Origin of the sequence: Acinetobacter sp. YH16038, from assembly GCF_013417275.1 — a bacterium.
GTDB lineage: Bacteria > Pseudomonadota > Gammaproteobacteria > Pseudomonadales > Moraxellaceae > Acinetobacter.
Window position 1 is genome coordinate 57,672 of sequence record NZ_VPEG01000006.1, and the last position, 57,671, is coordinate 115,342.

At 43.8% G+C, this 57,671-nt stretch carries 54 protein-coding genes and 1 riboswitch (2 of these 55 cut by a window edge); of the genes, 38 read left to right on the forward strand and 16 right to left on the reverse strand.

The genetic code is table 11. The features are described 5' to 3' along the window. On the forward strand, positions 1 to 1,053 hold the 3' portion of the coding sequence (gshA, locus tag FTV34_RS03660) for a glutamate--cysteine ligase (RefSeq protein WP_159124207.1). It extends 525 nt beyond the left edge of the window; only the last 1,053 of its 1,578 coding nucleotides appear in the window; its start codon lies beyond the left edge, outside the window; it ends in the stop codon at positions 1,051 to 1,053. A gap of 18 nt (positions 1,054 to 1,071) precedes the next feature. Then, positions 1,072 to 1,599 (forward strand): disulfide bond formation protein B, encoded by a 528-nt coding sequence (locus FTV34_RS03665; RefSeq protein ID WP_159124206.1) that lies wholly within the window; start codon positions 1,072 to 1,074, stop codon positions 1,597 to 1,599. An 88-nt stretch (positions 1,600 to 1,687) separates the two neighbouring features. Here the strand turns inward: FTV34_RS03665 and FTV34_RS03670 are convergent, their stop codons facing one another. Beyond that, positions 1,688 to 3,019: an alpha/beta hydrolase gene (locus FTV34_RS03670; protein ID WP_166137513.1), complete on the reverse strand. Its 1,332-nt coding sequence runs from the start codon at positions 3,017 to 3,019 to the stop codon at positions 1,688 to 1,690. A 242-nt stretch (positions 3,020 to 3,261) separates the two neighbouring features. On the opposite strand from FTV34_RS03670, the gene FTV34_RS03675 reads away from it, so the two are divergent. Both FTV34_RS03675 and parE read left to right on the forward strand, forming a co-directional pair. Next, positions 3,262 to 3,855, forward strand: a complete 594-nt coding sequence (locus FTV34_RS03675) for a YqiA/YcfP family alpha/beta fold hydrolase (RefSeq protein ID WP_180030972.1) — start codon at positions 3,262 to 3,264, stop codon at positions 3,853 to 3,855. A gap of 1 nt (position 3,856) precedes the next feature. After that, positions 3,857 to 5,737 (forward strand): DNA topoisomerase IV subunit B, encoded by a 1,881-nt coding sequence (gene parE, locus FTV34_RS03680; protein ID WP_166137506.1) that lies wholly within the window; start codon positions 3,857 to 3,859, stop codon positions 5,735 to 5,737. Between the two features lie 62 nt (positions 5,738 to 5,799). Here parE and FTV34_RS03685 read toward each other — a convergent pair whose 3' ends face one another. From FTV34_RS03685 to FTV34_RS03700, 4 genes are all read right to left on the reverse strand, one after another. Continuing rightward, positions 5,800 to 6,528 (reverse strand): hypothetical protein, encoded by a 729-nt coding sequence (locus tag FTV34_RS03685; RefSeq protein ID WP_180030974.1) that lies wholly within the window; start codon positions 6,526 to 6,528, stop codon positions 5,800 to 5,802. A gap of 119 nt (positions 6,529 to 6,647) precedes the next feature. Beyond that, positions 6,648 to 7,151 (reverse strand): GNAT family N-acetyltransferase, encoded by a 504-nt coding sequence (locus tag FTV34_RS03690; protein WP_180030976.1) that lies wholly within the window; start codon positions 7,149 to 7,151, stop codon positions 6,648 to 6,650. Positions 7,152 to 7,248: 97 nt separating this feature from the next. Beyond that, positions 7,249 to 7,983, reverse strand: coding sequence for an outer membrane protein OmpK (locus FTV34_RS03695; RefSeq protein WP_180017282.1), 735 nt, complete (start codon positions 7,981 to 7,983; stop codon positions 7,249 to 7,251). Positions 7,984 to 8,175: 192 nt separating this feature from the next. Continuing rightward, entirely contained in the window at positions 8,176 to 8,319 is a 144-nt protein-coding gene (locus FTV34_RS03700; RefSeq protein WP_159124199.1) for a hypothetical protein, read from the reverse strand. 240 nt (positions 8,320 to 8,559) lie between these two features. Between FTV34_RS03700 and FTV34_RS03705 the strand changes: the two genes are divergently transcribed. The 4 genes from FTV34_RS03705 (at position 8,560) to dsbD (ending at position 12,254) form a co-directional block, all read left to right on the forward strand. Then, positions 8,560 to 8,928, forward strand: coding sequence for an HPF/RaiA family ribosome-associated protein (locus FTV34_RS03705; protein WP_005232722.1), 369 nt, complete (start codon positions 8,560 to 8,562; stop codon positions 8,926 to 8,928). Positions 8,929 to 9,057: 129 nt separating this feature from the next. Next, positions 9,058 to 9,600, forward strand: a complete 543-nt coding sequence (locus FTV34_RS03710) for an ankyrin repeat domain-containing protein (RefSeq protein WP_004781453.1) — start codon at positions 9,058 to 9,060, stop codon at positions 9,598 to 9,600. A gap of 24 nt (positions 9,601 to 9,624) precedes the next feature. Then, positions 9,625 to 10,392 carry a transporter gene (locus FTV34_RS03715; RefSeq protein WP_180030978.1) on the forward strand — a complete coding sequence of 256 codons (768 nt, stop codon included), beginning with the start codon at positions 9,625 to 9,627 and terminating at the stop codon, positions 10,390 to 10,392. A gap of 17 nt (positions 10,393 to 10,409) precedes the next feature. Further along, positions 10,410 to 12,254 (forward strand): protein-disulfide reductase DsbD, encoded by a 1,845-nt coding sequence (gene dsbD, locus FTV34_RS03720; protein WP_180030980.1) that lies wholly within the window; start codon positions 10,410 to 10,412, stop codon positions 12,252 to 12,254. A 58-nt stretch (positions 12,255 to 12,312) separates the two neighbouring features. On the opposite strand, the gene FTV34_RS03725 is transcribed toward dsbD, so the two are convergent. Next, positions 12,313 to 13,503 carry a GGDEF domain-containing protein gene (locus FTV34_RS03725; protein ID WP_180030982.1) on the reverse strand — a complete coding sequence of 397 codons (1,191 nt, stop codon included), beginning with the start codon at positions 13,501 to 13,503 and terminating at the stop codon, positions 12,313 to 12,315. Between the two features lie 264 nt (positions 13,504 to 13,767). On the opposite strand from FTV34_RS03725, the gene FTV34_RS03730 reads away from it, so the two are divergent. Next, positions 13,768 to 14,337: an FMN-dependent NADH-azoreductase gene (locus tag FTV34_RS03730; RefSeq protein ID WP_180030984.1), complete on the forward strand. Its 570-nt coding sequence runs from the start codon at positions 13,768 to 13,770 to the stop codon at positions 14,335 to 14,337. 71 nt (positions 14,338 to 14,408) lie between these two features. On the opposite strand, the gene FTV34_RS03735 is transcribed toward FTV34_RS03730, so the two are convergent. Beyond that, positions 14,409 to 15,320, reverse strand: coding sequence for an alpha/beta hydrolase (locus FTV34_RS03735; RefSeq protein WP_180030986.1), 912 nt, complete (start codon positions 15,318 to 15,320; stop codon positions 14,409 to 14,411). 155 nt (positions 15,321 to 15,475) lie between these two features. On the opposite strand from FTV34_RS03735, the gene FTV34_RS03740 reads away from it, so the two are divergent. Beyond that, a complete protein-coding gene (locus FTV34_RS03740; RefSeq protein ID WP_004781465.1) occupies positions 15,476 to 15,913 on the forward strand; it encodes a DUF2147 domain-containing protein in 438 nt (145 codons plus the stop codon). Positions 15,914 to 15,999: 86 nt separating this feature from the next. On the opposite strand, the gene FTV34_RS03745 is transcribed toward FTV34_RS03740, so the two are convergent. Together FTV34_RS03745 and FTV34_RS03750 are read right to left on the reverse strand one after the other, a co-directional pair. Then, entirely contained in the window at positions 16,000 to 16,350 is a 351-nt protein-coding gene (locus FTV34_RS03745; protein WP_180030988.1) for a Spx/MgsR family RNA polymerase-binding regulatory protein, read from the reverse strand. A gap of 469 nt (positions 16,351 to 16,819) precedes the next feature. Then, on the reverse strand, positions 16,820 to 17,638 hold the full coding sequence (locus FTV34_RS03750) for an exodeoxyribonuclease III (RefSeq protein WP_159124217.1): 819 nt from the start codon (positions 17,636 to 17,638) through the stop codon (positions 16,820 to 16,822). 41 nt (positions 17,639 to 17,679) lie between these two features. Between FTV34_RS03750 and pyrE the strand changes: the two genes are divergently transcribed. Together pyrE and FTV34_RS03760 are read left to right on the forward strand one after the other, a co-directional pair. After that, complete coding sequence (gene pyrE / locus FTV34_RS03755; protein WP_125279724.1) at positions 17,680 to 18,330, forward strand: orotate phosphoribosyltransferase; 651 nt, start codon at positions 17,680 to 17,682, stop codon at positions 18,328 to 18,330. Between the two features lie 425 nt (positions 18,331 to 18,755). After that, positions 18,756 to 19,067 carry a hypothetical protein gene (locus tag FTV34_RS03760; protein WP_180030990.1) on the forward strand — a complete coding sequence of 104 codons (312 nt, stop codon included), beginning with the start codon at positions 18,756 to 18,758 and terminating at the stop codon, positions 19,065 to 19,067. A gap of 141 nt (positions 19,068 to 19,208) precedes the next feature. Here FTV34_RS03760 and FTV34_RS03765 read toward each other — a convergent pair whose 3' ends face one another. Continuing rightward, positions 19,209 to 19,403: a DUF3565 domain-containing protein gene (locus FTV34_RS03765; protein ID WP_004781474.1), complete on the reverse strand. Its 195-nt coding sequence runs from the start codon at positions 19,401 to 19,403 to the stop codon at positions 19,209 to 19,211. 130 nt (positions 19,404 to 19,533) lie between these two features. On the opposite strand from FTV34_RS03765, the gene gshB reads away from it, so the two are divergent. Beyond that, positions 19,534 to 20,481, forward strand: coding sequence for a glutathione synthase (gene gshB, locus FTV34_RS03770; protein ID WP_180030992.1), 948 nt, complete (start codon positions 19,534 to 19,536; stop codon positions 20,479 to 20,481). 39 nt (positions 20,482 to 20,520) lie between these two features. Here gshB and FTV34_RS03775 read toward each other — a convergent pair whose 3' ends face one another. After that, positions 20,521 to 21,723, reverse strand: coding sequence for a CynX/NimT family MFS transporter (locus FTV34_RS03775; RefSeq protein ID WP_180002590.1), 1,203 nt, complete (start codon positions 21,721 to 21,723; stop codon positions 20,521 to 20,523). A 409-nt stretch (positions 21,724 to 22,132) separates the two neighbouring features. Here FTV34_RS03775 and murG point away from each other — a divergent pair, with 409 nt between their 5' ends. The 7 genes from murG to lpxC all read left to right on the forward strand — a co-directional run bounded on the left by murG (position 22,133) and on the right by lpxC (position 30,242). Then, positions 22,133 to 23,230, forward strand: a complete 1,098-nt coding sequence (gene murG, locus FTV34_RS03780; protein WP_034703617.1) for an undecaprenyldiphospho-muramoylpentapeptide beta-N-acetylglucosaminyltransferase — start codon at positions 22,133 to 22,135, stop codon at positions 23,228 to 23,230. 12 nt (positions 23,231 to 23,242) lie between these two features. Next, a complete protein-coding gene (gene murC / locus FTV34_RS03785; protein ID WP_005232692.1) occupies positions 23,243 to 24,691 on the forward strand; it encodes a UDP-N-acetylmuramate--L-alanine ligase in 1,449 nt (482 codons plus the stop codon). A 53-nt stretch (positions 24,692 to 24,744) separates the two neighbouring features. Beyond that, the gene (locus tag FTV34_RS03790; RefSeq protein WP_166137467.1) at positions 24,745 to 25,674 is read left to right on the forward strand and encodes a D-alanine--D-alanine ligase; all 930 of its coding nucleotides are present in this window, start codon (positions 24,745 to 24,747) and stop codon (positions 25,672 to 25,674) included. A 3-nt stretch (positions 25,675 to 25,677) separates the two neighbouring features. Next, the gene (locus FTV34_RS03795) at positions 25,678 to 26,532 is read left to right on the forward strand and encodes a cell division protein FtsQ/DivIB (RefSeq protein ID WP_179991919.1); all 855 of its coding nucleotides are present in this window, start codon (positions 25,678 to 25,680) and stop codon (positions 26,530 to 26,532) included. Between the two features lie 71 nt (positions 26,533 to 26,603). Beyond that, a complete protein-coding gene (ftsA, locus tag FTV34_RS03800; protein ID WP_159123790.1) occupies positions 26,604 to 27,866 on the forward strand; it encodes a cell division protein FtsA in 1,263 nt (420 codons plus the stop codon). Between the two features lie 159 nt (positions 27,867 to 28,025). Then, a complete protein-coding gene (ftsZ, locus tag FTV34_RS03805; protein ID WP_179991920.1) occupies positions 28,026 to 29,213 on the forward strand; it encodes a cell division protein FtsZ in 1,188 nt (395 codons plus the stop codon). 126 nt (positions 29,214 to 29,339) lie between these two features. Next, positions 29,340 to 30,242 carry a UDP-3-O-acyl-N-acetylglucosamine deacetylase gene (gene lpxC, locus FTV34_RS03810; RefSeq protein WP_034170289.1) on the forward strand — a complete coding sequence of 301 codons (903 nt, stop codon included), beginning with the start codon at positions 29,340 to 29,342 and terminating at the stop codon, positions 30,240 to 30,242. Positions 30,243 to 30,341: 99 nt separating this feature from the next. Here lpxC and FTV34_RS03815 read toward each other — a convergent pair whose 3' ends face one another. Next, on the reverse strand, positions 30,342 to 30,782 hold the full coding sequence (locus FTV34_RS03815; RefSeq protein WP_004781492.1) for a DciA family protein: 441 nt from the start codon (positions 30,780 to 30,782) through the stop codon (positions 30,342 to 30,344). A 110-nt stretch (positions 30,783 to 30,892) separates the two neighbouring features. On the opposite strand from FTV34_RS03815, the gene FTV34_RS03820 reads away from it, so the two are divergent. The 10 genes from FTV34_RS03820 (at position 30,893) to recJ (ending at position 44,562) form a co-directional block, all read left to right on the forward strand. After that, complete coding sequence (locus FTV34_RS03820; protein ID WP_180031070.1) at positions 30,893 to 31,588, forward strand: M23 family metallopeptidase; 696 nt, start codon at positions 30,893 to 30,895, stop codon at positions 31,586 to 31,588. 350 nt (positions 31,589 to 31,938) lie between these two features. Continuing rightward, complete coding sequence (aceE, locus tag FTV34_RS03825) at positions 31,939 to 34,641, forward strand: pyruvate dehydrogenase (acetyl-transferring), homodimeric type (protein WP_180011097.1); 2,703 nt, start codon at positions 31,939 to 31,941, stop codon at positions 34,639 to 34,641. 2 nt (positions 34,642 to 34,643) lie between these two features. Continuing rightward, positions 34,644 to 36,674 (forward strand): 2-oxo acid dehydrogenase subunit E2, encoded by a 2,031-nt coding sequence (locus tag FTV34_RS03830; protein ID WP_180030996.1) that lies wholly within the window; start codon positions 34,644 to 34,646, stop codon positions 36,672 to 36,674. Between the two features lie 88 nt (positions 36,675 to 36,762). Beyond that, positions 36,763 to 36,903, forward strand: a riboswitch (yybP-ykoY riboswitch). A gap of 73 nt (positions 36,904 to 36,976) precedes the next feature. Then, on the forward strand, positions 36,977 to 37,552 hold the full coding sequence (locus FTV34_RS03835) for a TMEM165/GDT1 family protein (protein ID WP_159123792.1): 576 nt from the start codon (positions 36,977 to 36,979) through the stop codon (positions 37,550 to 37,552). A 186-nt stretch (positions 37,553 to 37,738) separates the two neighbouring features. Beyond that, positions 37,739 to 38,536 carry an MBL fold metallo-hydrolase gene (locus tag FTV34_RS03840; RefSeq protein ID WP_180030998.1) on the forward strand — a complete coding sequence of 266 codons (798 nt, stop codon included), beginning with the start codon at positions 37,739 to 37,741 and terminating at the stop codon, positions 38,534 to 38,536. Between the two features lie 99 nt (positions 38,537 to 38,635). Beyond that, positions 38,636 to 39,001, forward strand: a complete 366-nt coding sequence (locus FTV34_RS03845; protein WP_180031000.1) for a YkgJ family cysteine cluster protein — start codon at positions 38,636 to 38,638, stop codon at positions 38,999 to 39,001. Positions 39,002 to 39,263: 262 nt separating this feature from the next. Beyond that, positions 39,264 to 40,730 (forward strand): IMP dehydrogenase, encoded by a 1,467-nt coding sequence (guaB, locus tag FTV34_RS03850; RefSeq protein WP_034170242.1) that lies wholly within the window; start codon positions 39,264 to 39,266, stop codon positions 40,728 to 40,730. Positions 40,731 to 40,852: 122 nt separating this feature from the next. Beyond that, on the forward strand, positions 40,853 to 42,184 hold the full coding sequence (glmM, locus tag FTV34_RS03855; RefSeq protein ID WP_180031004.1) for a phosphoglucosamine mutase: 1,332 nt from the start codon (positions 40,853 to 40,855) through the stop codon (positions 42,182 to 42,184). 15 nt (positions 42,185 to 42,199) lie between these two features. After that, complete coding sequence (pdxH, locus tag FTV34_RS03860) at positions 42,200 to 42,856, forward strand: pyridoxamine 5'-phosphate oxidase (RefSeq protein ID WP_180025271.1); 657 nt, start codon at positions 42,200 to 42,202, stop codon at positions 42,854 to 42,856. A gap of 2 nt (positions 42,857 to 42,858) precedes the next feature. Continuing rightward, positions 42,859 to 44,562 carry a single-stranded-DNA-specific exonuclease RecJ gene (gene recJ / locus FTV34_RS03865; protein ID WP_180025270.1) on the forward strand — a complete coding sequence of 568 codons (1,704 nt, stop codon included), beginning with the start codon at positions 42,859 to 42,861 and terminating at the stop codon, positions 44,560 to 44,562. A gap of 60 nt (positions 44,563 to 44,622) precedes the next feature. On the opposite strand, the gene FTV34_RS03870 is transcribed toward recJ, so the two are convergent. Then, on the reverse strand, positions 44,623 to 45,423 hold the full coding sequence (locus tag FTV34_RS03870) for a putative porin (RefSeq protein WP_179991927.1): 801 nt from the start codon (positions 45,421 to 45,423) through the stop codon (positions 44,623 to 44,625). Between the two features lie 172 nt (positions 45,424 to 45,595). Then, on the reverse strand, positions 45,596 to 46,381 hold the full coding sequence (locus FTV34_RS03875) for a putative porin (RefSeq protein ID WP_166139481.1): 786 nt from the start codon (positions 46,379 to 46,381) through the stop codon (positions 45,596 to 45,598). A gap of 503 nt (positions 46,382 to 46,884) precedes the next feature. Between FTV34_RS03875 and prfB the strand changes: the two genes are divergently transcribed. From prfB to FTV34_RS03905, 6 genes are all read left to right on the forward strand, one after another. Next, positions 46,885 to 47,980, forward strand: a protein-coding gene (prfB, locus tag FTV34_RS03880) for a peptide chain release factor 2 (protein WP_180025269.1) whose coding sequence is annotated in 2 segments (ribosomal slippage) — positions 46,885 to 46,956 and positions 46,958 to 47,980 — 1,095 coding nt in all. Because the reading frame shifts where the segments join, the coding sequence is not laid out codon by codon here. Between the two features lie 169 nt (positions 47,981 to 48,149). Further along, positions 48,150 to 48,761, forward strand: coding sequence for a hypothetical protein (locus FTV34_RS03885; protein ID WP_180025268.1), 612 nt, complete (start codon positions 48,150 to 48,152; stop codon positions 48,759 to 48,761). 271 nt (positions 48,762 to 49,032) lie between these two features. Then, positions 49,033 to 49,335, forward strand: a complete 303-nt coding sequence (locus FTV34_RS03890; RefSeq protein ID WP_180025267.1) for a helix-turn-helix transcriptional regulator — start codon at positions 49,033 to 49,035, stop codon at positions 49,333 to 49,335. 37 nt (positions 49,336 to 49,372) lie between these two features. Next, entirely contained in the window at positions 49,373 to 50,458 is a 1,086-nt protein-coding gene (locus FTV34_RS03895) for an alkene reductase (protein WP_180068901.1), read from the forward strand. Positions 50,459 to 50,539: 81 nt separating this feature from the next. Then, on the forward strand, positions 50,540 to 51,820 hold the full coding sequence (locus FTV34_RS03900) for a 3-deoxy-D-manno-octulosonic acid transferase (protein ID WP_180052526.1): 1,281 nt from the start codon (positions 50,540 to 50,542) through the stop codon (positions 51,818 to 51,820). A gap of 276 nt (positions 51,821 to 52,096) precedes the next feature. Next, complete coding sequence (locus FTV34_RS03905; protein WP_180052518.1) at positions 52,097 to 52,810, forward strand: 16S rRNA (uracil(1498)-N(3))-methyltransferase; 714 nt, start codon at positions 52,097 to 52,099, stop codon at positions 52,808 to 52,810. Here the strand turns inward: FTV34_RS03905 and FTV34_RS03910 are convergent. Further along, complete coding sequence (locus tag FTV34_RS03910) at positions 52,784 to 53,764, reverse strand: mechanosensitive ion channel family protein (protein ID WP_159123798.1); 981 nt, start codon at positions 53,762 to 53,764, stop codon at positions 52,784 to 52,786. The two genes, FTV34_RS03905 and FTV34_RS03910, sit on opposite strands and share 27 nt — an antisense overlap. Before the next feature lie 107 nt (positions 53,765 to 53,871). Beyond that, complete coding sequence (locus FTV34_RS03915; protein ID WP_034170236.1) at positions 53,872 to 54,447, reverse strand: DUF805 domain-containing protein; 576 nt, start codon at positions 54,445 to 54,447, stop codon at positions 53,872 to 53,874. 261 nt (positions 54,448 to 54,708) lie between these two features. Between FTV34_RS03915 and acs the strand changes: the two genes are divergently transcribed. After that, a complete protein-coding gene (gene acs, locus FTV34_RS03920; protein WP_180052519.1) occupies positions 54,709 to 56,655 on the forward strand; it encodes an acetate--CoA ligase in 1,947 nt (648 codons plus the stop codon). Between the two features lie 130 nt (positions 56,656 to 56,785). Next, on the forward strand, positions 56,786 to 57,671 hold the 5' portion of the coding sequence (locus FTV34_RS03925; protein WP_180052520.1) for an acyl-CoA dehydrogenase family protein. 296 nt of this gene lie beyond the right edge of the window; the window shows 886 of its 1,182 coding nt (coding positions 1-886); it begins with the start codon at positions 56,786 to 56,788; its stop codon lies beyond the right edge, outside the window.

Below are 57,671 nucleotides of genomic sequence, written 5' to 3' on the forward strand. Positions count from 1 at the left end.
CTGCGCGCTTTAAGTCTGCAGGATTATCGCAGCCATCGTTATATGGGGCTGATCCGTAACTTTATTCGTTTAACCCCATTGGTGATTTTTCTGGTTGGCGCCAGTCCAGCCGTTTGCCAGTGTTTTATGACCGGACGCGATCACCATTTATTCCCGCTGGTACGCGGTACTTTATATACGCCTTATTCGACTGCATTACGGATGGGTCGTTTTGGCTATCAGAATTCAGCGCAGAAACAGCTCGGTATTCACTACAATAATCTGCAGGATTATCTGGAAGGTCTGCAAAAAGCGGTCAGAACACCGTACAAACAATTTACCCGTCTGGGGCTGGATGATGCCAATGGTCAGCCAATTCAGATCAATGATCATGTGCTGCAGATTGAAAATGAATACTACAGTCTGGTGCGTCCAAAGCAGGTACCTAAAGAAGGTGAAACTCCATCGCAAGCCTTGCAAAATCGCGGGATCGGCTATGTTGAGCTGCGTGCTGTAGATGTCAATCCGTATAGCGCGATCGGGATCAATGAAGATACTGCCGGCTTCCTGGAAGTAGTGGCACTGTACTGCTTATTGCAAGACAGCCCGGCATTGCTGGATGCCGAACAGGAAATCATTGACCAGAATCAGGCTGAAGTGGTCAATCGTGGCCGCGCCTATAACGCTGCGATTATGGAAAATGGCCAGCGCTATATGATTGAAGACTGGTGTAATTTACATTTGCAACGTATGCAGCCACTGGCTCAATTGCTCGATCAGGCTTATGAAACTGATCTATATAGCAATGCTATGCAAGCCATGCAGATCCGTGTCGATGAAGTTGATGCGACCTTGTCAGCCCTGATTGTCGGAGATATTCGTAGCCACAGCAGCATGTGGCAGTTTGGTCAGCATTTGGCCCATCAGCATAGCAATCTCTATGAATCACATCGATTAAGCAAAGAAACACTTAAATATTTCAATGAATTGTCACAAAAGTCATTGCAGCAACAACAGCAGCTCGAGCAAGATAACACGATCAGTTTTACTGAATATTTAGCCCAATATCGATAATAAATAAGAGGATTAACCATGCAATGGGGTTATCGCTTCGTGAGTGGTGTGTTGTTTTTGGCATCTGTTGCCGGGATGGCATTTGCTTTATATCTTGAGCATGGACAGGGCCTGAACCCTTGCCCATTGTGTGTGTTTCAACGAATCGGATTGATCGGACTAGGGATTATTTCCCTGATTGCCTTGCTGCATAATCCGAAATCCAATGCCATGAAGCGTGGTTATGCTTTCTTAGGCTCGCTGAGTATCTTATGGTCAGTCGGTGTCGCTGCACGGCATGTCTGGCTACAGAACCTGCCCCCAGATCAAGTGCCGAGCTGTGGCCCAGGTCTGGATTACTGGCTGGAAACTTTGCCGATGAAATCGGTATTACAGCAGGTATTAAACGGTTCAGGTGAATGTGCCGCAATTGACTGGACGTTCCTGGGGCAATCTTTACCGGTCTGGTCATTGGTGTTCTTCAGTATTTTATTGCTGATCAGCCTGTGGCAGTTATTTCGCAAATATCAGACTGCGCCCGTCAAACGTCTAAGAGATAAATACTGATTTTCAAAATTGGAATCAAAAAAGCCAGTCTACAGACTGGCTTTTTTTTATCACTCTCTTAGAGGCGAACCAAATTTTTTACCTTCAATCAAGTTAGGGCAATGCCTTCAATACTGTCCAGATCGGTCACGTATTCATGAATTTGCGTATAGGTTTCATCTTCCACACTTGGATAGAACCAGCGCACAATCTGTTCGGCCACCAGTGGATGATACTGAATTTCAAAATGATTCAGTCCATAGAAAATCGCCTTATGTGCGTCGGGTACTTTCAGATCAAAACGCGGATGAGGATGTTCGCCCAAGGCACTTTTGACACTGACCAGATAATCGCCAATCACATTAAGCGTTTTGTTGGTATGGTGTTCAAACTCGATCGTACCTGCCACCAGATAGGCATCAATATGCGCAGGAATCGGGGCTGGTTTACGGTTGTCGTCCATAAAGCCAATCCGTACCGGATTATGTTCCCAGTCATCATCCCGGACGCTGCCATGACGTAAGTCTAGAATTCCGTTACTGCGAATATTCACCACATGTCCCACAATTTTCACTAAAGGAAAATGTCCGAGCTTTTCCTGCAAACTAAAACCAAAACGTTCCAGTACCGCACCATGATGCGGTGAGCCCAGACAGACCAGATTTTCTACCATCGGAATCCAGTCATAGACATTTTGTTTGCCATAGAATAAGGCGCTGCGTGACACCAGACCGCCCATACTGTGTCCGATCAGATCAATACTGGTAATTCCTGGATTACGTTTGACCAGATCCTGCAAGGCATTGGCCAGACTGCGGCCATTGGCTGAAATGCGGCGTCCGGTATTGTAGTTCAGGTACAGCATGGTGTTATGGTCACGCTGTGCCAGTAATTTTTCTCCAATGCCCGGATATTTGCGGGTTGACCAGTCCAGATGGTTCATGCACAGACCATGCACAAATAGGGTAATGCGTCCGGTTAGCTCACCTTGTTGCAGAGAACCATAATGATCGTAAATGAGCATCGGCAGGGCGAGAGGATTCTGATATTTCAGCAGATAATCGCCAATAATCCCGTTCAGGGCACTGACCATAAAATGCATGGTCGGGGTCAGGGGTTTATTATGTAATTTTGGGAACCTTTCAATAATACGACGCAGTCCAGGCGCAATCAGGGTATTGCCATAATGAAAGATCATGTCATAAGACATTTGATACAGACGTACGATATAAGGAATATTCTGGAAAGTTTTGGAATTTTTTTCACTCAGCCCGAATACGCTCATTAAAATTTCACGCTGAATCGATTTAATCAGCTCCTGTACTACATCACTAAAGCGCATGGTGACCAATTGTGCCAGGCCTTCCAGGACATCTGCCTGGCTAAGCGGAGTTCGATCCCATCGACAATAGGTTTCATGCAATGGCGTTAAACTTGGCATTTGATCCTATCCTTTATATGAGCCGTAGACATCTTTCTTTTTTGAGCACTTCGCGGTATAAATTCTTTTTTTCAGTATTCTTGATTCTCAATTTATTCGGAATACTCTTAAAATAGCGAGAATTGCATAACATTAAAGGCTTTTTTGTCAGACAATTTAAGCAATTAAGTGGTTATAAAATGAAGTGTATTTCACACTTTTAAATTAAATTTTGACATTTTGTTTGTTTTTATTGATTGCCGATGAATATCATTTACCTGCATGGGTTCAAGAGTAGTAGCAGCTCAATTAAAGGCCAGTTATTGGAACAATACTGTGCCAAGTACCCAGATATTCAGGTGCATTTACCGGATTTAAACATGCCGCCGATGGCTGCAATTCAGAAGATTGCTAAATTGATCCAGTCGATGGATCAGGTGGCATTGGTCGGCAGTAGTCTCGGGGGATTCTATGCGACATATCTGGTCGCTCAAGCACATGTGCCGGCTGTACTGATCAATCCGGCAATGCGACCATGGCAGCTGTTTCGTGAACTGTTTGATGATGAATTGCCCCTGCAGGTTCATCCGAACTGGTGCCTGAATGACGCAGATCTTGGCCAGCTCGAAGCCATGGCGCTACCAACTGCACAAGATGCAGACAAAATATTAGTGCTGTTACAACAAGGCGATGAAGTTTTGGATTATCGTGCAGCACATCGCTATTATAGTTCAGCTCGTCCACCTGCACTGCTGATGACCGAGGCCAATGGCAGCCATGGCATGGATGATTTTGCGGAGAAAATTCCGCTGCTCTTACAGTTTTTATCCGACTGCATAAAAAAGGAAACCGAATAACGTGTCTCAATATACGGCTCAATCTCTTGAAGTTTTATCTGGTCTAGATCCGGTCCGTCGTCGTCCCGGCATGTATACCGATACCTCTCGTCCAAACCACTTGGCGCAGGAAGTGATTGATAATGCGGTCGATGAGGCACTGGCGGGACATGCCAATAAAGTCACGGTCACGGTGTATAAGGATGGTTCATTATCGGTTGAAGATAATGGCCGTGGTATGCCCGTCGATATTCATCCGGAATATGGTCAGAGCGGGATTGAAATTATCCTGACCAAACTGCATGCCGGTGGTAAGTTCAGTACTGATAACTATCAATTTTCTGGCGGTCTGCACGGGGTGGGGATCTCGGTCGTCAACGCGCTTTCTAGCCGCGTAGAAGTTGAAGTTCAGCGTCACGGCAACCTGTATAAAATGGCCTTTGAAAATGGTGAACCGACTGCACCACTAGAAGTGCTGGAAGGCAAGGCACCGAAACGTGCCACAGGGACAACTGTTCATTTCTGGCCGGAAACCAAATATTTTGATTCTCCAAAATTCGCGCTTAAAGCCTTAAAACATAACTTAAAAGCCAAAGCGGTATTGGCTGCTGGTCTGCAAATTAACTATATCGACCAGATCAATGATGAAAAGATCACCTGGCAGTTTGAAAATGGTCTGGTCGACTATTTGATGGATGAGCTGGAAGACCGTGAAATCATTCCGGCTCCTGCTTTTGTGGCGACAGGTGATGCTGAGCGTGCCAGTGCAGAATTTGCCATCTGCTGGAACGTGGAAGGTGGAGAAAGTATTCAGGAATCCTACGTCAACCTGATTCCAACCGCACAAGGCGGTACTCACGTGAATGGCTTACGTTCAGGTGTGACCGATGCCATGCGTGAGTTCTGTGAGCTGCGTAACCTGTTGCCACGGAATATGAAACTGTCTGCAGAAGATGTCTGGGATGGGGTGAACTATATCCTGTCACTGAAATTCCAGGAGCCACAATTCTCTGGTCAGACCAAGGAACGTTTATCTAGTCGTGAAGCCTCAGGCATTGTGCAGAATATTGCCAAAGATGCGTTTGCGCTATGGTTAAACCAGAATTCAGACATCGCTATGCAACTGGCAGAAATGGCGATTTCTAAAGCGGGTCGCCGTCTGAAAGCGGCCAAAAAAGTTGAACGTAAGAAGATTGTCGCTGGTCCGACTTTACCTGGGAAACTGTCAGATTGTGTGGGACATGATCTGGATCAGTCTGAACTGTTTATTGTGGAAGGGGACTCTGCAGGTGGCTCGGCCAAGCAGGCACGTGACAAGAATTTCCAAGCGATCATGCCGATTCGCGGGAAAATTTTAAATACCTGGGAAGTCTCTTCGGATGAAGTGCTGGCCTCTCAGGAAGTGCATAACATTGCAATCGCGATTGGGGTCGATCCAGGTTCAGATGACCTGTCTGAACTGCGTTATGGCAAGATCTGTATTCTTGCCGATGCCGACTCGGATGGCTTGCATATCGCGACTTTGTTATGTGCGCTGTTTGTAAAACACTTCCCGATTCTGGTCGAAGAAGGACATCTGTTTGTGGCGATGCCACCCCTATTCCGTATCGATGATGCTAAAGATGTGCACTATGCGCTGGATGAAGATGAACTGGAAGGCATCCTGAAAAAATGTAAAACTAAGAATCCGCAGATCACCCGATTCAAAGGTCTAGGTGAAATGAATGCCAGCCAGCTTCGCGAAACAACTTTGGATCCAAATACTCGCCGTCTGGTGCAACTGGATCTGGATGATGTGCACCTGACTTCAGGTTTACTGGATAAACTGTTGGCCAAAAAACGTGCCAGTGACCGTAAAGACTGGCTGGAACAGAAAGGTAATCTGGCGGATATCGTTGTTTAAAATGATTTGCTGCTAATATCTATTAAAAAGCCCGCAATCGCGGGCTTTTTTAACAACTCAATTTAAGACTCAACTTTTAAATAGTGTCCATCTGCATAGACATTATGTCCAAAGCCACAACCTGAACTGCCATTGTCCTGTTTTAAAATCACCTGTTGTCCCTGTTTAGGATCAAAAGCAAAATTGAGATTAATTTTGCAGTCATCTGATCGATAGGTCGTTTGATTTTTATTAACAGGCATTGTGGTTTCAAATTCACCTATATTTGGACCATAAATCATGCTATTTAGTCCCATATAGAGGCCATTAAAATGAATCTGATAAGAATTTTTAATCCGTTTGACTTGAATGGTATTCCAGTGACCGAAGCCAGCATGCCGTATATAAATGCCTGCCAAGTTTTGAGTTTTTTGCGGAGGAGGAAGCTGTTTTAAATTAAATTGACTGCTTTTGGCCTGAGGAAAGACTGAAAACCAGGCCCGTGCCCATTGTGGCTTTCCTGATTTAAAATAGCTTAAGCCAACATTATTAAAAGCAGTGGTAATGGCATTCTCGGAAAAAGATACACCGCTATTTTCACTATGCATTGCACAAAAGGCAGACCAGGAAGCTTGCTGTTGAAATTGTCCTAGCGCATTTTGATACTGTTTCTGATCATAAAATTTTCTTCCCGAGTTGGCATAGCTTTTCACCTTGGCACATTCGGATCGGAGTTCAGTTTCAAAGTCTGAATTGGCGAAACTAAAACTACTCAGGGAGAGAATACTGATAAAGATAAGCCATTTATTCATAATTTTACTCAACTGACATTATTCTGGTTTTAATAGAAAATTTTATCTATCAGTAATTTTTCTAACAGATTATTGATCCAATTAGATTAAGTTTTACATAAAAAATAAAATATTTTGGTTTAATTCAGGTTGAGTTGCATCAATACCAGATCGCGCCATTGTCCAAATTTCTGTCCAACTTCCGGCATATAACCGGTTTGTTTAAAACCTAATTTCTCATGTAAGGCAATTGATGCATGATTTTCATGGTCAATGGCACCGACCATGACATGGATAGCATTTTGCCGCGCATGTTCAATCAGCTTGAGCATCAAAGCTTTACCCAGACCTTGCCCAATAAAGTCTGCATGAATAAAGACAGAATGTTCAACAGTGTGTTTAAAGCCCTGAATGGGTCGAAATATAGAATAATCCGCATAACCTGCAATTTGCCTGGATGCTGAATGCTCAGCTACTAATAAAGGAAATTGCTGAGCATTTAATTCATTCAGCATGTTCTGAAAATCCTGGATCGTTTTTGGCGTGCTATTCCAGGTTGAGGTTCCGTATAAGATTTCAGCATTGTAGATCGGGAGTAGATGTTCCAAATCTTGAATTTGAGTAGGACGAATAACAAAGCTCATAAGCAGATGCCAAAAAAGAAAGAGAATATCTAACCATAACCTGAATTTAGGCAATAAAAAAGCAGAACCGAAGTCCTGCTTTATTCATTCTAAAAACTTAGAAGTGGTATTTAACCAATGCGCTGACATCGTGTTGATCAACGTCAGTACCGAATTTGTTATTCCAAACAGAATGTTCAATACCAAGGTAAAGTTTAGTCTCAGGAGAGATATGCTTACCAACGTTCCATTTATATTGTGAAGTCCAGTTCAATTCGCTTTTGTGATCAGGACCTTCAGCGGTTGACCAGTCCAGGAAAGCATCTGCCAGGAACTCTTCGCCACCAATTTTAAATGGAACTGCATAAGTGATCGTCATTTGATAATCGTCTTTTTGCAGGTCATTGTCAGCTTTGTAGAAGTTAATATTCGCATAGCTAGTATATGGGATATCAAGTGCAAAACCGATCCCGTATAGGTAGTTATTAAAGTCACTCGCACCGCTATTGCCTTCCCAAGTAGTCGCAATAAGCACGTCTTTAATTGGGCCAAGCTCAAGCTTTTGACCAGTGACTGCACCTAAACTTAAACGCGGTGCAACTTCGAAGTAAGTTTCATTACCGAAGTCATTATTGGTACGGTCAGCAAAGGCAAAGATATCACCATATTTTAAACCAGCTGCATATTCAGCAGTAATGGTTGATTGATCAATTTTTTCATTACCAGCTGCAAATGGTGCTTTATAGTTTTCACCATATAAAGCTGACAGACTAAAATCCTGCCAAACTGCTGCCTGAGTGAAAGCTGCTGTTGAAGCCAATGCACAAAGTGCCGCGATTTGTGTAAATTTCATTTAAATATCTCCCCCGAGAAAGCAGCTTAAGGATACAGATTAATAAGTAAAAATAAAGTCAAAATTGATCACTGACAGAAATATTTCATCGTCCTGAGCTGATGATAATTTGAGATATTGGGAGAAGAAGGTTTATAGGATATTTGAAGCGAGTTAAATTTTTATATTTAAATTAATTTTAAGAATTGAGACTCAATTTTGAAGCTGATTAAAGTAATTACATAGATCTTTTATGAACAGGGCAAAGACTGCTTTAATTTTGGGAAGGTCATGTGAATAGTATTTCGATTGTTCCAAATCTGGAAGGTCAATCACGATCCGGTAAGCAGTTGTCACGATCGGTTGTCCTTTTGCTAAAAAAATCAAAATATCACTTGCATATTTTCAAGAGAGGACCGATATTCAAAGTATAGGAACACGGTTCTGCAGACTCAAAAATGTGTTCATCATTCAATCTGGAGGGTTTTATCCAAAGCGATTTGAAGATTTGAAATGCAATATAAAACAGCAAGCTATACACGTGCCAAGATAAAAATTCTGCACTAAAAAGTTAAAATGATTTGAGGATGGTATTTTATGAACATTGAACTCCGTACCGATAAAAACATTCGCAATAGTGATCGTCTAATTACTTACGTTCGTACCGAATTAAATCAGGAATTTCAGCGCCACAGTGAGCGTATTACCCATTTCTCAGTGCATCTTAGCGATGAAAATGCCGCCAAAGGAGGCGATGATGATATTCGCTGCATGATCGAAGCACGTCCTGCCGGCTTGAAGCCAATTGTCGTGAACCATCATGGTCATAATGTTGATACTGCCATTCATGGTGCCATCGACCGTTTAAAACGCAGTCTGGAACATGTGATTGAGAAAAAAGATAACGTACGTAGCACTCCGCTAAAACTTGCGGAAGAAGATACGGGTACAGATCTAGAACAATAAATAATTCGCAGATGAAAAAGGCCCCTACGGGGCTTTTTTCAATTTTAGATAAAATAAACGAATGAGAACAAAACAAATCCCGCTTTATTCGGCATAATAGTGAAAAACGAATTTGAAGTGAGCTCCATCATGTTAACTGCGCAACAACAGCTTTTTGTGCAAGCACTCGAAGAACTCAATCTGGGTCAGGTCAAACAGCTTTTGGCAGATGGACTTAACCCGAATTTTATTGATCTGGAAAAAGGCCCAGTTATTTCCATCTGGTCGGATGGTCTGTTCAAATGGTGGGAAGAAGTGTGCGAAGCTTATGAAGCGGGCAGTCCCTTAACTGCCGAAGAAAAACAGCAACGTCTGGACGTACATTTACAGATTCTGGAAGCGCTGATCCAGGCCAAAGTGAATCTGCATCTCTGGGATGCTGAAGAAGTTTATGGCCCGCTTTGGGATGCGGCCAGTGCAGCCTGTGTACCTGCAGTGCAGCGCCTATTAGAAGAAAAAGTCAATCCGAACAGCAAGGATGAAGAAGGATTAACCATTCTGTCATCGATTAGTGATTTATTCTTTGATTGTGATTTTGATGAAATTAACTGGGCAGAAGCACTGGAAGAAGAAAAACAGACCCTAGAATTATTGCGTAGTCATGGCGCAAAAATGACCAAGGAATTACATTAAATTTTAAGAAAGAGCTCCAGCAAGATGAAGACAACTTTAAGAATATTGGGTTTGATGGCACTGACGGGTGTAAGTGCACAGCTTTGTGCTGCAGTTGAATTTGACCGACCAGGTGAAGGTTTGGGTACCAGTACCGTGCCAGTGGGTCAGTTAGCTTGGGAACAGGGTTTACCGAGTTTCTCTTATAGCGAAGCGACTGTGGATGGAAGCAAGCTGAAACAAACCACTTTAAATGCCGACGTCTTGTTGCGTACCGGTTTGACTGATGATCTGGAATTACGTTTAGGCTGGGCTGGTCCGGCCTGGTCACAAACCAAGTTCAATGGTCAGACTGAAGAGGATGATGGTTTAGGCGATGTTAGTATTGGCCTGAAAAAAGCCATTGATCTGGATGATGAAAAACTCAGTATGGCGCTGATGGCTGAAGCTATTATTGCCACAGGTAATGCTAATTTTAGTAATGAAGAAGATATTTATAGCCTGAGCTCAGCAGTTGCTTATCAATATAATGATTTGGTGAATACTGCACTGACCATGCGTTATGAATGGCAGGATAGCAACTGGGCAATTACTGCGATTCCAGCTTTAGGCTATCAGATTACTGAGCGCTGGTCAGGTTATTCGGAACTGATTTATCGTAAAGCCGAAAGTCAGAATAATGAATATGCACTAGGGACTGGCGTCATGTATGCATTGAATGATCATGTACAACTTGATGCCAGTGTTGGGGTAGATCTGGAAGGTCAGAATAAAGGTTACTTCTCAGGCTTGGGCGTATCATTCCTATTCTAAGCTGCTCTTATTCCGATATGACCAAAGCACTACAGTTTAAGATCGGGAGAAAAGTTTTTTCTCCAGTCTTATTGGGCACAGTGTTGCTTAGTAATATTGCTCAGGCAGAAGCGCCTTTGCTTTCGCCTGAGCAGGCTTTTCCTCTGAGTATCAGTTCAGTCACTCAGCAACAGACTGAACTTAGCTGGGAAATTCCACAAAACTATTATCTTTATCAGCATAAGGTAGAGCTAAAGCAGGGAAGTCAGCCGATGACCTTGCAATTGCCACCTGCTGAAGATCTATATGATGAAAACTATGGTCATACCCAAGTTTATTATCAGCAATTAAAAGTTCAGATTCCGACACAGGCGGGTCAAACTTATCAGGTTAGCTGGCAAGGCTGTGCCAAAGACCGGCTTTGTTACCCACCCCAAACCATTAAATTCAAGACTGACCTATCTGGTCTGGTGCAATATGAATCTACTGGCTCGGGTAATAAACGGTTACTGGATCTAAGTAGCTCCTCCTCACAGCACAACCGAATTCTGGAAAATTCTGCTGATGATCTAGAATCAGGAAATACAGACAGTAAAATCGTTGAAGTCATTTCTACACGATCCAACAGCGACTCGGCACAAGACCAGCAATGGTCTACACGTCTGGCTGAAAGTTCGCTGGCTTATGGATTGCTGTTATTTTTCGGCTTGGGCATTTTGCTGGCATTTACGCCATGCTCTTTGCCGATGCTGCCAATTCTGACTTCATTAATTGTTCGTGATAGCAAAGGCATCAAGGCCTGGATGATTGCCCTAAGCTTTGTAAGCAGTATGGCCGCAGTCTATGCGGTATTAGGCTTGATCGCGTCTTCAGCCGGACTCAACTTTCAGCGCTGGTTACAGCAACCTGCCACCCTGATGGCATTTAGTGCATTATTTGTGGTATTTGCCCTCAACCTGTTTGGCCTGTTTGAAATTAAAATGCCACAGCGTCTGACGCAACGTCTGGACCGGGTTCAGGCGATGCAGCAAGGGGGAACTCTGGTTAGCGCTGCGATCATGGGATCTGTTTCTGCCTTGCTGGTTGGGCCTTGTATGACGGCACCATTAGCCGGTGCTTTATTATTTATTTCCCAGACTCAGAACCAGTGGCAAGGCGCAGTGCTGTTGTTTACGTTGGGTTTCGGTATGGGCACCCCGTTGCTGCTGGCCAGTATTATGGGGGCACGTATTCTACCTCGAGCCGGGCACTGGATGAATCAGGTGAAAGTGCTCTTTGCTTTCATTATGCTAGCTTTGGCCTTGTATTTTATTCGTCCGCTGATTTCAGAAGCGGCATTGCAGTGGCTGTCGCTAGGGCTGGGCTTAAGCTTTGTAGCCTATGTTCTGGCACGATTATTATGGAAAAATACCGGACTGCGCTGGCTCTATATCATCTGTTTGGCTATTGCAGTGCCTTATATTACATATAGTCAGTATCAGCATAGTCAGCGTTTTTTTGTTGAAACTGCCCAACAACAGGCGAGTTGGCATATAGCAAAAACGGCCACTGAATTTGAACAGTTATTGGCTACAGTACCGCAAGGGCAGAAGGTCATTATTGATGTCTATGCTGATTGGTGTGTGGCCTGTCAGCCGATTGAACATAAAGTATTAAAGGCAGTTGCTGTCCAGCAGGCCTTAGCCCCTTATTTTCTGATCAAGCTTGATCTTAGTCAGTATGATGCTACGCATCAGGCTTTACTTAACCGATGGGAAATTCTGGGACCACCGACCTATTTATTTCTTGATACTCAGCAGCAGGAGATTCGCAGCTTACGTTTGACTGGCGCATTTAGTAAAGCAGAATTATTGGCACAGCTACAGCTTTTAGAACAGCTCTAGCATTCACTTTAAAGCTTTTCTGGTACATGCTTTAAAGTGAATAAGGCCGATAAAAATATCAGGCTGGTTGAACTTTCAAAGGTTCCAGATAAGATTTCACCTGATTCCGTCCACTAGCTTTGGCCTGATAAAGGGCTTGATCGGCCTGGCTTAAAAGTTGTTGCGGGCGTAATTCAGGTTTTGAAATAGCAATGCCAAAGCTGGCCGTCACTGGGATCAATTGTCCTTCATCACTAAAAATCTGTAGTTGCTGGATCGCGCTTCGGCAACGCTCTGCAACCTGCTGAGCTTTTTCCAGGCTGGAATTATTCAGGACCAGAATAAATTCCTCACCGCCGAACCGTCCCACCACATCACTCTCACGCAATTGCTGGTTCAGTACCGCACTGACTTGTACCAGTGTTTCATCGCCCTTGTGATGTCCATAGTAATCATTAATCTTTTTGAAATGATCCAGATCCAGCAGCACCAGGGCATAGTTAAAAGTTGCAGTACTATTTAACTGATCCAGACATTGATTAATGCTACGGCGGTTAAACAGATTGGTCAGAGGATCGATCTGGCTGAGATGGTTAATCAGCTGTTCGCGATAGCGCCATTGACTGAGTAAAATCTCAAATAAAATCATGCAGATAGCAAGAATCGGCAGGATAAAATACAGCATTGATAACAGCCAGAAGCTATTATGGAAAAACTGGTCCTGAATATTAAAAAGTGGTGAATAAGGCAGTTGTTGGTTAAAGCTTAGATAGGCACAAGTTACCAGAAACAGTGAGGCCGGAATCAGCATGCTATAGACCAGTCTCCGGTGAAACAGGACTAGACCTACCGTCATCAGGCAAACATAGGCAATTGTGGCTACCGGGCTAATCACGCCTACGATATATGCATCCCGACACAGGGACACCACAAAGATGCCCACTGCCAGATAGGGAAAATATCGTTCTATCAGTGCATTGCCCTGAAATTTATAACAGGGATAAATCAGAAGAACCAGCGCCAGTAAAAATAGGCCATTCATGTGAATCTCTGAACGAACGACATCAATATGGACATGCTGCCAGTATTGCGGATGTGACAGGACAAACAGGTCCCAGCTTAGCCAGCTGATATGTATGCCACAGCCCAGTGCCAGCATCAGGATACACTTTTTCAAAATTCCCCAGTTCATCACCACTTCATCTTCGATCAGATATTTCTTGAGTCGATGATTCTGGAATTTTTGTAATACTGCTGACATTCGCTTCATACAACAGGTCTGACCTTTATTGTTATTGCTAAGTTTTTAAAAGATGGAAAAATATTGCTTTAATTATTTACAGAAATATAACATAAAATTAATTCATTGATAATCAGTAATATTTATCAAAAATTAAAAAAAAGGAGAAAAATTAAGCTGGAAATTTATTGTTCTAAATACGCAATGAAGTGTTTTATTTAAACCCATTATTTCATTATTTAAAGTTTATTAAGCTATGTCCATTCCCGAACAATGAACGGACCAGATTAAGCAATGAAAATTTTACAGATTGATTCCAGTATTTTAGGCGATGCCTCTATTTCCCGTCAGTTGACTCAAGCTATTGTGGGACAGCTTCAACAGAAACATGGTGAGGCTGTTGAGCTTGAATATCTGGACTTGGCTGCACAGCCGATTCCACATTTAACTGCCGAAATTTTGATGGGTCAAAATCTTGAGCAAGCGGCTTTAGGAGAACAGATTTTACAGCAGTACTTACAGGCGGATATCGTGGTGGTTGGGGCCGCTATGTATAACTTCGGTCTACCTTCTACCTTAAAAGCCTGGATTGACCGCATTAGTGTGGCAGGGCGTACTTTTAAATATACAGAAAATGGCCCAGTGGGTCTGGCAGGTGAAAAGAAAGTCTATATTGCCAGTAGCCGCGGTGGTGTTTATGGCGAACAAAGCCCAGTCGATTTCCAGGAAGCTTTCCTGAAAACTGTATTTAACTTTACTGGCGTAACTGATGTGCACGTAATTCGCGCTGAAGGCGTCAATATGGGTGATGTAGCGAAACAGCAGGCAATTGAAACTGCGATGACGCAAGTAAGCCTGATCTAAAAAGCGATAGATAATCACTAAACAGAAAAGGTCAGCAATCGCTGACCTTTTTTATGGCTTCTTTTAAATTTCTAGTCTTGATCTAGACGATGAGCAAATTCTGAAAGATCCGCTAGCGCTTGTCGAGCCTCTTCAAACCAGGCACTAAACATCTGAAAGTTATGCCACATCCCGGTATATAACTTGAATTCAACCTCGACACCAGCCTGTTCCGCTTTTTCCTTGAAGCGTGTGGCATCATCCAGCAGAATTTCTTTAGACCCCACCTGTATATGCATCGGTGGCAAACCACTGAGATCGGCAAAAAATGGGGAAATCTCTGGATCGCCACGATCCATTGCACTCGGTACATAATACTGAATCCCGGTCTTTAGGGTTTCAATCGACAGCAGGGCATCATGCTTTTGATTATAGCGTAGTGATTCACTGGTCAGGGTCAGATCAAGGAAAGGGGAAAGTAGAATCAGTCCACTCACCTGTGGCAGGCCTTCCTGCTGTAATTTGAGTGCCAACGCCAACGCCAGATTAGCGCCACACGAATCTCCGGACAGAACAATGTCCTTAGCCTGAATGCCCTGATCTAATAACAGGTTATAGACATCAAACACAGCTTCCAAAGGTTCAGGATAAGCAGATTCAGGAGCCAGAGGATAATCAATATGCAGTACCTGCATCTGGGTGCGAGCGGCAATCTGGGTCATAAAGGCACGATGGGTATTTAAGGAACCGAGATAAAAAGCACCACCATGAATATGGAAAATCAGCTGGCTGGATTCCTGCTGTGGTTTGATTTCCTCGGCATGTACACCTGCCAGCCGGAGCGAACGGATTTGTACGGACTTATCTTGCGGAAAAATCTTGCACATCTGCTCCAGTGCGACCCGTAAGGAGCTTGGAGGAAGATTGAACCGACTAGGCGCGCGGATGGTCGCTTTTAAAAGACTTTCTGTAATTAATTGTTTCGTCACGGGGCTAATCTTCATCTTCTTTCCATCTTTTTCTGCTTTTATTGATTATGTGGATTATTTACCAACAATATTTACAAGGTTACACTAAATAGTCACAGGTAAAAATTGCAAAAATGTTGTGACTTTTTAATACTACATCGGTCTATCTCAGACTAGGGAAATGAAGAAAAATGAAAAAAATTACGCTAATGTTAGGACTACTCGGCTTATCTGCGCTGGCCAATGCTGCAGATCCTTTAAATGGTACCGTTTGGAAAACGATTGACGACGAAACCAAACAACCAAAGGCTATAGTAAAATTTACTGAGCAAAAAAATGGGACATTATCTGCAAGCATCCAATCGGTATTAACACCGGGTGAAGAAAATGCTTGTACAAAATGTGAAGGTCCGTATCACAATAAATCGCTGAAAGGTTTAACGATTGTGAAAGGCCTGAAAAATACAGGCGGAACCAGCTATGACAGTGGTTCGATCCTAGATCCAAAATCTGGTAAAACTTATAAGCTGAAAGGCAACCTGACAGATGGTGGCAAGAAGCTTGAGCTGCGCGGTTATATCGGCGTGTCTGCTTTAGGTCGTAACCAAACCTGGATTCGTGCCAAATAATAGATCATGACCGTTCTCTAAAAACTACCATAAAAAAGCCTGACAGAAGTCAGGCTTTTTTTATTCTTCCAGATCATCTGGGATGATTAGTCTTTTAGCTTTTGATAAGCGGCTTCGTCAAAACCAGCGATAAAACCAGTTGCAGTCTGTAATACCGGACGTTTGATTAAGCTGGTATGAGTAGTTAAGGCGGTAATCAGATTATCTTCACTGGCAAGGGCATTTTCCTGCTCTTCAATAGTAAGTTTACGCCAGGTGGTGCCTTTCTTATTCAGTACCACATCTTGACCTAAAGCATCTAGCCAGGTTTTAACCGTATCCGCGTCGATCCCCTGTTTTTTATAATCATGAAATTCGTAAGCCAGTCCCAATTCATTAAGTAAATCAAAAGCTTTTTTCATTGAATTGCAGTTTTTAATGCCATAAATCTTGAGCATGCTCGCTGTATCCCAAACAGTTTATTTATTGATGGCTTAGCTTAGCTGAATTTATGCCGATCGCCTATGTGCTTCCAAGAAGCTTGTTTTTAAGCAATATTTAAAAGACATGTCATTCGATTGACATCGTTTAAGAGCAGAATGGGTATTAAAAAGTAAATGGTAAAGTTTAAGAATAAGAAAAAAATGAAGGTACTGAAATGAGAAAACCCGCATCTAATCATCCTGATTATGCGGGTCTCAATACAACGTCCGTTGTCACATCCATGAAAAACAAGCTAAATCTGATAGTTTGTTTTATTTTCTTCCTACGGCGTCCTGTCCTTATAGTGTCATCCTGACATATCCCTGTGCCGTGTGAGTATCATGCGCTGTTAGGGTCTGAAGATAAACCTGAAAATACGTCATGTAGTGTAGGTAATAAACCTTAATTGAGTGAACGAATGTTCACTCAATCTTTCGGTCAGTTTTAGATTTTATAGTCAATAATCACGGGTGCATGGTCACTAAACCATTCATCTTTATAGACCCAGGCATTTACAGTACGGTCTTTCCAGTCCGGTGAGCAGGCCTGATAGTCAATCCGCCAGCCCACGTTCTTGGCGCGGGCTTGACCACGATTCGACCACCAGGAATATAGCTCGGCTTCTTTACGGACTTCGCGGAACGTATCGACATAACCTAGTTCATCATAGATATGATCCAACCATGCACGTTCATGCGGCAAGCAGCCCGATGCTTTCTGGTTACCGGACCAGTTTTTAATATCGATACGTTTATGCACGATATTGTAATCACCACAGACAATGATGGATTTGTCTTCATCGCGCCATTGTTTCAGGATCTTTTTATACTCTTCCAGAAAGTGATCTTTACGTGCCTGCGCTTCATCGCCCGAAGAACCTGAAGGTAAATACAGCGAACAGATATGCGCTGTTTTTTCCAGACCCAAGTCAAATTCTGCCGAGATAAAGCGACCTTGAGAATCGGCCAGTTCAAAACCCAAACCATCGGTAATGGAAACAAATGGCAGACGGCTGTAAATCGCTGTACCCGCGTAACCTGGACGCTCGGCAGGGAACAGGTGGGTATACCAGCCTTCAGGCTTAAATTTATCAGTCCACTGCGCATGGGTGATCCGGCTTTCCTGCATGCAGATCACATCGGCATCAGACTGTTCGATCCACTCTAGCAAGCCCTTGCTGACAGAGGAACGTAAACCGTTGACATTAATTGAAACGACACGAAGAATTTTTTGATCACCTGGATAGCTACTCTTTGGTATCATGCGCAAGTCTTACCCTTAATTAATGGATTTAGGAGCACCTCATGTCAACGCCAGCTCAGTTTAACCCGCAAGCTTTTATCGAACTCGCATTATCACGTGGTGTGCTTAAATTTGGTGAGTTTACTTTAAAATCAGGACGTGTGAGTCCTTATTTTTTTAATGCTGGCTTGCTCAATGATGGTGAAGCCTTGTCACTACTGGCTTCTGGCTATGCTGCAAAATTAACTGAATGTGACAATGTTGAAGTGATTTTTGGACCAGCATACAAAGGCATTCCTTTTGTAGCAGCTACAGCAGTGGCACTATCGCAAAATCATGGCGTCAGCGTGCCATGGGGCTTTAACCGTAAAGAAGCCAAAGATCACGGTGAAGGTGGTGTGCTGGTCGGTGCTTCAGTGGAAGGGAAAAAAGTCTGGATCATTGATGATGTGATTACAGCCGGTACTGCGATTCGTGAAGTGGTCACTATCCTGAAAAATGCCGGTGCGCAAATTGCTGGTGTACTGGTTGCTCTTGACCGTCAGGAAAAAGGCCAAGGTGAATTATCTGCTATTCAGGAAGTACAAAAAGAGCTGGAAATTCCAGTACATGCACTGATTACTATGAAAGATTTAATGAATTACCTAGATGCAAAAGGCGATAGCGAAGCATTGGCGAAAATGGAAGCTTATCGTGTGAAATACGGAATCTAAAATCCAATTCACCACATGAAGATGTATAAGCCCTAGTAATCTAGGGCTTTACTTTTTATGGGAAGAGAAGTTCTGTTCAGGCGACTGTATTTAAAAGAAATATAAATAATAAGATAGAAATTTTGATCTAAATAAACCTTGAATTCGATAAATTATATTATCTTCTTCAAAATTAAATTCTATCTAAATATTCTTCTCAATATATAAATCTTGATCAAAATTATTTTATCTAAAAAGAACAATATTTTTAAAAGAAACTCATTAAAGAATGAATTACCCCCCATAAAGTCCCTTTACAAATAAAATGAATAAGGTAGTTATGGTCATTGTTTACAAATTGTAATCTGCCTATATTAAAATAAACATTACGTAATTAATTATAAGAATTTCATAATTTTAATTGATTTAAAATAAGAGTACTAGGAATGGATTACTGGAACAGTGTTTTATTTATATCGATTATAACGGTGGTAGGTTTAGCCATTATTGTCATGCTGGTGGGCTGCAAGATGTGGAAAAACCTGGTGGTGACTTTACTGATCTCGACAACGATTGGCTTTCTGATTATATGTACTATTAACTTTATCTTTGGGGAAAATCTGAATTTGTCCTGGATTCCTGATCAGAGCTGGCATCATAAGATCACTTTGGAAATTGCTCTGATGAGCTTACTGATTGGCGGGGTCAGTACCTTTATTATTATGCTGGGAACCATGATTTCGAAAAATAATCGTTAAATCATAAAATTAGATGTATTTAGTTGAAAGATAATGCATTTATAAGCAAGGTATTATTATTTTTATTCAGGTTTTAATCAATTTTCTAAACGAGATAAAATACTCAGGGTGAGTATATATACTGATTTGATTTAGAAGATATTAATCCTCGTGTATTTCACATTTTTTGCAGTCCAATAAGACGCCCAGTTTTTCTTTACGGCCTTGTTCGGTCATGACCCAAGGACGGTTTTGCCAAGGTGGATCATGCCGCACATGCTGACCATGACCACAGGCCAGTTCAGCGACCCAATGATTTTCTTCATCCAGATGAAAGCCGACAATTGCCTGCTGCATGATAAATGCTCTTGTTGATTAAAGTATTTAAGCATTTATACAAAATTAGTCATGCAAAATCACCATAAACAAAAGAAACTGCACAGGCTATACTCCTTGCTAATGTATTTTTAAGAAAGAGCACAGAGACATGCGCATACTTGTTGTGATGGATCCCATCGAAAATGTAAACCTGAAAAAAGATTCAACCATGGCCATGTTATGGGCAGCTGCACGCCGTGGACATGAACTGGGTTATGCATTACAGCAAGATTTATATATCGATCAGGGGAAGGCCTTTGGTTTGATCTCACCATTACAGGTGTTTGAAGATTATGACCATTATTATGAATTAGGTGAAAAGCGTAAGGAATCCATCGCGGCCTATGATGTGGTGTTGATGCGTAAAGACCCACCTTTCGACATGAATTTTGTTTATACCACTTATATTCTGGAACAGGCAGAACGTGAAGGAGCATGGATTATCAACAAACCGCAAAGCCTGCGTGACTGCAATGAAAAGCTGTTTGCTACTCAGTTCCCGCACCTGCAAGTTCCGACTTTGGTAACGTCGCAACAAAGCCTGATCCGTGAATTTTTAAAAGAGCATGTTGATGTGATTGTAAAACCATTGGATGGTATGGGCGGCACCGGAATTTTCCGTCTCTATCAGGATGGTATCAATATTGGCTCAACCATTGAGATTCTGACCAACAATGGTAACCAGCCGATTATGGCACAGCGTTATATTCCTGAAATTGTAGAAGGGGATAAGCGTATCCTGATGATCAATGGCGAACCAGTACCGTATTGTCTGGCCCGTATTCCGCAAAATGGTGAAGTGCGTGGCAATCTGGCAGCAGGTGGTTTAGGTCAAGCACGTCCATTAACTGAGAATGATAGAGCCATTGCAGCGCAAGTGGGGCCTTATCTCAGAGAAAAAGGTTTGGTATTTGTCGGTCTGGATGTGATTGGCAATTATGTCACTGAAATTAACGTCACCAGTCCAACCTGTATCCGTGAAATTGATACTCAGTTTGGTACCTCCATTGCAGATGACCTGTTTGATGTACTGGAAGCCGGTCTGGGTCAAGCCTAAGCTTTCAATAATAAAAAAGAGCCTCGTCTGAGGCTCTTTTTATTGGCCATAATGCTTGAATAAAAGCAGGGTCATTAAGATTCCTAATATAGAGAGGCTGGCGGTAACTGCCGCGATATAAGCCCAATTCTGTGTAGTCGAAACTAGTGCTGCGCTTAAAGGCGGCACAAAAAATTGAGCACAGGCTGAAAGCTGTAAAACCAGACCCACACTGGCTGCTGCGGCATTGGCACGCGGGGCATGCTGCAAAGTAATGGCAAAAACAGTGGTCGGGATAATTCCACCAATCAGTGAAAACAGTACAGCACTTATAAACTGTAAGTCGAACATGAGCCATGAACTGGCTGCAAAAGCCAGAAAGCTGCTGCACAGCATGGCTGTAAATCCGGTACTGAATAGCGTCTTGGGTTTCCAGCCACGTTGTAACAACATACCTGCGCCAAAAGTGCCGCCCAGATTGGCAAGTACCACGATTGAAACCAGAACGCCTGCAACTTTTAAATCAATACCATGTTCGACGTACATGCTGGGCAGGAACCCGGTCACGGTAATCCACTGACTGGTATAACAGGCAAAAATAATAGCTAAACACAGAATGGGTGGATGGGTAAGGGTAACTTTGACAATCTGCCAGAATGAAGTATTTGACGGTACTGGTTGAGGAATTGTGTTAGATGCAAATGCCATTGAATCTATTCGCAGGTATCGTTTAATGATGCCTGCAATAATCAAGCATAGACTGCCGAGAATAGCCCAAATATTCTGCCAGTTCAGGTATTCGAGTAAAACAGGAATACTAAAAACAGCAAGACTGACACCGACACCCATATAGGAACTCCAGAGTCCCATTTTAAAATTCAGTGTTTCAGGCCGACTGATCCGTTTTAAAATTGCAGGCGCGCACAAGGAAATAGTTAAAAATCCAATCCCTTCGGTAAAGCGGAAGAAATATAAGGCTGTGGCATGCTGAATCCAAAGGCCAGCGATACTGCTCAGTCCTAAAATGATTAACGCCAAAATCATGCAGCGCTTTAAACCCACTTTTTCCGAAAAAGCACCAATACAAAGGGCGAATAGCATCCCGGCCCCTTGTACTAAAGATAGGGAAAACCCGGCTTGCGTAAAACTTAAGCCTAAATCCTGTTGCAGAATAGGAATAATAGCAGACAGTTTGCCGACATGCATGGCCGCCAGATAACCGGCTAAAATAATCCATAGATCACGAATTGATATTTTTGACATCTATAATGCTTGAATCCATTTAAGGAATATGCAGATCAATTTGAAAAAAATTATATAGATATAGGGATAACATAAAATTTTATTCAGATTTATATGATTTAGGCATAAGTTAATAGGATGAATTAAATGGAAAAATAGCCAGTAATTAGTGAAAAATGTATAGATTTAGGAAGTAGGTATAAAAAGATTAAATGAAAAATATTTAAAAATTATGCTTATATTTCACTTAAGTCTAAGGAAAAATGCAGACCTTATAATAAAACTAGTTTAAACTTCAAATTAGTATGAAAAAAACAATGAAACGCTTGTTGAAATAAGGTAAATAAACTTTCAAGGGCAAGCGTTTGTGATTACAATTGATGACTTAAATTAGACCTCCTGTTTCATTTTTTAATTGAAGAATTAGACCGTGACCGACGCTCAGCAAAAACAGCCTAAACATGTCATGATGATGGCCGCAGGTACGGGTGGACATGTGTTTCCAGCGTTAGCCGTTGCAAAAGATCTACAACAACAAGGAATTGAAGTGTCCTGGTTGGCAACACCAGCGGGCATGGAAAACCGATTATTAAAAAACCATAATATTCCAATTTATCAAATCGATATTCAAGGTGTGCGTGGCAATGGTTTTGTGCGTAAAGTCTTGGCCCCGTTTAAAATTTTAAAAGCCACTCTTAGTGCTATGAAGCATATGAAACAGCTCAAAGTCGAAGCTGTTGCAGGCTTTGGCGGTTATGTGGCAGGACCGGGTGGTCTGGCAGCGCGGATCCTGGGTATTCCTGTAATTATTCACGAGCAAAATGCAGTCGCGGGTTTTACCAATACCCAGTTGTCACGGGTCGCTAAAACGGTATGTCAGGCTTTTCCTGATACTTTCCCGGCACAAGACAAAGTAGTGACCACCGGTAATCCAGTACGTAAAGAAATTACAGAAATTTTAAATCCGTCCTGGCGTTATCAGGAGCGGGAAAAAGCTGGCCAGCCACTACGAATTCTGATTGTTGGCGGTTCACTTGGGGCACAAGCCTTAAATGAACGTGTGCCGGAAGCCTTGAAACAGTTGAATGTGCCGTTAAATGTCTATCATCAGTGTGGTCAAAATCACGCTGAAGCAACGCGCGCACGTTATGCAGACAAACCCGCCTCCTTACAGGTTGAAGTTCAGCCTTTTATTGAAGATATGGCCCAAGCTTATAGCGACGCCGATCTGGTCATTTGCCGTGCCGGTGCACTAACGGTTACTGAAATTGCAACTGCCGGTGTAGCCGCGATTTTTGTACCGCTACCAAGTGCGGTTGATGATCACCAAACTGCGAATGCCAAATTCCTGGCCAATCAGCAGGCAGCCAAAATCTGCCCGCAGGCTACTTTGACGCCAGACAGTTTAAAAACCTTATTAGAGCCGATGCTTGACCGTCAGGTATTGATGGAAATGGCGGTAAAAGCACGCCGTCAGGCTCAACCCGATGCGACCCAGCATGTGGTCCGTTTAATTCAAGAATTGTAATCCGAGTAAATTATGTCTCCAGTAACCCCAGCAGACCAAGCAAAGAAATTAATTAAAGTCCCGGAAATGCGCCGGATCAAGCATATCCATTTTGTAGGGATTGGTGGTGCAGGGATGTGCGGGATCGCGGAAGTACTGAAAAACCAGGGGTATAAAGTTTCTGGTTCAGACATCAAGGCCTCTAAAACTACGGCTCAATTAGAAGAAAATGGTATCAAGGTCTATATCGGCCATGCAGCCAGCAATATTAAGGGTGCCAATGTCATCGTGGTATCTACCGCGATTGATAAGGAAAACCCGGAAATCAAGGCGGCTCTTGAAACCCGTACACCGGTAGTCCGCCGTGCAGAAATGCTGGGTGAGCTGATGCGTTACCGTCACGGGATCGCGGTTGCAGGCACTCACGGTAAAACCACAACCACCAGCCTGATCACCTGTATGCTGGCAGAAGAAAATCTGGATCCAACTTATGTGATCGGCGGTTTGCTAAACCGTACCGGTGTGAATGCCGCTTTGGGTGCAAGTCGTTATATCGTGGCAGAAGCCGATGAATCAGATGCCTCATTCCTTTATCTAGAACCAATGGCTGCCGTGGTGACCAATATCGATGCTGACCATATGGATACTTATGGCGGTAGCTTCGATGTTTTAAAAGATACCTTTATCCAGTTTCTGCAAAAACTGCCATTCTATGGTTTAGCGGTTGTGTGTGGTGACGATGCCAATATCCGTGAAATCATGCCACGTATTGGTCGTCCATTACTGACTTATGGTTTTAATGAAGATAATGACATTCGTGCCGTCGATGTCGTACAAGAAGGTATGCGCAGCCACTTTACCGTATTACGTAAAGATCGTGAGCCGCTACGCGTGACTGTGAATCAGCCGGGTCTGCACAATGTACTCAATGCCTTGGCTGCAATTGGGATTGCAACGGATGAAGGCGTATCCGATGCAGCTATTTGCCGTGCACTGGAAGGCTTCAGTGGTGTAGGTCGTCGTTTCCAGGTACAAGGTCAATTCGAACTTGAAGGCGGCGATGTGAAACTGGTCGATGACTATGGTCACCATCCAAAAGAAGTAGAAGCCACTATTAAAGCGGCTCGTGCCAGCCATCCAGATCGCCGTCTGGTGATGATGTTCCAGCCGCACCGTTTCAGCCGTACCCGTGACTGTTTTGATGACTTCGTAGAAGTGCTTTCACAAGTTGATCAGCTGCTCTTACTTGAAGTGTATCCGGCAGGGGAAAAGCCAATTGTAGGTGCAGATAGCCGCGCATTGGCACGTAGTATCCGTTTACGTGGGGAAGTTGAACCAATCCTGATTGATCCGGTTGAGGGGAACCTGAGCCAGGTGATGAAAAAGGTATTGCAAGCAAATGACTTGTTATTAACCCAAGGCGCAGGTAATGTTGGAGCAATCTCAATCGAACTTGCTCAAAATCATTTATATGTAAAGTAAAATAGTCATGTTATGACTGATTGAACAGATTCAAAAAGTTTAAGGATATAAACGTGTCAAATGCTTCAAAATTCGGAAAAGTTGCCGTATTGCTGGGTGGTAAATCTGCAGAGCGTGAGGTTTCGCTAGATAGTGGAACCGCCGTACTTGAGGCATTAATGCGTTCTGGGGTCAATGCAGAAGCGTTTGATCCACAAGAGCGTAGTGTTACCGAGCTGGTAAATTATGATCGTGCGTTTGTGGTATTGCATGGTCGTGGCGGTGAAGACGGTCAGATTCAGGGTGCGCTGGAATGGTTGAATATTCCATATACCGGTACAGGCGTACAGGGTTCTGCCATTGGTATGGATAAAGTCAAAACCAAACAGGTTTGGCAGGGTTCAGAATTACCTACTGCGCCATATCGTATCGTGACCAAGAACTCGAATGCGCAAGAAATTGTATCTGCTCTAGATTTGCCGCTGATCATTAAGCCTGTACACGAAGGTTCGAGTATTGGCATGAGTAAAGTTGAAAAAGTAGAAGACTTTGCTGATGCGATTGCCAAAGCCACTGAACATGATGCCGTGGTTATGGCAGAGAAATGGATCACAGGCCGTGAATTTACCATTGTAATTCTGAATGGTCAGGCCCTACCTGTCATTCGTCTGCAACCGCCAGAAGATGTGGCTTTCTATGACTATGAAGCTAAATATCAGCGTAATGATGTGGAATATGGCATTCCATGTGGCTTAAGCGAGTCTGAAGAGAAAGAATTGCAAGCCTTGGCTCTACGTGCCTTCCAGGCGGTGGGTGCAAGTGGCTGGGGCCGTATTGATGCAATGCAGGATGAACAGGGTAATTTCTGGTTGCTGGAAGTGAATACAGTTCCGGGGATGACCAGTCATTCTCTGGTACCAAAAGCGGCAGCAGCCGTCGGCTATAGTTTTGATGCGCTCTGTGTAGCGATTCTGGAACAAACATTAAACGGTGCGGCACACTAAGTTATGGCTCAACTCCCAGCAACCATGCGCCGTAAACGTGCTGCGATTACCTCAATTCACGACAAGCCGCCGACACGCAAAGAAAAACTGACCAACCTAGGTGGTTGGGCCTTGTTGTGTGTCGCGCTGGTGGTGCTAGCTTTTGGGATTTTTGGCCTGTATAAGGTGATGACGGATGCTCAGGTAGCAGAGCTGAAAGTGGCAGGAACGCGTACAGCAGCTGAAGAGCGTCAGGTCATGCAGTACGTTTCACCGATTGTGACTGAAAACTATTTTACTTCGGACCTGGAATCGATTCGTGACCGTGCACTGGAATTGTCTTGGGTGGATCGTGTCGTGGTATCTCGTGCCTGGCCAGACAAAATTCATGTCCGGGTAATGCCGCATCATGCCATTGCACGTTGGGGAACAGGGCGTTTACTAAGTGACAGTGGTGTGATTTTTACGGAAGTCACACCCAAGAATTATCAGGCATTACCGTTACTACATGGGCCGGCGAGCCATGCAGAAACCATGATGCGACGTTATAATGAAATCAATCAGTTATTTTTACCACAAGGTATTCGTTTAAAAGAATTATATTTAACTGAACGAATGACCTGGTTTATGCAGTTTGATTCAGGTTTGCGTGTGATTGTCGATAAAGACCAAACCATGAGCAAGTTGCAACGTTTGAGTCATCTGTCCTATAGCGAACTAAAACCGGTATGGTCGAAAATTTCAGCGATCGACCTGCGTTATCGCAATGGATTGGCGATTCAATGGAAAAATTCAATTCCGCCTAAAATTGTAAATGGTCAATTTATTGTAACCATTAATGACACGGGCGTTGAGAATAATGTAACAGTAAAGCCATAATGACCGGCTTTAAAAACTAGAGGCCTTATAAAGCCATAAATCTAACAAACACGTAATGGTAGTAGTTAATAATGAGTGAAGCTGTTCCCTCGGTTGTGGCGATTGACATTGGGACACACAAAGTTTCAGTTTTGATTGGTAAGGTACACGCGCCAGACAATATCCAAGTGATTGGGATGGCGACCGCTCGTAACCGAGGCATGAATAAAGGAAAAATTGTCAGTCTCGATAAAGTCATTACCGCCATTAAAAACGCCGTACAAGAAGCGGAAGATATGGCTGAATGTCGTGTGCATTCTGCGTGGATTTCGATCCCAAGTGCTGAATTAAAAAGCTTTTATGCCTCGGGTCGTACCACCATTGATAATAGTGAACATTCAATTACGACCAGTGAAGTGGTGCGGGCACTTGAGCTGGCCAAAGCCAGTCATGTCACCTCAGATCATTATCTGGTGAGTGCGGTGCCTTTGGGCTTCGAGCTGGATGATGCACCTGAGTGGGTACTCAACCCGATCCGTATGTCGGCACATAGCATGACCGGGCATTATCATTTGATGATGTTACCGATCAGCACCATGCAGAATATTGACCGCGCTTTAAAAGGGGCCAATATCGGTGTGGAGAAAATGGTGGTGTCCTGTCTAGCTACTGCTGAAGCCAGCCTGCTGAAAGATGAAAAAGAATATGGCGTGTGTCTGGTAGATATCGGTGCGGGAACCACCAATATTGCTGTTTATTTGGATGGCCGTTTGGCGTTAACCCATACTATTCAGCGTGGCGGTGAACATGTGACCCGTGATATTGCAGCAGTTTTACAGACCACGACAGAAGAAGCAGAACGTCTGAAATTGCTCTATGGCTGTGTTGACCTGAAAGTGGTTAAACCAGAGCATATGATTCAGTTCCAGGGCATTGATGGACCACAAACCATTAGCCGGATTGAACTGACTGAAATTATCATGGCGCGTTATGAAGAAATCATGGGTCTGGTGCGTGATGAACTGGTGAACCATGGCGCGATGCAGGGACTGTATCATGGTGTGGTGCTGACTGGTGATGCCAGTCAGATTGAAGGTATGGTCAGCTTTGTACGCCGTACCTTGGGTGTATCTGCACATCTGGGCAATCCGCCGGTACAGGTCTATGCAGATGAACAGCACCAGGCGGCTTTACGTCGTTCCCAGTACGCAACAGTGGCTGGTTTGCTGATGTTTAGCCAGAGTGATACCCAGGAAACCCTCGTTGAGACCGAAGACGGGGACAAGTTATCAGTAACACAGCGCATTAAACGGGCATGGTCAGGTTTTAACGAAACGTTAAAAGCGATCTTTTAAGCGATTTTTATTGTGAATATTGTTGGGAAGTTGTAGTTAATCGGGCTTGTACTTGACAAGTGCTTGCTTGAGCAGCATTCTTAAAAACAATTTTTATCAAGATTAAGGCAGTATACGGGCTTAGTGACTGCCAATTATGAATTAGGAATTTTATAGGTCATGGCCTCATTTGAATTTTTCGAAGAAGATCATAGCGATAGCAATGGTCAAGCCCGTTTCACTGTATTTGGTGTAGGTGGTGCGGGTGGTAATGCTGTACAGCATATGTTGCAGTCCGATATCCAGGGCGTAAAGTTCGTCTGTGCCAATACAGACAAACAGGCACTGGATCGCATGGAAGCCGAATTTAAAATTCAGCTGGGCGAGCAAAGTACACGTGGTCTGGGTGCTGGAGCAAATCCACAGGTCGGTCAAGCGGCAGCAGAAGAAAGCCGTGAACTGATCCGCCAGCAGCTTGAAGGTACCGATATGGTATTTGTCACCGCCGGTATGGGTGGTGGTACAGGTACCGGTGCTGCGCCAGTCGTTGCTGAAATTGCTAAAGAAATGGGTATCCTCACTGTTGGTGTCGTAACTACACCATTCAACTTTGAAGGTAAACGCCGTCTGCAATCTGCCGAGAAGGGGATTGAAGCGTTAGAACAGCATGTAGATTCTCTGATCATCATTCCAAACCAGCGTCTATTGAAAGTCTTCCGTGATATTTCAATGAAGGATGCATATAAAAAAGCGGATGATGTACTGTTGAATGCGGTACGTAGTATCTTTGACCTGGTGGTACGTCCTGGTCACATTAACCTTGACTTCGCCGATCTGAAAACTGCAATGAGTACACGTGGTTATGCCATGATGGGGGTAGGCTTGGGTCGTGGTGAAAACCGTGCACGTCAGGCAGCAGAACAGGCGATTCGCAGCCCATTACTGGATAACGTCACCATCATGAATGCCAAAGGTATTCTGATTAACGTGACGGGTGGTGATGACGTAACCTTCGGTGAAATCGAAGAAATTACTGATGTTGTAAACCAGATCGTGGATCTGGACGAAGGTCAGGTCTTCTACGGCACAGTATTTGACCCTGATGCTCGTGATGAAATCAGTGTAACGGTGATTGCGACTGGTTTGACTCGCCATGCTGCAGATTCGGTTGAGCCGACTAAACGCGCAAATGTACAGGCAGTACGTCCATCATCATCACAGGCAGTAGTTGAAGATGATGATGTACCGGCAATTCAGCGTCAGCAAAATGAAGCAGGTGCAGCAGCTAATCCTGCCGCTTCAGTTTCTAGTCCGCGTCCAACGCCAATGAGCATCCAAGATTATCTTAAAAATCAACAGCGCAAATAATATGTAACAGCATGTGTTTACGATGATTGCACAGAAAAGGTGGCTTTAGAGCCACCTTTTGTTTTTTATCAATGGCCAAATATGCTAACGTATAGCGGTTTTATTGGTGAACAGATGATAAAAAGCATGTTGAAACAACGTACCCTGCAACGTATCGTGAAAGCGAGCGGAATCGGTCTTCATAGTGGGCAGAAGGTTATGATTAACTTTGTGCCACACCACGCCGATGGGGGCATTGTGTTTCGTCGTATTGATCTGGATCCACCTGTCGATATTCCTGCAGATGCCTTATTGATCCAGGAAGCCTTCATGTGTTCGAACCTGGTTCAGTCAAATGCCAAAGTGGGTACGATTGAGCATGTGATGAGCGCCATTGCAGGATTAGGTATTGATAACCTGATTATTGAAGTGTCAGCTTCAGAAGTTCCCATTATGGATGGCAGTGCCGGACCTTTCATTTATCTGCTCATGCAGGGCGGCTTGCAAGAACTAGATGCACCAAAGAAATTTATTAAAATTATTAAACCTGTTGAAGCCCTGATCGATGATAAACGGGCGATTTTCAGCCCACATGACGGCTTTCAGCTAAATTTCACTATTGATTTTGATCATCCTGCCTTTAAAAAAGAACATCAATCTGCCAGCATCGATTTTTCTACAGAAACCTTTGTTTATGAAGTCAGTGAAGCGCGTACATTCGGCTTTATGAAAGACCTTGACTACTTGAAAGCCAATAATCTGGCTTTGGGTGCAAGCTTGGAAAATGCCATCGGTGTAGATGAAACCGGCGTAGTCAATGAAGAAGGTTTGCGTTTCTCGGATGAGTTTGTACGCCACAAAATTCTAGATGCAGTTGGTGATTTATACCTGCTAGGCCACCAGATTATTGCCAAATTTGATGGTTACAAATCAGGGCATGCTTTGAATAATCAACTATTGCGTAACGTGAAAAGTGACCCAAGCAGCTATGAAATTGTAACATTTGATGACGTAACTCAATGTCCAATTAGTTATGTAACTGTGACATAAGTCCTTGTCTTTGTGTCTTTGTGTTATAACTTAGCTGCATCTAATGTGACACCTGTCACATAAAAATAACATTGGAATTTATTACATCTCATTGCAATGTTACTTTTTATTGCTTGCCAAACGTAGTAAAGCTTGGCTAAGCTTAGGGTCGCTTATAAAGTCAGCAGCACCGCGAAGTAATTCCTGTGTTTCTGGACTCAAGGCTCTTTCAGATTTTTCTGGAACCGGTTGAACAGGGGATGGATTCCTTAAGCAAACCTGGATTTTAGTGAGATCTTTTAATTCGTTTATTTGAGAGAGTTGTGAGATGTATTGCTTTTGAAGATAGGCCAATTGAGAAATCATGGCTTGGTTTTCACCAGTAATCGTTAACACACCATTTTGATAGCAGGCAACTTGCCATTGTTCGGGTTGAGGCAATAGCGGTTGTACGAGTTTCGTAAGCTTCTGCCATGCAGAAACTTGTGATGAGAGAAACGAAAAGTTTCCTGTTTTTATCTGTTTTCTTGTTTTTTGAAAGACGTTGACAGGTTCCGACATACATAATTCCTACATGTTTATGTCTTAATCTTATGCGCTTCTTAAAGTGGATATCAAGGAAGAGATCTTCAAGAAACTCGATTAGCAGTTTAGAGAGGTTTTTTATGCATATGCCTATGCGACGTATCCTATTGGCATTTTCTATTTCGGTTTCAGCTGCTTCAGTAGCTTTTGCAGATTTAGTGGATCTGAATCAACAAGATGCTACACCTGACCGTCTTGAGCAGTTAACACGTACTTTATCGCAGGGTTCTTATACCCATCCTGAAGATATTGATATTCCCGCACAAACCAAATTAAATGTTCAGCTACGTGAAAAACCGGTTGAACTGAATAATCAGACCATTGCCCAAAAATATGGCAATTCTTCATCTAGATCTAGCAAAGTTGCATCTTCAAATAATCCTTATTCGTGGTTAGTGGCTCATCCATTACCCGACATGAAACGTGTCAGCTCAAATTTTGGCGGCCGTACCATGGGTGGTCGTGCTGAAAATCACTCAGGTCTAGATCTGGCTGCTGCAAGCGGTACCCCGATCTATGCAACTGGTCCTGGTATCGTAACCAAATCGGGTTGGGGTACAGGTTATGGTCAGTATGTCGAAATTAACCATGGTAATGGATACCTTACTCGTTATGCCCATGCTTCACGCTTGATTGCACGTGTGGGAGATCAGGTGCAAGCCGGTGATCATATTGCGAATGTAGGTTGTACAGGTCGTTGTACTGGTCCTCATCTACACTATGAAGTAGTAAAAGACGGTCAACGTAAAAATCCTTCAACTTATTTAGCAATGTTGCCTTAAGCGTAGCTTTGCTCAAAATAACTGAAATACTTTAATACGTCTGATACTTGATACTCATAAAAAATCAATCAAACCGCTTTTAAGGCAATTAGACTGAACATTTCTTCCAGGGAGTAGAGAAGGAGTTCGGTCTAATTGCTTTTAGATATTATATTATCACCGAGAATTATAACTGTCGTATAAAAAATCGCCATTATTGACTTCTTTTTGTTACTTTGTGTAAGAAAGTGTCAATGTATATTTAGATAATAAATAGTACTCCAGAACCGCATTCAGCCAAGGCCATACCTGTATAAGCCGTAAATATGATACATATAAGTGATCAATTTGGCTTTCAGGAACTGTAGATTATGGCGTTTTATGGAGATACCGACGCTCAAGAAACCCAAGAATGGCAAGACGCTTTTGACTCCGTTTTGCAACACATGGGAACCGAGCGCGCCGCCTTTTTACTTGAAAAACTTTATCAACGCGCAATTGCCAAACATGTTCCTATTCAGCGTTTAAATACTCCCTACTTAAACACTATTTCTGTAGAAGAACAACCTGCGATGCCGGGCGACCAGGACATGGAGCGCCGTATTCGCGCGCTGATCCGCTGGAATGCTTTGGCAATGGTGCTTCGCGCAAATAAAACCGGTGATGACCTAGGTGGTCACTTGGCCAGCTTTGCTTCATCTGCCACTTTATACGATGTGGGTTTTAACCATTTCTTCCGTGCCAATAACGACAGCTTCGGTGGCGACCTGATTTACTATCAAGGTCACTGTGCCCCGGGGATTTATGCCCGCTCATTTCTAGAAGGCCGCTTAACTGAAGAGCATCTGAATAATTTCCGTCGTGAAGTCGGCGGCAAAGGTCTGCCTTCTTATCCTCATCCTTACTTGATGCCAGACTACTGGCAGTTCCCGACGGTATCGATGGGCCTGGGTCCAATCATGTCGATCTATCAGGCGCATATTCAAAAGTATCTGATGAACCGTGGCCTGATTAAGGAAGAAGACCGTAAAGTCTGGGCTTATCTGGGCGATGGCGAAATGGATGAGCCGGAAAGCTTAGGCGCGATTTCACTGGCGGGTCGTGAGAAGCTGGACAACCTGATCTGGGTGGTGAACTGTAACTTGCAGCGTCTGGATGGCCCGGTACGTGGTAATGGCAAGATCATTCAGGAACTTGAATCATTGTTCCGTGGTGCTGGCTGGCGCGTGATTAAAGTTGTCTGGGGTCGTCATTGGGATCCGCTACTGGATAAAGACAAATCTGGTGCACTCAAAGCGATTATGGAAGAAGCAGTAGATGGTGATTATCAGCGCTATCAGGTGAAAGGTGGTGCTTATGCACGCGCACATTTCTTTGGTAAATATCCAGAAGCAGAAGCTTTGGTCAAAGACCTGAGCGATGAAGATATCGATAATCTGAACCGTGGTGGTCATGACCCGTACAAAGTCTTTGCTGCCTATGCAGAAGCGACCAAGGCCAAAGGTCAGCCAACGGTCATTCTGGCGAAAACCGTAAAAGGTTATGGTCTGTCTGATGAAATTGAAGCGGTGAATAAGACCCACCAAATCAAGAAAATGCAGCTGGAATCATTGAAATATGTACGTAACCGTTTCAACTTGCCATTTACTGATGAACAACTGGAAGAAATTCCATTCTACCGCCCAAGCGAAAACTCGCCTGAAATTAAATATATGAAGGCACGCCGTGAAGCACTGGGTGGTTATCTGCCAGCACGTCGCAAAGAAAGCGAATCTTTACCAATTCCTGAGCTCTCTGTTTTTGATGCTGTGCTCAAAGGTTCAAACGGTAAAGAACAGTCCACCACCATGGTCATGGTTCGTCTCATCTCTGCCTTATTAAAAGAGAAAGCAATCAAGGACCGTGTGGTACCGATCGTGCCAGATGAAGCGCGTACCTTTGGTCTGGAAGGGATGTTCCGTCAATTGGGGATCTATGCAGCGCATGGTCAACAATATACCCCTGAAGATCAGGAACAGTTGATGCATTACCGTGAAGCCAAAGACGGTCATATGTTACAGGAAGGGATTAACGAAGCCGGTGCGATGAGCGCATGGGCAGCCTTGGCGACCAGTTATTCAACCAATAACCTGCCAATGATTCCGATGTACATGTACTACTCGATGTTCGGCTTCCAGCGTATTGGCGATATTGCCTGGGCCGCAGGTGATGCACAGGCGCAAGGTTTCTTGCTGGGTGCAACCGCTGGCCGTACTACCTTAAATGGTGAGGGCTTGCAGCATCAGGATGGTCATTCGCATATTCTGGCCAACACCATTCCAAACTGTGTCTCTTATGACCCGTGCTTTGGCTATGAGCTTGCTGTGATCGTGCATGATGGTCTGCAACGTATGTATGTGAATCAGGAGCGTGTGTTCTATTATCTGACCCTGATGAATGAAAACTACGAACATCCGCCAATGCCGCAAGGTGCAGAAGAAGGCATCAAGCGTGGTATGTATCTGCTGGAAGAAGACGAAAAAGCGACGGTTCAGTTGATGGGTTCAGGCGTGATTCTGCGTGAAGTGATCAAGGCCGCAAAAATCCTGCGTGAGGAATATCAGATTCATGCCAATGTCTGGAGCGTGACCAGCTTTAACGAACTCGCTCGCGATGGTATGGCATGTGAAGAATATAACCGCCTGCATCCACTGGCTGAAGAAGCGAAAGAACCATGGGTATCTCAGCAGTTACGTGACAAGGACGGTATTGTGGTATCGGCCACTGATCACATGCGTGCCTATAGCGAACAGATCCGTGCCTATCTTCCAGATAGCCGTCCATTCGTAGCCTTGGGTACCGATGGTTATGGCCGTTCAGATACCCGTGGCAACCTGCGTAGCTACTTTGGTGTCGATGCTGCACATATTGTCGTAGCAACCTTGAAGAAGCTGGCAGATGAAGGTGAAGTCGATGCACGTTTAGTGAAAGATGCGATCTCTAGCTTTGAGTTAGATACTGATCGTCCGGTGGCTTGGGCGCCACAGGCGACCCCGGAACTGCATGCTGTTGCTGACTACAAAGAGGAGAACTAATCATGCAAATTACGACTCCAGATATTGGTGTAGATAAGGCAACTGTGGCAGAAATCCTGGTGAAGGTGGGTGACACCATCGCTGTAGATGAAAGTATTGTGCTGCTGGAATCGGATAAAGCCTCTGTTGAAGTGCCAAGCACTTCAGCAGGTGTGGTCAAAAACATCCTGATCAATCAGGGTGATGAAGTATCTGAAGGTACTGTCTTGATTGAACTGCAGGCTGAAGATGATGCCGGTACGGTAGAAAGTCAGGAAGCTGATGCTGCTGACAAAACTTCGGAAAATACCCCAACTGAATTGCCTGATGAGGAAATTCTGCAGGAAGTGGCGACACATCAGCCTAAAGCCTCTAGCCAAAGTGAACAGTCCTCTCAATCGGCTTCTACATCTACTGTAGAAGTGAAATTGCCGGATATTGGCGTAGAAAAAGCCCTGGTGGGTGAAATTCTGGTTCAGGTTGGCGATGAAGTTGAAGTTGATCAAAGCCTGGTCGTGGTTGAATCGGATAAAGCAACAGTTGAAGTACCAAGTACAGTTGCAGGTACTGTAGAAGCGATTCATATTCAGGAAGGTGATTCAGTCAAAGAGGGGGTGCTGATTCTGACAGTGAAAACTGCAGATTTAGCACCAGCTGCTGAGCAAGCAGCGCCTCAAGCAGAAGAAAAGCCAAAAGCTCAAGCAACACCTGAAGCCAAAACTGAAACAGCACCACAACAGGCGGCATCCCCTGCAGGCGATATTGAAGTAAAAGTACCTGACTTGGGTGTAGACAAGGCTGCTGTAGCAGAAATTCTGGTACAGGTCGGTGATACGGTGGAGAAAGACCAGAGCATCATCGTGGTCGAATCGGATAAAGCGACAGTAGAAGTGCCGAGCACGACTGCCGGAGTGATTAAGGCGATTCATGTTGAGCTGGGCCAGAGTGTTTCTGAAGGTGTGGCACTGATTACGATTAAAGCTGAAGGACAAGCATCACCTGCTGCAGCTCCAGCGACAAAATCAGAAGCACCTGTAGCCAAAGCTACACCTGCACCAGCCGCAGCGCCAAAAGCTGACACTGCTGCTGCGACGCCTGAAACGCATAGTGCAGACAAGCTCACCAAAGAGCAGAACGCTGCCAATGCCAAAGTTTATGCTGGTCCTGCTGTGCGGAAACTGGCTCGTGAACTGGGTGTGGTATTGGCAGAAGTGAAAGCTTCTGGTCCGCATGAGCGTCTAATGAAAGAAGACCTGTTTGCGTATGTGAAAGATCGCCTGACTGCACCGCAAACAACAGTTGCACCTGCGGTAGCTGCAGCTCCTGCTGGCTTGCCAAAACTGCCTGATTTCAGTGCTTTTGGTGGGGTAGAAGAGAAAGCCTTGACGCGTCTGCAACAGGTTTCGATTCCACAGTTATCTTTAAATAACTACATCCCACAAGTGACCCAGTTTGATGCAGCCGATATCACTGAGCTGGAAGCTTGGCGTAATGAGCTGAAAGGCAACTTCAAAAAAGAAGGTATTGGCCTGACCATCATGGCTTTCATTATCAAGGCTGTAGCTTATCTGCTCAAAGAAGAGCGTGAGTTTGCCGGTCACCTGTCTGATGACGGTAAATCGGTATTGCTACGGAATGAGATCCATATGGGCATTGCGGTTGCGACGCCAGATGGTCTGACTGTTCCTGTATTACGTAACCCGGACCAGAAGTCGATCAAGAAGATCGCTATTGAGCTCGGTGAGTTAAGCCAGAAAGCGCGTGATAAGAAATTATCACCTAAAGATCTGCAAGGTGCGAACTTCACCATCACCAGCTTGGGCTCAATTGGCGGTACAGCATTTACGCCGTTGGTGAACTGGCCGCAAGTGGCGATCTTGGGTATTTCTCCTGCGACCATGCAACCGGTATGGAATGGGGAGGGCTTTGATCCACGTTTGATGCTGCCACTGTCACTGTCTTATGACCATCGCGTAATTAATGGTGCCGATGCTGCACGCTTTACCAATAAGCTGACCAAGCTGTTAAAGGATATTCGTACACTCTTGATCTGATTCATGAATGTATGAAAATAAAAACCCTGCTCCGGCAGGGTTTTTTTATATGACAATTTGTAAATATAAACACGGTTGGCTATAATGGGCGCACTTCATTGGGGAGTAGCCGCCTTTTGCGCAAAGCAGAAGGGTGATGGTCAACATATTTGCTCAACAGGGCATGGTCATCATAGCAAAGAACCAAATAAGCTTCTCGAAGCTTTCTTTTGTTGGCAAGACCTTTGATTTACCATTCTGCAGATTTTGGCTGGCGGGAAGGGTGAATCATCGGTAGAAAATGCCAGCCAGAGAAAGACCGCATGTACGAATTCCTGCTTTCCACGGCCATCGTTGCACTTGCCGAAATGGGTGATAAAACCCAGTTACTGGCTTTGCTTCTTGCAGCACGTTTCCGCAAACCGACACCGATTTTAATTGCAATTTTACTGGCAACCCTGATTAACCATGGTCTTTCAGCAGCCCTGGGGCAATGGGTCACTACCGTTATTGGGCCAGAAATTTTGCTGTGGATCGTGTCAGTCGGTTTTATTGGGATGGCAATCTGGATGCTGATTCCGGATGAATTAGGGGATGAAAACGACAGTATCAATAAATGGCAAAAGTACGGCGTGTTTGGTGCGACTTTTGTGCTGTTCTTCCTGGCTGAAATTGGCGATAAAACCCAGATTGCGACAGTGGCACTGGCAGCACGTTTTGACAGTGTGCTTTGGGTGATGATGGGTACTACCGTCGGAATGATGATTGCCAACGCACCTGCGGTATTTATCGGTGATAAACTGGCGAATAAACTTCCAATCGGCCTGATTCATAAAATTGGCGCCAGTATTTTCTTGATCATCGGTGTCGGCACCTTGGCACAACATTATTTATTTTAAAAATAAAAATCAATTTCGTATAAATCCTGAGCTAAAAACTCGGGATTTTTTATTGTGAAATTGTGCTCAATTTGCTGATAAATAAAGTTATATATCCAGTTTTATTGATTGTAAGTTCATTTAATTCCCTATATGTTATATGCCTATAGAAAAACCATCCTAAACGAAAAAAATTGGGGATTACTGATGGCCTTCGAGCGCACCACATCGCAAGTCTTGTTTGATAATGGGACACATAAATGTATTAGTTTTACCAGTCTCGTTAAAGGTGAAGGTGTCCAGGCAAACCAATTTCTGATTTTAGACAATGAGCGTGCTGCAGTACTTGATCCGGGCGGTGATTTAACTTATGTACCGTTGACCATGGAACTGAACCGCTATACCCGGTTAAGCAATCTGGATTATGTGATGGCATCGCATCAGGATCCGGACATTATTACGTCCATGCCGCGCTGGCTGGTCTATACCGAAGCCAAAGTCGTAGCTTCCAAGCTCTGGGCGCGATTCTTGCCGCATCTGAATTCAGCCTTTATGAGTGACCGTATGAAAGGTAACTGGCTGGATCGTCTGATTGAATTGCCGGATCATGGTCAGATCATTCCACTCGGTCAATCCAGCATTATTGCTATTCCAGCGCACTTTTTACATTCAGTCGGTAATTTCCAGTTTTATGACCCGATTGCCAAGATCCTGTTTTCGGGTGATATGGGGGCGTCAATGGTCGAGGATGCTTCAAAGCCACTGGAAAATTTTGCAGCGCACATTCCGAAAATGAAAGGATTTCACCAGCGCTATATGTGCAATAACAAGGTGATTCGTTTATGGGTACAGATGGTACGTACCATGGATGTAGACATGATTGTGCCACAACATGGAACACCATTTGTGGGTAAAGAACAGATTAACCAGTTTCTGGACTGGATTGAAACACTGGAATGTGGCACTGATTTAATGGATGAAACTGTTTTTACTTGTCCTGAATAGTTCAAGAAAATTTTAAATTTTTTCTTGAGTAGAAAAACAACATTTTTTATATTTTCCGCCGGCAAAAAAACTGTTTTTGATGACGAGAATTTATAAGAAATGTTGTCTCAAGTTCCTACACAAGATGCATGTTTAAGTTGTGGCGCATGTTGCGCCTATTTCAGGGTTTCATTTTATTGGGCAGAGGGGATTCCCATGCCCGAGCACTATACTGAGCCTGTCACCTCGGTCTATTCATGCATGGCGGGAACCAATCAGAAAAATCCGCGCTGTGTTGCGCTAGAAGGCAAGATTGGCGAGCAGGTGAGTTGCGGCATGTACGAGCTACGTAGCTCATCCTGTAAAGAAGTGCAGATCGCTGATGCCCAGTGCAATAAAGCACGGATGGCACACAATATGATTCCATTCATCCAGATTGAGCCGGATGAAGCCGAAAATGATGATAAATTCGAACGGGTGAGCTAAATTCAAACTCAAGATTTAAAAAGCAGGGTATGGACTCTGCTTTTTTTATGGGAGAAAAAATTAGTAAGGGATTTTGTAAAGCAAATAAATATGATGACTACTCTGGCATATTTAAATTGTTGATTGAATAGTCAAATTTACAGGTTTAGATATTCGGATTAAATCTAAGTCCAGATTTAGACAAAATAAATTTTGCAATTGCAATGAAATTTAGAGCTAAATTTGTTTATAATAGCGCACGGAAATTACCAGTGAGACTGTTATGTTGACCATCGTTCAAGACGCGTTAACCTTCGATGATGTCCTATTACTCCCTGCCTACTCTACTGTTCTCCCAAAAGATGTCTCTCTAAAGACACGCCTGACTCGCGGCATTAACCTGAATATCCCACTTGTTTCAGCAGCTATGGATACTGTGACTGAGTCACGTATGGCAATTGCGATGGCACAAAATGGCGGTATCGGTATTCTGCACAAGAACATGGATATTGCTGCCCAGGCCGCAGAAGTACGCCGTGTGAAAAAATTTGAAGCCGGTATGGTGAAAGATCCGATCACAGTTACCCCAGAAACTACAGTACGTGAACTGATCGCTGTGACTCAAGCGAATAACATCAGCGGTGTACCCGTAGTTAAAGACGGTAAAGTGGTTGGTATCGTGACAGGCCGTGATACACGCTTTGAAACCAATCTGGAACAGCCGGTCAGCAATATCATGACTGGTCAAGACCGTCTGGTGACTGTGCGTGAAGGCGAATCGAAAGAAAACATTCAGGCCTTATTGCAAAAAAACCGTATTGAAAAAGTTATCGTTGTTGGCGAAAACAACGAATTAAAAGGCTTGATCACGGTAACTGATTTCCGTAAAGCGGAACTTTATCCAAATAGCTGTAAAGATGATTTAGGTCGTCTACGTGTAGGTGCAGCAGTCGGTACTGGCGCTGAAACACCAAGCCGTGTAGAAGCACTGGTTGATGCTGGTGTAGACGTGATTGTTGTGGACACTGCACATGGTCACTCTGCGGGTGTGATCGAGCGTGTACGCTGGGTCAAACAGAACTACCCACAAGTTCAAGTGATTGGCGGTAACATCGCCACTGGTGATGCTGCGCTTGCATTGCTTGATGCGGGTGCGGACGCAGTGAAAGTGGGTATCGGCCCTGGCTCAATCTGTACAACTCGTATCGTGGCTGGTATTGGTATGCCACAAATCTCCGCAATTGATTCTGTTGCGCGTGCATTGAAAGAGCAGATTCCATTGATTGCTGATGGTGGTATCCGTTTCTCTGGTGATATGGCAAAAGCGATTGGCGCTGGTGCAAGTACCATCATGGTAGGTTCATTAATGGCGGGTACTGAAGAAGCACCGGGCGAAGTTGAATTCTTCCAGGGCCGTTACTACAAAGCTTACCGTGGTATGGGTTCTTTGGGTGCGATGGCCGGTGCGACTGGTTCTGCTGACCGTTACTTCCAGGATTCTAAAGCCGGTGCTGAAAAACTGGTTCCTGAAGGTATTGAAGGTCGCGTACCGTACAAAGGCCCAATGGGCAATATCGTGCATCAGATGATGGGCGGTCTGCGTTCTTCTATGGGCTATACTGGTTCTGCAACCATTGATGATCTTCGTCAAAATGCCAAGTTTGTGAAAATCACATCTGCCGGTATGTCCGAGTCTCACGTGCATGATGTAACCATCACCAAAGAAGCGCCAAACTACCGTATGGGCTAACTTTCGTTGATTGTTTACTTTAAAAAAGCCGTCATCCTCATGACGGCTTTTTTGTTTTGGTGTACAGTGTTGCACAATGAAAAAGGATGATGTAAATCACCCGCTAAGAAGTGAGACAAAGCATGAGTTATTTTGGTACCGATGGTATTCGTGGAAAATTTGGTGAGTTACCCATTACACCTGAATTTGCCCTGAAATTAGGTTTTGCGGCAGGAAAAGTATTAAAACGAAATAGTAAAAAAAACAAACCATTGGTGGTACTGGGTAAAGATACCCGTTTATCTGGTTATATTCTGGAATCTGCGCTACAGGCAGGACTCAATGCGGCAGGTGTTTATGTGCATCTGCTTGGACCTTTGCCAACCCCAGCCATTGCCCATTTGACCCGTGCTTTGCATGCCAGTCTCGGTATTGTCATTTCTGCATCACACAATCCGTATTTCGATAACGGGATTAAGTTTTTCTCGAGTGAAGGTAAAAAACTGCCTGATGCTTTGCAGGATCAGATCAACCAGGAACTGGAAAAAGAACTGGTGATCGAAGATAACGCGAACTTGGGTAAAAGTTTCCGCGTGAAAGATGCCAATGGCCGTTATATCGAATTCTGTAAATCAACCTTCCCATACCATTTAGACCTGAATGATTTAACGATTGTGGTCGATTGTGCCAATGGTGCAGCTTACAGCGTTGGCCCTGCGGTTTTCCGTGAACTGGGTGCTAAGGTTATTTCCATCTATGATGAACCGACCGGTCTGAATATCAATGAGAACTGTGGTTCAACTCATCCGGAAAATCTGCAAAAAGCAGTGGTTGAGCATGGTGCTGATTTAGGCATAGCCTTCGATGGTGATGCTGACCGCGTGATTATGGTCGATAAAAACGGTGAGCAAATTACCGGTGATCATATTCTGTATATTCTTGCGACTCAGGCAAAAAATAAGCCAGCTGGGATTGTTGGTACCTTGATGAGCAATATGGCGCTGGAACTGGCACTGGAAAAAGCCGGAGTAGAACTGTTGCGTGCCAAAGTCGGTGATCGTTATGTACTGCAAGGTCTGGAAGAAAAAGGCTGGTCGATTGGTGGCGAGCCATCAGGCCATATCCTGACTTTAGACAAGAGCACCACAGGCGATGCGATTATTGCTGCACTACAAGTCTTAACCGTGATGGTCGAGCAGAAGAAAGCGCTACATGAGTTAGTGGCTGACTTTAAATTATTGCCGAATGTCTTGGTGAATGTACGTCTGAATACCATGTTTGACCCGTACTCAGTGCCTGCTTTGACTGCAGAGTTTAGCAAAGCTGAAGAGCAGCTCAAAGGCCGTGGCCGTTTACTGATCCGTAAGTCAGGGACTGAACCGGTGATCCGTGTCATGGTGGAAGGCGAGGATCTTGCAGAGGTGACCACCCTGGCAAATTCATTGGCTGATGCGGTACGTGCCAACGCCGCTTAAATGGGGGAAGAGTGAATGAGCGATCTGATTAAGGATCTAAGTGAACTGCGTCTGAACTACCAAAAAGGCGAGCTACATGAAGATCAGGTCAATCCCAATCCGCATATGCAGTTTTTGCAGTGGTTTAACCATGCACTTGCTGCACAGCTGCATGAACCCTATGCCATGTCATTGGCAACTGCAAATGCACAGGGTCGTCCGCATGTGCGTACAGTATTGCTGCGTGGTGCCACTGAAGCAGGGTATGATTTCTATACCAATTATGACAGTCAAAAAGGTCTGGATCTGGCCGAAAACCCGTATGCAGAATTGCTGTTTTACTGGCAGGAACAGGAACGTCAGATCCGGATTAGCGGTAAGGTAGTTAAAATTTCGGAAGAAGAATCGACTGATTATTATCATAAACGTCCACGTGAAAGTCAGATCGCTGCTCATATCAGTACTCCGCAAAGTGGTGTGGTTGCGAGTCGTGAAGAACTACAGCAACGTTTCTGGGATCTGCATCAGCAGGTCGCTAATCAGGAAGAGCTGGATAAGCCGGGATTCTGGGGCGGCTATCGTTTGCAGCCAGATTATTATGAATTCTGGCAGGGCCGTCCAAACCGTTTACATGACCGCCTGAGTTATGAAAAAATCGATGGGGCGTGGAAACTACAACGATTGATGCCATAACAATGCCTAAACTTGAAATCAAGCAAAGACCTTTACTGACACGCCCTGAATCTTTTCAGGGCGTGCCTTCATTTGTAGCTAACATTCTGGCACGCCGTGGCGTGGAATCTGAACAGGAGCTGGAGCTGAAACTCAAGCATCTGCTGGCTCCGACCATGAAAGGTTTAACGGAAGCGGTCCAGCTGATTGATCAGGCTATAGATGCCGGCCAGAAAATCGTAATTGTCGGTGACTATGATGCTGATGGGGCGACCAGTACCACACTGATGGTACTTGCTCTGCGTGATATGGGTGCTCATGTCGACTATCTGGTTCCTGACCGGTTTAAGTATGGTTATGGCCTGACACCTGCGATTGCGGATCTGGCTTTTGCTAATTTTACGCCGGATCTTTTAATCACAGTGGATAACGGGATTTCCAGTCATGAAGGCGTGAAACAGGCGCAAGATCATGGTATGCAGGTGATTATTACCGATCACCACTTAACTACCAAGCCTACACCTGCAGCAGAGGCTGTGGTCAATCCCAATCAGCTGGGTTGTGATTTTCCAAGTAAGGCTTTGGCAGGTGTAGGGGTAGCTTTTTATGTTCTGGCAAATCTATCGACTCATCGTAAAAAGTTGGGTAAATCTTCAACGGTTATTACCAATTATCTGGATCTGGTCGCTTTAGGTACTTATGCAGATGTCGCAAGTCTGGACTATAACAACCGTATTCTGGTGGATGCCGGCTTAAAACGGATTCAACATCATCTTTGCCGACCTGGCATCAGTGCCTTGCTAGAGATTGCTGGTCGTGATGCAGCTACGCTCAAAGCGCAGGATCTGGGTTTTGTGCTTGGCCCACGCATTAATGCAGCGGGTCGTATGGAAACCATGGATATCGGGATCGAGTGTTTGCTTGCTCCGGATCTGGCAACCGCTTATCCACTCGCAGAACAGCTGAATCAACTCAATGTCGAACGTCGTCAGGTAGAAGGCAAAATCAAGCAAGAAGCTTTGACTGAACTGGAAAAAATCCAGCTGGATGAGAATACTTTGCCAGCCGCGCTGATCATGTTTGAACAGCACTGGCATCAGGGTGTGATCGGGATTGTGGCGGGGCGTTTAAAAGAACAGTTCCATCGTCCAAGTATTGTGTTCGCAGCAGATGAAGATGGGATTCATATCAAAGGTTCAGCACGTTCCATTGAAGGGATTCATATCCGGGATAGTATTGAACGGATAGCAGAGCAGTATCCGCATCTGGTCAGCCATTTTGGTGGGCACGCGGCCGCAGCGGGACTAACCATTAAAAAGCAGCATTTTGCTGAATTTAAACAGGTCTTTGAACAGCTGATTGCAGAGATGGATGAAAGCCTATTTACCGCTACGCTGTGGACTGATGGGGAACTACCGGCATCAGCTTTCCAAATTGAAACGGTCGATTTACTGCAAAACTTAAGTCCATGGGGACAAAAGTTTCCTCAACCGATTTTTGAAGGCATCTTTAAGATTCTGGATTACCGCTGGCTCAAGGATGTACATCTGAAATTACGTGTTGCCTTAGAGAATGGACAGGTTGTGGATGCGATTGCTTTTAGTGCCATCGATAAATACAAGTTTGATCCGATGAAACAGCATGTACGTCTGGTCTATGAACTGGATAAAAATGTCTTTAATGGCAATGTTAGCCTGCAAATGCGAATTGCTCATCTGGAACAATAAATTATTCAAATAAAAAACCGCTCAATTGAGCGGTTTTTTTTGGACTTTTAATCTTGGAGATTAGAAGCGGAAAGTACCATTGATACCAAACGAGTCAATACCGTCAGTTGTGTGGTAATTTACACCTGCTGCAATAGTTGGCGTAAAGAATTTTTGAGCTTTAATACCGAACAGTGTATCTGAACCATCTGCAGTAGAATCAGCAATAGATAGACCTACACTGAGAGTTGGATCGATATAAAGATCAGCAGCTAAGCGATAGGTTGTTTCATCACCAATATAAGTTAAACCTTCAAAATTGGTGAAATGATTGCCAATTTGAGTCACGTATTTGGCACGTAAAGATAATGCAGTGTCATCACCTACAGTAAGTGCATTTGAAAGATTTGCGGTGAAACCATAGTTTGCCACTTGAACTGGGTCTACGCTTTCATTTGCGGCACCTACTGCTAGCAACAAGCCAGTAACTGGTAGGTAACCTACTTCAAGCGCATAACCGGTATTATCGTCACCTGCAAAATCAACTTGGTTAATAGTACCGCTTACATAAAATTGAGTATTTGGAATATAAAACTCACCACTTACACCGAACACATCAATATCTTCATCGCCATCACCGCTTGCATTTGCATAACCTAAGCCAATATTGCTTGCTTTATTTAGGAAAGCCGCTTCTGCAAGTGGAGAGTTCTTAACTTGAACATCGTTTAAATAATATTTTCCATTGATGAAAAATGTATCTAGATCCCCAAGGTTATCGATATCAGTGTTTTCATACCCTACATTAAGTTCAGCTTGGTAAGCATGTGCAGTTCCTAGGCTAGCAAGAAGTGCTGTAGCAAGAGCAAGTTTCTTAAACATTTAGATTTTCTCTCTTTGTTATAAAATATGGCTGTTTTATTAACAGTTGTAACAAATTGTACAGATAATAATCGCCCCGTCAATGTGCAAAAACTACCTAAATGCTTGTTTAAAGTGCAATAAAAAACCCATCCGAAGATGGGTTTTTTATAATGAAATTTCTTAGTTTGGATTAGAAGCGGTATTTCGCAGCTAGACCAAATTTGTTGTAGTCTTGGTTACCAATTTCACCAAAACCTACACGACCTTCCAAGCTCACTTGTTCATTAAAGAATTTACGTGCACTTACACCAAATTCATTTGAGTCATATGGGCCATTGTCTTTGCTTTGATAATCAGCACCAACACTTAAAGTTTTGTCGATGAAGTAGTCAGCTTTTAAGTTGTACTCATCTAGGTCGCCAAAGGCAGCGCCAGCTTCAAGGTTAATATCTTTACCATTGCTTAAGGTAGTCACATATTTAGCACGTAAAGTTGGATCTACACCGTCATCATAGTCATTGTCATAACCTTTCACACCTGCTGCAATTAACAGACCTGGTGCAGGTAAATAACCGACTTCAGCACTATAAACGGTTTCGTCAAAATCAGGTGCATAGTCGTATTTAGAATCATCACGACCTACGCTACCACTCAAATAAAAATCTGAATTTGGTACGAAGTATTCAGCACCTACACCATAACGGTGACGTTCTGAAGAGTCGTAATCATCATATTGATATTGAGCTTTCACATTACTTGCACGATCAAGGAAAGCTGCTTCGGCCAATGGCGCATTACGTGTTTCAACTGGATTAAAGTAGTATGTGCCATCAACACCAAAAGAGCCGCTTGAGCTACCATTATCCGGGTCTGTTAGGCCTGCAGATGCACCCACTTCCGCTTGATAAGCATGAGCTGCTGTACCTGTAAGAGCTACGGCTGAAAGTAATGCTGAAGCGATTGCTAGTTTTTTCATGCGGATACTCCCCTCTGAAAATATGGCTAAAATTAATACACTTTTTGTTACAACTTTAAGTCTAGACCAATTCCAATAATCGTCAATCAAAGGAAAGTTACTACATTGTGAGTAAGGTAATATTATGTAATTTTCATTTAATAACTAATTGAATTTAAAGAATAAAAATGAAATGTTTTGTTTTATTAAAAGTGTGTAGATATTGTGGAATGTATTGAAAATGCTATTTTTTATCTTATTTTGTAGGGGTTTTAGGGTTTTAAAATGAATAAAAAATTGAGTATAAAAATACAACGAAATATATTTAAGAATAGAATGAGAAAGTATTAAAAATAATATTTAGCTATTTTATCGGGCTGACAAATTTTGTAATTAAAAAATGTGCTAGTGACATTTTCTTGCTTAGCTTTAAAGATGGATTTATCGCTATAAATTGGTGAAATAGACTGTGATATAATATTGACCTAAGAATTTATACCTAATTTTGATTGAGAGTAATTCACGTGGAAATTAATCCGTATCTAAACCAATTAAAAGACTTAAACGAACGTGGTCAAACACTACGGGGGTATCTTTGACTACGATCTGAAAAAAGAGCGTTTAGAAGAAGTCCTGCGTGAATTAGAAGACCCGGCGATCTGGAATGACCAGAGTCGTGCTCAGGCCATGGCCAAAGAAAAAGGCGAGCTTGAAAATGTACTTAATGTACTGGACGGCTTAACGACCCAGCTTGAAGATGCTCAAGCGATGCTTGATCTTGCGGTTGAAGCAGATGAAGAAGCGATGCTGGAAGATGTGCAGGCTGAGCTGAATGCAGCTGAAGAAGAACTGGCGAAGCTTGAATTCCGTCGTATGTTCAGTAATCCGATGGATCCAAACCCATGCTATGTGGAAATTCAGGCAGGTTCAGGTGGTACAGAAGCACAAGACTGGGCATCGATGCTGCTGCGTATGTACATGCGCTGGATTGAACGTCATGGTTTTAAAGCAGAAGTGATGGAAGAGTCTGACGGTGATGTAGCCGGGATAAAGTCTGCTACGATCCGTGTAGATGGTGAGTATGCCTATGGCTGGTTACGTACCGAATCAGGTGTACACCGTCTAGTACGTAAATCACCATTCGACTCGGGTAACCGCCGTCATACCTCATTCTCTGCAGTATTTGTATCGCCTGAAGTGGATGACAATATTGAAATTGAAATCAATCCTTCAGATGTCCGTACCGATACTTACCGTGCCTCGGGTGCCGGTGGTCAGCACATTAACAAAACTGACTCTGCGGTACGTTTGACTCATATTCCAACCGGTATTGTGGTGGCCTGTCAAAACCAGCGTTCACAACATGCCAACCGTGACCATGCCTGGAAACAGTTACGTGCAAAACTCTATGAACTGGAAATGAGCAAACGTAATGAAGCGGCTCAAGCATTAGAAGACTCGAAGTCTGACATTGGTTGGGGTAGCCAGATCCGTTCTTATGTACTGGATGACTCACGTATCAAAGACTTGCGTACCAGTGTGGAAAGCTCGAACACCGGTGCAGTGCTGGATGGTGACCTGGATAAATTTATTGAAGCCAGCTTGAAAATGGGTCTTTAAGGTTCATAATTTGATTTCCTTATATAGGAATATGTAAGGAAATCAATACTATTTATTCTCTTTAAAAACATAAAAATAATAAAATCTTCTCAATTAAAATCTTATTGATGGTATTTATAAAAGATAAAAATCAAAGCCTCTTGAAAATTATAAATAAAAGGAAATGAGCATGTCCGGCAAAATTAAATATAGATATTCAAAAATTTTAATTTTATTGCCCTGTTTTTTTCTAGCATCTTGTTTGACGCCTTATAGCAAACCAAATGCGTTATATACTTTTAATGCTGTTACAGATAGTCCAGAAGGTGTTATATTTTTTAATAAAAATAAAAGCAGTCAAGCCATGCTGTTCTACAAGACGTCATTACTAACTCTATATAAGGCTAGATTGTTTAATAGACTGAATTTAGAGATTAAAAATTGTGCAGAGTTTGTTAAAATAACCAGCTGCATTTGGTATGCAGATATTGTGTTAAATCATGCAGAAGCTGAACAATACGGTGAGATTTTGTTGAATGATTATTGGGATGTAGAAGATCAAGAAGGAAAATTTTATATACGTTCTATCGATAGTGAACAAAGATTTAAACGTCTATTAAATTCTAAGCAAAGTCATTTTCATTTTTCTTTGGCTACGGCTGAGGGCAATAGTGAAAATGCGGGTAAGTATTTATCTGGTCTACGGATAAAAAATAACTATATAGAAATTAAACCAAATCATGTTGAAATTTTCAAAAAACCATCTCGAATTAGTCGAATGATGTGGATCCATACACAATAAATTAATGATGAATCTCTTAAAGCTGTTTAAAATAATGTCTTTAAAGTTAAAAAAACAGAGGACCAGCCTCTGTTTTTTTAACTTTAAAATTTGCCGATGCGCATGCATAAAAACAGCTTGATCAGACAATGCTAGAATGATCTGAGGTTGTACAAAATTACAGCAATTTACAAAATGAACATAAATATCGATAATTTTCGATATTAATATCGAATAAATTCGATATAATGATTTTTGCTAAGGTGCTGATCATCAATATGAGTGAAATGAGATGGACACAGAAGCGATTTATAAAGCCTTGGCCAACCCGATTAGACGCCAGATTCTACAGTGTTTGAAAGAACCTGAGCGTTTCATTTCCGCCGAAGAATGCGGACATGATTTTAGTCGTGGCGTATGTGCGGGGCAGATCGAAAAAATCGCGGACATTTCTCAATCGACCATGTCGAATCATTTGTCGGTGTTGCAACAGGCAGGACTGATTCAGGTGACCAAATATGGGCAATGGTCTTATTTTTCTCGTAATGAGGCACTGATTCAGGAATTTTTACAACATTTACAGCATGCGCTTTAGACTGAAATCAGTTGGCAAGCTGTGAGAGGATGGCTTGATGACAGATTTTTCAACCCCAGTTCAATTCGGTGAACTTAAACTTAAAAACCGCGTGGTGATGGCACCCCTGACCCGTAGCCGCGCAACTGCTGATCGTGTTCCAACCCCCATGATGGTTGAGTACTATGCGCAACGTGCAAGTGCTGGTCTGATCATTTCTGAAGCTACAGTGATTTCCGAAGAAGCCAACGGTTATTTAAATACTCCAGGACTGTTTACCGATGCTCAGGTCGAAGGCTGGAAAAAGGTCACTCAAGCGGTTCATGAGAAGGGCGGTTTAATCGTTGCCCAGCTTTGGCATGTTGGTCGTGTATCACATCCGGATCTGTTAAATGGTGAAACACCAGTGTCTGCAAGTGCAGTACAACAGGCGGGTCATGTCAGCTTATTACGTCCAAAACGTCCATACGTTACGCCACGTCCCTTGGAAGTTTCTGAAATTCACGCGATTACCGAGCAATACAAACAAGCCGCGATTCGTGCTAAAGAAGCCGGTTTTGATGGTGTTGAATTACATGCTGCCAATGGTTATTTGATTGACCAGTTCTTGCAAAGCAAAACCAATCAGCGTGAAGATGAATACGGCGGTTCAGTCGAAAACCGTACACGGTTCCTGCTAGAAGCAACTGATGCACTGATTGAAGTATGGGGTGCGGATCGTGTAGGGGTGCATTTTGCTCCGCGTGGTGATGACCATGACATGGGTGATAATGATCCACGTGAAACATTTGGCTATGCCATGGAGCAGCTGGGCAAGCGCAAGATTGCCTTCTTCTTTACCCGTGAATATCTGGCTGAAGACAGTATTTCCGAATATATGAAAGAGCGTTCAGGTGGAGTACCTTATATTGCCAATATGCAACTGAGTCGTGAAGATGCGATTGAGCTGTTGGCAGCTGAAAAGGCAGATGCAGTCGCATTTGGTAAAGCCTACATTGCAAATCCTGATCTATACGAACGTCTGCTTGATAATGCACCGCTTAATGAGCTGAAAATGGAAAATATGATCGGCAGTCAGGTGGCTGAAGGTTATATTGATTATCCAACTTTGGCAGAAGTTAGAGTATTAAGCACCATAGAATAATTCGAAATAAGAGCCACATCGATTAACATGTCGATGTGGCTCTGTTATATTTTGCCGATTGAATCTGTTTTGGGGCGCAATGTGGCTACTCCATTCTGGTATAACGCAGCCTTGGCGCTAGCGAAACCGCTTTATCAATCCCGTATACGTAAACGTGCGACCAGTCCGGAACAATTAGAACAAGAACTGTTGGAACGTTTTGGTCCTTTCCAGTCCCCTAAAAATCTGCAGGCGATCTGGTTTCATGTGGTATCCGTAGGGGAAACCAATGCCGCTCAACCTTTAATTGAACATTACTTAAAACTTGGGCATCCGGTTCTAGTGACTAATACCACCAAGACTGGGCAGGCACGTGCTAAATCACTTTTCTTGAAAGAACCTTATTTAGACTTATTCCAGGCTGTATATTTGCCAGCTGACCAGAAAACCCTGATTCGTGATTTTTATCAAAAATATCAGCCTAAATTGCTGTTATTGATGGAGACTGAGCTCTGGCCAAATCTGATTGACCAGGCACCGAATTTTAATGTGCCATGTCTGTTACTGAATGCCCGTCTTTCTGAAAAATCCGCCAAAGGCTATGGCAAAGTCAAAGGCCTAACCCGTGGCATGCTTAAGAATTTAACAGGTCTTTTGGCTCAGGATACAGCAACCCAGCAGCGTTATATTGATCTAGGTATAGTTTTAGAAAAAACTCAGGTCTTGGGCAATATCAAGTTTGATATCACGGCACCGCAGCAATTTATTAATCATGCTGCCCAATTGAAACAGGAATGGTCTCTGCAAGGCCGGAAGATCATTACTCTCGCCAGTACGCATGCGCCTGAAGAACAGCAATTAATGGCTGAACTTAAATCTGCGCTGGATGCAGATTCGACATTAGTTTGTATCGTGGTGCCACGCCATCCGGAACGTTTCGATGAGGTGTTCCAAGCTGCACAGTCCTTAGGTTTAAGGACCCAGCGCCGTAGCTTGGGACAGCGCATTGAAGCTGATACTCAGATTTATCTTGCAGATTCCATGGGCGAGATGTGGCTCTGGTATGCCTTGAGCCAAGCCTGTTATGTTGGTGGTTCTCTAAATGAACCAGGTGGTGGGCATAATATTCTGGAGCCGATTGCGCTAAATGTTCCAACGATTCTGGGTAAAAACTATTTTAACTTTCAGACGATTGTCGATGAGTTTGTCCAGGCGCATGCCGTAGAAGTGATGCAGGATGCTAAGCAGGCTGCTGAGACTTTGCTAGAAATTCTGAATAATTCAGCTAAAGCTGAAAGCTTGAATACTGCTGCACAAAAGATTATGCAGCAAAATCAGGGTTCACTTGAAAGGCATATTCAGGTGATTGATCAATATCTTTGATTATATTCTGATTTGTGAAGAAGCTGATTTTCATGGATTGATTGTATAAGGTTAAAACTAAGCCTTATCTTTATAGATTTAATGCTAGCGCTCTTCTTTCTTTTACTTTTGTTTCGGCAAAAGTAACAAAACCATTTGTCATCCACAAAACTCGTCATATACCATCTTTTTGCAAAGATATCGCAGAACCTATATCAGGCAAAAAGAGTCCTGCCTCGGACAGTTGTGGATGACGTTTCCGCGTATCCAGTGATGGATTTGTTGAGTTAATTTTTTATGAATATCGTCCTGCTTAATCCCCACCAAACCGAATCTGAACTGTGGTCAATTACGTCAAAGCGGCAGCTGGAACATTTACAACAGCACCTGGAGGTTCAGGTGGGCGATACGTTGAAAGTCGGGATTCGGGAAGGGAAACGGTATTTAACTGAAGTTGTCGAAATTTCTGAAAAAGCGATTTTATTGAAACCCATTCAAGAAGAATCAGTTCCTGCAAAGCTGCCTGTTACTCTAATTGTAGCTTTACCACGTCCTAAAGTTTTGCGTCGTCTGATCATGGATGCTGTGACCATGGGGGTAGAAAAGATCATTTTACTGCATAGCTACCGGGTGGATAAAAGCTATTGGCAGACCCCATTTTTGCAGCAACTGAATCATTATATCGATCTCGGGCTAGAACAGGCAGGAGATACGGTTGCTCCGAAAATTGAGCTGTATAAACGCTTTAAACCTTTTGTCGAAGATATCTTGCCGGGACTCATTACAGCAGACCGTCCAGCCTTTATTGCACATCCTTATGCCGAACAGCCGATGCCATATGCACTTCAGCATCCTTGCACGATTGTCATTGGCCCCGAAGGTGGCTTTATTCCGTATGAAGTTGATTTGCTCATAAAAAACGGCTGCCAGGCAGTGAGCCTTGGCAACCGTATTCTCCGTACTGAAACGGCGATTTCATATGTTTTAGGTCGACTGTTTAGCGCGAGCTGAGGCATCTTCATGGCCATCGCCACGATAGACTTTCACTTCCTGCACCGGATATGGAATCGAAATATTATGTTCAGCAAAGGCTTGTATCACCCGTTCCTGAACTGCACTGATTGAGGTGCCTATGCCTGTTTCAGTGGTATTGACCCACCATAAGGCTTTGAGAGTAATCGAGAAGTCTGCCAGTGCAATCACATTGACGCTAAATGCAGGTTGACTCAGGATGGTCGGATCTTTATCCAGAATTGCAGTAATAATATCCTTGGCTTTCTGGATATCATCTTCATAACCGATCCCGACCGAAAATTCACAGCGGCGACGGGTATAAGCAGTATTCACCGTGACTGCACTGGTATAGACCGTAGCATTTGGAATTACGATACGACGACCATCTGGCGAGCGTAAAAAAGTTGCACGAATCTGGATATCTTCCACGGTACCCTCCAGACCATTCACGATAATGTCATCGCCAATCTTGAAAGGTTCACCCAGCAAAATCAGTACACCTGAGAGCAGATTCTGGAAAATATCCTTAAATGCGAAACCGATCGCCACCGAACCAATCCCAAGCGCACTCATCAGCTGACCTGGGGTGAAACCTGGAATCGCAATCACCAGCCCGATTAATACGCCAAAGAAAACAATCACGGTACTACCGACACGGTTCAGCACCAGTACCAGATTCTGTCGGGTATAAGTACGGTTTTCTAAAGTCTTACGGACAAAAAACTTAAACAGTTTTGACAGTAACCAGAAAATGACAATGACTGTCAGTGCGATGCAGAAATAAGGCACACGCTCCCAGAAACCCTCCATGATCTTGTCAATGGTGCTATAGGCATCATTGTACTTGGAGGTATGTTCGATCACGGTTTGGGCAGTTTTTTCAGTCGCCTGATGCAGGAGCTCAGTCGTCCCTTCAGTTACCTGGCTTAAAGTATTCTCTTGCTCAGCCACAAAAACTCCACAATTTAAATTTCGCTTATTTTGCCTCAACTACAGCAAAAAATTAACAACAGCGAAATTTATACACAATATATTTATGCAAAACAGACACAACTGTCTTAAAAGAACTCAGTCGTTTTTTGTTTCACTTCACTTGGGATTCTTGAAGGTTCACCTTCACTCATATAAGAGAATAACGCAGTCGTCGCCAACAGGCTGAGTACGGTAAAAATGATTACCAGCCAGGCCACAATTTTTTCCCAGACGGGGCTTGTACGTATCGGGCCATACTGATTGCTGCCTCTTGTTCCTGGAAAAAGCAGGATATAAATCCAGACAAACAGATTGATCAAAGGCACGAAGAATAGCAGCATCCACCAGCCACTGCGGTCCAGATCGTGTAAGCGTCGTACCGTAATCACAATACCGAAATACAGATAGACCAGCATGATCGCTAAGGCAAACAGGCTGGACAGGCCGTGCAGGGAGATTTGCCAGTTTGAATCTACTGATAGGCTGGCAATGTTCACAATATCAATACTTAAACCTAGCGCAATACTGCTGCATAAGAAAATAAACTGTAAAAATGCAGACCAGGCAATAAAACTCAAACGTCCAAATCGGCCCCTGATCGATAAGGGATGATCTGCTGCAGGAAAAGGAGGAGGGAAATAGGAAGGTTCAGTTGAATTCATGGGCAAGATCCTAAGCCTGTATAAAATACAGCGAGAGTGGGCGACTCATTTTATTTGACGATAGCAATATCTAGCTGACTTTGGCCATAGCTGAGCATTATCCGAAGTTATTCTGATTGAATTTGAATAAATAATCTACGACGAAAGCATGATTGTCGGATTTGAAATATGCAGTACATACTGCCATTATGCATAAAAAACAATCAACAAAATGCCATCAAGCTCTCGTGATGAGATAGAACAAGATCAAGGAAGCGAACAATGAAAGAAATCTATCCAGTACCAGCAGAATTTAAGAAAACCGCACGTACCACTGATACAGAGTATTTTGAGCGTTATCAGCAATCCATTGAACAACCGGATCAGTTCTGGGCTGAACAGGCACAGCGCCTGGACTGGATCAAACCTTTTACCCAGGTTAAAAGTACCAGTTTTGATAAAGACAATTTTAAAATTGAATGGTTTGCAGATGGCCAGCTCAATGTCAGTGCCAACTGTCTGGATCGCCATCTTAAGGAACATCCTTATAAACCGGCGATTATCTGGGAAGGGGATCATCCATCCCGTCACAAGATTATTTCTTTTCATGAGCTTTATGATGAAACCTGCCGTTTCGCCAATGTCCTGAAAAAGAACGGAATTAAAAAGGGCGACCGGGTGGTGCTGTATATGCCAATGGTCTCGGAAGCCGCAATTGCCATGCTGGCCTGTGCCCGAATTGGTGCAGTGCATTGTGTGGTGTTTGGTGGTTTCTCACCTGATTCTCTGGCCAGCCGGATTGAAGACAGTCAGGCCAAAATGGTGATTACCGCAGATTCGGGCATGCGTGGGGGCAAAGCCATTCCACTGAAAGCCAATGTGGATGAAGCCCTGAAAATTGCCGGTACCGAATCGATTGAACATGTCATCGTTGTACATCGCACCGGCAATCCGGTAGAAATGCAACAGGGACGTGATCTCTGGTATCACATGGAAATCATGACCGTCAATGAGATCTGTCCCCCTGAACCGATGAATGCGGAAGATCCGCTGTTTATCCTGTATACCTCGGGTTCAACCGGAAAACCTAAGGGCGTACTGCATACCACAGGCGGCTATCTGACTTATGTGAACTGTACTTTCCGAGAAGTTTTTGACATCAAACAGGATGATGTGTTCTGGTGTACTGCCGATGTCGGCTGGATTACCGGGCATTCCTATGTACTGTATGGTCCGCTCTCTAATGGTACGACTACGGTCATGTTCGAGGGAGTGCCGCAATATCCGAGCTGGGCACGTACCGGACATATCGTCGACAAGCACAATGTGACCATTCTCTATACTGCACCGACAGCCATTCGTGCCATGATGCGTGAGGGGGATGCCTATGTACGGGAAAGTGATCGTAGCAGCCTGAGAATTTTAGGTTCGGTCGGTGAGCCGATTAACCCGGAAGCCTGGAACTGGTATTACTCGGTAGTCGGTGAAAGCCGCTGTCCGGTGATTGATACCTGGTGGCAAACCGAAACTGGTGGCTTCATGATTACGCCTTTACCAGGTGCGACCGACCTGAAACCGGGTTCTGCAACCCGGCCATTCTTTGGTGTGCAACCCGCCATTGTCGATGCAGAAGGCAAGGAAATTGAAGGGGTGGCAGAAGGGAATCTAGTAATTAAGGATTCCTGGCCAGGTCAGATGCGCACCATCTGGGGTGACCCAGACCGCTTTATTGACGCCTATTTCTCGACCTATCCGGGTACCTATTTTACTGGTGACGGCGCACGTCGTGATGAAGATGGCTATTACTGGATTACCGGTCGTGTCGATGACGTACTCAATGTTTCAGGCCATCGTCTGGGTACGGCAGAAATTGAAAGTGCATTGGTTGCACATGAGGCAGTTGCCGAAGCTGCCGTAGTGGGTATGCCGCATGACATCAAAGGTCAGGGGATTTGTGCCTTTGTCACCTTGCAGGCAGGGACTGAAAGTACTGAACAGCTGCGCGGTGAACTGGTAGCTTGGGTACGTAAAATTTTAGGGCCAGTGGCAACGCCAGATGCCTTGCACTGGGCACCCGCTTTACCTAAAACCCGTTCAGGAAAAATTATGCGCCGGATTTTAAGAAAGATTGCTGCCAATGAACTGGACAGTCTGGGCGATACCTCGACTCTGGCTGAGCCACAAGTCGTGGATCAGTTAATTGCTGAAGTGCAGCGTAATCAGGCATAAGTTTAGGACGTTCAAATACCGGCATTATTTGCCGGTATTTTTGTCTCAGGAATAAGCTCTGCATGCTTTCGAATATAGTGCCAAGCTGCAATCTGCTAAGCTAAAACTATGCTGAACTTAGGTCAAAAGAATGAATGTACGACAACAATATCTAGATCAATCTCCCCTGCAAATTGCCCAGCAACTGACAGAAACTTTTGCCCAAACAGCCGCAGCTCGTGACAAGCAGGGCGGTAATCCTAAAGCCGAGCGTGATCTGATTCGTCAGAGCGGTTTACTGGGCCTGTCTATTCCAAAACAGTACGGCGGTCAGGAAGCAGACTGGCAGACAATTTTTAAAACCATTCAAATTATTGCCCGAGTTGATAGTTCATTAGCACATGTTTATGGGTTTCATCATTTGCTGATTGCAACGGTTCAATTATTTTCCCAACCAGAACAATATGGCCCATGGTTTGAACAGACCGCTCGGGAAAACCTGTTCTGGGGCAATACCTTAAATCCACTGGACCGTCGTACTACCGCAACAAAAGTTGCTGAAAAAGAATATATTTTTGATGGAAATAAAAGTTTCTGTTCTGGCTCCATTGATTCCGATATTTTACTGTGCTCAGGCTATAACGACGCTGGAAAATTACTGATCGGGGTAATTCCAACAGCACGTAAGGGCGTAAGTTTTCTCGGTGACTGGAATAATATGGGTCAACGCCAGACCGATAGCGGCACCAGCCATTTTGAGCAGGTCAAAATTCATGAAGATGAATTACTGTTAAATCCGGGTCCACTCAGTACACCATATTCAAGCTTACGTCCTTTGATTGCCCAGCTGATCTTTGTACACATGTTCCTCGGGGTAGCAGAAGGTGCGTTTGAAGTGGCCAAACAAACCGTACAGACTCAAAAAGCCTGGTCAAAATCATTGGTAGAAGATGCAGTGAATGACCCCTTTACCCAGAAGCATTTTGCCGAGTTCTACGTGCAACTGGAAAGTGTACGTCTGCTAGCTGATAAAGCGA

Bases quoted from the DNA above. Each gene is read 5' to 3' on its own strand.
- FTV34_RS03665 (WP_159124206.1), top strand. From the start codon at position 1,072: ATGCAATGGGGTTATCGCTTCGTGAGTGGTGTGTTGTTTTTGGCATCT.
- FTV34_RS03670 (WP_166137513.1), bottom strand. From the start codon at position 3,019: ATGCCAAGTTTAACGCCATTGCATGAAACCTATTGTCGATGGGATCGA.
- FTV34_RS03675 (WP_180030972.1), top strand. From the start codon at position 3,262: ATGAATATCATTTACCTGCATGGGTTCAAGAGTAGTAGCAGCTCAATT.
- FTV34_RS03685 (WP_180030974.1), bottom strand. From the start codon at position 6,528: ATGAATAAATGGCTTATCTTTATCAGTATTCTCTCCCTGAGTAGTTTT.
- FTV34_RS03690 (WP_180030976.1), bottom strand. From the start codon at position 7,151: ATGAGCTTTGTTATTCGTCCTACTCAAATTCAAGATTTGGAACATCTA.
- FTV34_RS03695 (WP_180017282.1), bottom strand. From the start codon at position 7,983: ATGAAATTTACACAAATCGCGGCACTTTGTGCATTGGCTTCAACAGCA.
- FTV34_RS03705 (WP_005232722.1), top strand. From the start codon at position 8,560: ATGAACATTGAACTCCGTACCGATAAAAACATTCGCAATAGTGATCGT.
- FTV34_RS03710 (WP_004781453.1), top strand. From the start codon at position 9,058: ATGTTAACTGCGCAACAACAGCTTTTTGTGCAAGCACTCGAAGAACTC.
- FTV34_RS03715 (WP_180030978.1), top strand. From the start codon at position 9,625: ATGAAGACAACTTTAAGAATATTGGGTTTGATGGCACTGACGGGTGTA.
- dsbD (WP_180030980.1), top strand. From the start codon at position 10,410: ATGACCAAAGCACTACAGTTTAAGATCGGGAGAAAAGTTTTTTCTCCA.
- FTV34_RS03725 (WP_180030982.1), bottom strand. From the start codon at position 13,503: ATGAAGCGAATGTCAGCAGTATTACAAAAATTCCAGAATCATCGACTC.
- FTV34_RS03730 (WP_180030984.1), top strand. From the start codon at position 13,768: ATGAAAATTTTACAGATTGATTCCAGTATTTTAGGCGATGCCTCTATT.
- FTV34_RS03735 (WP_180030986.1), bottom strand. From the start codon at position 15,320: ATGAAGATTAGCCCCGTGACGAAACAATTAATTACAGAAAGTCTTTTA.
- FTV34_RS03740 (WP_004781465.1), top strand. From the start codon at position 15,476: ATGAAAAAAATTACGCTAATGTTAGGACTACTCGGCTTATCTGCGCTG.
- FTV34_RS03745 (WP_180030988.1), bottom strand. From the start codon at position 16,350: ATGCTCAAGATTTATGGCATTAAAAACTGCAATTCAATGAAAAAAGCT.
- FTV34_RS03750 (WP_159124217.1), bottom strand. From the start codon at position 17,638: ATGATACCAAAGAGTAGCTATCCAGGTGATCAAAAAATTCTTCGTGTC.
- pyrE (WP_125279724.1), top strand. From the start codon at position 17,680: ATGTCAACGCCAGCTCAGTTTAACCCGCAAGCTTTTATCGAACTCGCA.
- FTV34_RS03760 (WP_180030990.1), top strand. From the start codon at position 18,756: ATGGATTACTGGAACAGTGTTTTATTTATATCGATTATAACGGTGGTA.
- FTV34_RS03765 (WP_004781474.1), bottom strand. From the start codon at position 19,403: ATGCAGCAGGCAATTGTCGGCTTTCATCTGGATGAAGAAAATCATTGG.
- gshB (WP_180030992.1), top strand. From the start codon at position 19,534: ATGCGCATACTTGTTGTGATGGATCCCATCGAAAATGTAAACCTGAAA.
- FTV34_RS03775 (WP_180002590.1), bottom strand. From the start codon at position 21,723: ATGTCAAAAATATCAATTCGTGATCTATGGATTATTTTAGCCGGTTAT.
- murC (WP_005232692.1), top strand. From the start codon at position 23,243: ATGTCTCCAGTAACCCCAGCAGACCAAGCAAAGAAATTAATTAAAGTC.
- FTV34_RS03795 (WP_179991919.1), top strand. From the start codon at position 25,678: ATGGCTCAACTCCCAGCAACCATGCGCCGTAAACGTGCTGCGATTACC.
- ftsA (WP_159123790.1), top strand. From the start codon at position 26,604: ATGAGTGAAGCTGTTCCCTCGGTTGTGGCGATTGACATTGGGACACAC.
- ftsZ (WP_179991920.1), top strand. From the start codon at position 28,026: ATGGCCTCATTTGAATTTTTCGAAGAAGATCATAGCGATAGCAATGGT.
- lpxC (WP_034170289.1), top strand. From the start codon at position 29,340: ATGTTGAAACAACGTACCCTGCAACGTATCGTGAAAGCGAGCGGAATC.
- FTV34_RS03815 (WP_004781492.1), bottom strand. From the start codon at position 30,782: ATGTCGGAACCTGTCAACGTCTTTCAAAAAACAAGAAAACAGATAAAA.
- FTV34_RS03820 (WP_180031070.1), top strand. From the start codon at position 30,893: ATGCCTATGCGACGTATCCTATTGGCATTTTCTATTTCGGTTTCAGCT.
- aceE (WP_180011097.1), top strand. From the start codon at position 31,939: ATGGCGTTTTATGGAGATACCGACGCTCAAGAAACCCAAGAATGGCAA.
- FTV34_RS03830 (WP_180030996.1), top strand. From the start codon at position 34,644: ATGCAAATTACGACTCCAGATATTGGTGTAGATAAGGCAACTGTGGCA.
- FTV34_RS03835 (WP_159123792.1), top strand. From the start codon at position 36,977: ATGTACGAATTCCTGCTTTCCACGGCCATCGTTGCACTTGCCGAAATG.
- FTV34_RS03840 (WP_180030998.1), top strand. From the start codon at position 37,739: ATGGCCTTCGAGCGCACCACATCGCAAGTCTTGTTTGATAATGGGACA.
- FTV34_RS03845 (WP_180031000.1), top strand. From the start codon at position 38,636: ATGTTGTCTCAAGTTCCTACACAAGATGCATGTTTAAGTTGTGGCGCA.
- guaB (WP_034170242.1), top strand. From the start codon at position 39,264: ATGTTGACCATCGTTCAAGACGCGTTAACCTTCGATGATGTCCTATTA.
- glmM (WP_180031004.1), top strand. From the start codon at position 40,853: ATGAGTTATTTTGGTACCGATGGTATTCGTGGAAAATTTGGTGAGTTA.
- pdxH (WP_180025271.1), top strand. From the start codon at position 42,200: ATGAGCGATCTGATTAAGGATCTAAGTGAACTGCGTCTGAACTACCAA.
- recJ (WP_180025270.1), top strand. From the start codon at position 42,859: ATGCCTAAACTTGAAATCAAGCAAAGACCTTTACTGACACGCCCTGAA.
- FTV34_RS03870 (WP_179991927.1), bottom strand. From the start codon at position 45,423: ATGTTTAAGAAACTTGCTCTTGCTACAGCACTTCTTGCTAGCCTAGGA.
- FTV34_RS03875 (WP_166139481.1), bottom strand. From the start codon at position 46,381: ATGAAAAAACTAGCAATCGCTTCAGCATTACTTTCAGCCGTAGCTCTT.
- FTV34_RS03885 (WP_180025268.1), top strand. From the start codon at position 48,150: ATGTCCGGCAAAATTAAATATAGATATTCAAAAATTTTAATTTTATTG.
- FTV34_RS03890 (WP_180025267.1), top strand. From the start codon at position 49,033: ATGGACACAGAAGCGATTTATAAAGCCTTGGCCAACCCGATTAGACGC.
- FTV34_RS03895 (WP_180068901.1), top strand. From the start codon at position 49,373: ATGACAGATTTTTCAACCCCAGTTCAATTCGGTGAACTTAAACTTAAA.
- FTV34_RS03905 (WP_180052518.1), top strand. From the start codon at position 52,097: ATGAATATCGTCCTGCTTAATCCCCACCAAACCGAATCTGAACTGTGG.
- FTV34_RS03915 (WP_034170236.1), bottom strand. From the start codon at position 54,447: ATGAATTCAACTGAACCTTCCTATTTCCCTCCTCCTTTTCCTGCAGCA.
- acs (WP_180052519.1), top strand. From the start codon at position 54,709: ATGAAAGAAATCTATCCAGTACCAGCAGAATTTAAGAAAACCGCACGT.